42 protein-coding genes, 1 tRNA gene, 1 other RNA gene and 1 riboswitch (1 of these 45 running past the window's edge) are annotated in these 57,671 nt (G+C 30.2%); of the genes, 28 read left to right on the top strand and 16 right to left on the bottom strand.

The features are described from left to right. From ACSHW5_RS08525 to lysA, 3 genes are all read right to left on the bottom strand, one after another. Positions 1-409, bottom strand: partial view of a GNAT family N-acetyltransferase gene (locus tag ACSHW5_RS08525; protein WP_435675699.1) — the 5' portion only. Its footprint begins 104 nt before the window's first position; only the first 409 of its 513 coding nucleotides appear in the window; its start codon is at positions 407-409; the stop codon falls past the left edge of the window. A 495-nt stretch (positions 410-904) separates the two neighbouring features. Further along, the gene (locus ACSHW5_RS08520; protein WP_435675698.1) at positions 905-1,516 is read right to left on the bottom strand and encodes a fumarylacetoacetate hydrolase family protein; all 612 of its coding nucleotides are present in this window, start codon (positions 1,514-1,516) and stop codon (positions 905-907) included. Positions 1,517-1,618: 102 nt separating this feature from the next. Continuing rightward, complete coding sequence (gene lysA / locus ACSHW5_RS08515; RefSeq protein WP_435675697.1) at positions 1,619-2,863, bottom strand: diaminopimelate decarboxylase; 1,245 nt, start codon at positions 2,861-2,863, stop codon at positions 1,619-1,621. Positions 2,864-3,132: 269 nt separating this feature from the next. On the opposite strand from lysA, the gene ACSHW5_RS08510 reads away from it, so the two are divergent. The 5 genes from ACSHW5_RS08510 to ACSHW5_RS08490 all read left to right on the top strand — a co-directional run bounded on the left by ACSHW5_RS08510 (position 3,133) and on the right by ACSHW5_RS08490 (position 10,014). Continuing rightward, positions 3,133-4,992: a DNA topoisomerase IV subunit B gene (locus ACSHW5_RS08510; RefSeq protein WP_435675696.1), complete on the top strand. Its 1,860-nt coding sequence runs from the start codon at positions 3,133-3,135 to the stop codon at positions 4,990-4,992. Between the two features lie 95 nt (positions 4,993-5,087). Continuing rightward, complete coding sequence (locus ACSHW5_RS08505; protein WP_435675695.1) at positions 5,088-5,498, top strand: ORF6N domain-containing protein; 411 nt, start codon at positions 5,088-5,090, stop codon at positions 5,496-5,498. Positions 5,499-5,783: 285 nt separating this feature from the next. Next, on the top strand, positions 5,784-8,537 hold the full coding sequence (locus tag ACSHW5_RS08500; protein ID WP_435675694.1) for a DNA gyrase/topoisomerase IV subunit A: 2,754 nt from the start codon (positions 5,784-5,786) through the stop codon (positions 8,535-8,537). 26 nt (positions 8,538-8,563) lie between these two features. Further along, complete coding sequence (locus ACSHW5_RS08495) at positions 8,564-9,214, top strand: hypothetical protein (RefSeq protein WP_435675693.1); 651 nt, start codon at positions 8,564-8,566, stop codon at positions 9,212-9,214. A gap of 77 nt (positions 9,215-9,291) precedes the next feature. Beyond that, complete coding sequence (locus tag ACSHW5_RS08490) at positions 9,292-10,014, top strand: aspartate/glutamate racemase family protein (RefSeq protein ID WP_435675692.1); 723 nt, start codon at positions 9,292-9,294, stop codon at positions 10,012-10,014. Between the two features lie 300 nt (positions 10,015-10,314). Here the strand turns inward: ACSHW5_RS08490 and ACSHW5_RS08485 are convergent, their stop codons facing one another. Then, positions 10,315-11,454 (bottom strand): ABC transporter substrate-binding protein, encoded by a 1,140-nt coding sequence (locus ACSHW5_RS08485; RefSeq protein WP_435675691.1) that lies wholly within the window; start codon positions 11,452-11,454, stop codon positions 10,315-10,317. Beyond that, on the bottom strand, positions 11,454-12,491 hold the full coding sequence (locus ACSHW5_RS08480) for a GMP reductase (RefSeq protein ID WP_435675690.1): 1,038 nt from the start codon (positions 12,489-12,491) through the stop codon (positions 11,454-11,456). Before ACSHW5_RS08480 ends, ACSHW5_RS08485 begins: the two co-directional genes overlap by 1 nt. Positions 12,492-12,565: 74 nt before the next feature. After that, positions 12,566-12,786: riboswitch (cobalamin riboswitch) on the top strand. Positions 12,787-12,870: 84 nt separating this feature from the next. Between ACSHW5_RS08480 and ACSHW5_RS08475 the strand changes: the two genes are divergently transcribed. Then, positions 12,871-14,817 (top strand): TonB-dependent receptor plug domain-containing protein, encoded by a 1,947-nt coding sequence (locus tag ACSHW5_RS08475; RefSeq protein ID WP_435675689.1) that lies wholly within the window; start codon positions 12,871-12,873, stop codon positions 14,815-14,817. Between the two features lie 246 nt (positions 14,818-15,063). On the opposite strand, the gene ACSHW5_RS08470 is transcribed toward ACSHW5_RS08475, so the two are convergent. Genes ACSHW5_RS08470 through ACSHW5_RS08460 form a run of 3 tightly spaced genes read right to left on the bottom strand, consistent with a single transcriptional unit; the run spans position 15,064 to position 16,915 of the window. After that, positions 15,064-15,576 carry a hypothetical protein gene (locus tag ACSHW5_RS08470; protein WP_435675688.1) on the bottom strand — a complete coding sequence of 171 codons (513 nt, stop codon included), beginning with the start codon at positions 15,574-15,576 and terminating at the stop codon, positions 15,064-15,066. Positions 15,577-15,579: 3 nt separating this feature from the next. Next, complete coding sequence (locus ACSHW5_RS08465; protein WP_435675687.1) at positions 15,580-16,299, bottom strand: DUF3307 domain-containing protein; 720 nt, start codon at positions 16,297-16,299, stop codon at positions 15,580-15,582. 1 nt (position 16,300) lies between these two features. Further along, complete coding sequence (locus tag ACSHW5_RS08460; RefSeq protein WP_435675686.1) at positions 16,301-16,915, bottom strand: SatD family protein; 615 nt, start codon at positions 16,913-16,915, stop codon at positions 16,301-16,303. 227 nt (positions 16,916-17,142) lie between these two features. On the opposite strand from ACSHW5_RS08460, the gene ACSHW5_RS08455 reads away from it, so the two are divergent. From ACSHW5_RS08455 to ACSHW5_RS08375, 17 genes are all read left to right on the top strand, one after another. Beyond that, a complete protein-coding gene (locus tag ACSHW5_RS08455; protein WP_435675685.1) occupies positions 17,143-19,464 on the top strand; it encodes an ATP-dependent helicase in 2,322 nt (773 codons plus the stop codon). Positions 19,465-19,730: 266 nt separating this feature from the next. Further along, the gene (locus tag ACSHW5_RS08450) at positions 19,731-20,393 is read left to right on the top strand and encodes a DUF4290 domain-containing protein (RefSeq protein ID WP_435675684.1); all 663 of its coding nucleotides are present in this window, start codon (positions 19,731-19,733) and stop codon (positions 20,391-20,393) included. Positions 20,394-20,396: 3 nt separating this feature from the next. Beyond that, positions 20,397-21,707, top strand: coding sequence for a UDP-N-acetylglucosamine 1-carboxyvinyltransferase (gene murA, locus ACSHW5_RS08445; RefSeq protein ID WP_435675683.1), 1,311 nt, complete (start codon positions 20,397-20,399; stop codon positions 21,705-21,707). A gap of 38 nt (positions 21,708-21,745) precedes the next feature. Then, complete coding sequence (locus ACSHW5_RS08440) at positions 21,746-22,297, top strand: HNH endonuclease (RefSeq protein ID WP_435675682.1); 552 nt, start codon at positions 21,746-21,748, stop codon at positions 22,295-22,297. A 91-nt stretch (positions 22,298-22,388) separates the two neighbouring features. Next, positions 22,389-22,937, top strand: a complete 549-nt coding sequence (locus ACSHW5_RS08435; protein ID WP_435675681.1) for a nucleotide exchange factor GrpE — start codon at positions 22,389-22,391, stop codon at positions 22,935-22,937. 69 nt (positions 22,938-23,006) lie between these two features. Beyond that, entirely contained in the window at positions 23,007-24,149 is a 1,143-nt protein-coding gene (dnaJ, locus tag ACSHW5_RS08430) for a molecular chaperone DnaJ (RefSeq protein ID WP_435675680.1), read from the top strand. Positions 24,150-24,327: 178 nt separating this feature from the next. Next, positions 24,328-24,632: RNase P RNA component class A (rnpB, locus tag ACSHW5_RS08425), an RNA gene on the top strand. Positions 24,633-24,869: 237 nt separating this feature from the next. After that, on the top strand, positions 24,870-27,647 hold the full coding sequence (locus ACSHW5_RS08420; RefSeq protein ID WP_435675679.1) for a bifunctional aconitate hydratase 2/2-methylisocitrate dehydratase: 2,778 nt from the start codon (positions 24,870-24,872) through the stop codon (positions 27,645-27,647). 355 nt (positions 27,648-28,002) lie between these two features. Continuing rightward, positions 28,003-30,270 (top strand): aconitate hydratase, encoded by a 2,268-nt coding sequence (locus ACSHW5_RS08415; RefSeq protein WP_435675678.1) that lies wholly within the window; start codon positions 28,003-28,005, stop codon positions 30,268-30,270. A gap of 66 nt (positions 30,271-30,336) precedes the next feature. Continuing rightward, positions 30,337-31,032 carry a peptidoglycan DD-metalloendopeptidase family protein gene (locus ACSHW5_RS08410; RefSeq protein WP_435675677.1) on the top strand — a complete coding sequence of 232 codons (696 nt, stop codon included), beginning with the start codon at positions 30,337-30,339 and terminating at the stop codon, positions 31,030-31,032. A 255-nt stretch (positions 31,033-31,287) separates the two neighbouring features. Further along, positions 31,288-32,145, top strand: coding sequence for a hydroxymethylglutaryl-CoA lyase (locus ACSHW5_RS08405; RefSeq protein ID WP_435675676.1), 858 nt, complete (start codon positions 31,288-31,290; stop codon positions 32,143-32,145). Between the two features lie 115 nt (positions 32,146-32,260). After that, the gene (locus tag ACSHW5_RS08400) at positions 32,261-33,766 is read left to right on the top strand and encodes a bifunctional metallophosphatase/5'-nucleotidase (protein ID WP_435675675.1); all 1,506 of its coding nucleotides are present in this window, start codon (positions 32,261-32,263) and stop codon (positions 33,764-33,766) included. A gap of 142 nt (positions 33,767-33,908) precedes the next feature. Beyond that, a complete protein-coding gene (locus tag ACSHW5_RS08395) occupies positions 33,909-35,093 on the top strand; it encodes a DUF4856 domain-containing protein (RefSeq protein WP_435675674.1) in 1,185 nt (394 codons plus the stop codon). 91 nt (positions 35,094-35,184) lie between these two features. Continuing rightward, the gene (locus ACSHW5_RS08390; RefSeq protein ID WP_435675673.1) at positions 35,185-36,285 is read left to right on the top strand and encodes an imelysin family protein; all 1,101 of its coding nucleotides are present in this window, start codon (positions 35,185-35,187) and stop codon (positions 36,283-36,285) included. A 71-nt stretch (positions 36,286-36,356) separates the two neighbouring features. After that, a complete protein-coding gene (locus tag ACSHW5_RS08385; RefSeq protein ID WP_435675672.1) occupies positions 36,357-37,760 on the top strand; it encodes an HTTM domain-containing protein in 1,404 nt (467 codons plus the stop codon). A 4-nt stretch (positions 37,761-37,764) separates the two neighbouring features. After that, a complete protein-coding gene (locus tag ACSHW5_RS08380; protein WP_435675671.1) occupies positions 37,765-40,164 on the top strand; it encodes a TonB-dependent receptor family protein in 2,400 nt (799 codons plus the stop codon). 110 nt (positions 40,165-40,274) lie between these two features. Further along, on the top strand, positions 40,275-41,009 hold the full coding sequence (locus ACSHW5_RS08375) for a hypothetical protein (protein ID WP_435675670.1): 735 nt from the start codon (positions 40,275-40,277) through the stop codon (positions 41,007-41,009). Between the two features lie 150 nt (positions 41,010-41,159). Here ACSHW5_RS08375 and ACSHW5_RS08370 read toward each other — a convergent pair whose 3' ends face one another. The 3 genes from ACSHW5_RS08370 to ACSHW5_RS08360 form a co-directional block, all read right to left on the bottom strand. Next, on the bottom strand, positions 41,160-42,221 hold the full coding sequence (locus ACSHW5_RS08370) for an imelysin family protein (RefSeq protein WP_435675669.1): 1,062 nt from the start codon (positions 42,219-42,221) through the stop codon (positions 41,160-41,162). A gap of 2 nt (positions 42,222-42,223) precedes the next feature. After that, the gene (locus ACSHW5_RS08365) at positions 42,224-43,636 is read right to left on the bottom strand and encodes a di-heme oxidoredictase family protein (RefSeq protein WP_435675668.1); all 1,413 of its coding nucleotides are present in this window, start codon (positions 43,634-43,636) and stop codon (positions 42,224-42,226) included. An 86-nt stretch (positions 43,637-43,722) separates the two neighbouring features. Further along, entirely contained in the window at positions 43,723-44,934 is a 1,212-nt protein-coding gene (locus ACSHW5_RS08360) for an imelysin family protein (protein WP_435675667.1), read from the bottom strand. 209 nt (positions 44,935-45,143) lie between these two features. On the opposite strand from ACSHW5_RS08360, the gene guaB reads away from it, so the two are divergent. Then, positions 45,144-46,619 (top strand): IMP dehydrogenase, encoded by a 1,476-nt coding sequence (gene guaB / locus ACSHW5_RS08355; protein ID WP_435675666.1) that lies wholly within the window; start codon positions 45,144-45,146, stop codon positions 46,617-46,619. A gap of 56 nt (positions 46,620-46,675) precedes the next feature. Here the strand turns inward: guaB and murB are convergent, their stop codons facing one another. Both murB and ACSHW5_RS08345 read right to left on the bottom strand, forming a co-directional pair. After that, positions 46,676-47,686, bottom strand: a complete 1,011-nt coding sequence (gene murB, locus ACSHW5_RS08350) for a UDP-N-acetylmuramate dehydrogenase (protein WP_435675665.1) — start codon at positions 47,684-47,686, stop codon at positions 46,676-46,678. 340 nt (positions 47,687-48,026) lie between these two features. Continuing rightward, complete coding sequence (locus ACSHW5_RS08345; RefSeq protein WP_435675664.1) at positions 48,027-49,217, bottom strand: pyridoxal phosphate-dependent aminotransferase; 1,191 nt, start codon at positions 49,215-49,217, stop codon at positions 48,027-48,029. Positions 49,218-49,376: 159 nt separating this feature from the next. Between ACSHW5_RS08345 and ACSHW5_RS08340 the strand changes: the two genes are divergently transcribed. Next, complete coding sequence (locus ACSHW5_RS08340) at positions 49,377-50,717, top strand: aspartyl protease family protein (protein ID WP_435675663.1); 1,341 nt, start codon at positions 49,377-49,379, stop codon at positions 50,715-50,717. Between the two features lie 54 nt (positions 50,718-50,771). On the opposite strand, the gene ACSHW5_RS08335 is transcribed toward ACSHW5_RS08340, so the two are convergent. Further along, positions 50,772-51,176, bottom strand: a complete 405-nt coding sequence (locus tag ACSHW5_RS08335) for a DUF1573 domain-containing protein (protein ID WP_435675662.1) — start codon at positions 51,174-51,176, stop codon at positions 50,772-50,774. Between the two features lie 7 nt (positions 51,177-51,183). Further along, positions 51,184-51,546 (bottom strand): DUF1573 domain-containing protein, encoded by a 363-nt coding sequence (locus tag ACSHW5_RS08330; protein ID WP_435675661.1) that lies wholly within the window; start codon positions 51,544-51,546, stop codon positions 51,184-51,186. A gap of 109 nt (positions 51,547-51,655) precedes the next feature. Between ACSHW5_RS08330 and ACSHW5_RS08325 the strand changes: the two genes are divergently transcribed. Continuing rightward, positions 51,656-54,307, top strand: a complete 2,652-nt coding sequence (locus ACSHW5_RS08325; RefSeq protein WP_435675660.1) for a valine--tRNA ligase — start codon at positions 51,656-51,658, stop codon at positions 54,305-54,307. Between the two features lie 284 nt (positions 54,308-54,591). Here ACSHW5_RS08325 and pckA read toward each other — a convergent pair whose 3' ends face one another. Further along, positions 54,592-56,220, bottom strand: coding sequence for a phosphoenolpyruvate carboxykinase (ATP) (pckA, locus tag ACSHW5_RS08320; protein WP_435675659.1), 1,629 nt, complete (start codon positions 56,218-56,220; stop codon positions 54,592-54,594). A 406-nt stretch (positions 56,221-56,626) separates the two neighbouring features. Between pckA and bshB1 the strand changes: the two genes are divergently transcribed. Both bshB1 and ACSHW5_RS08310 read left to right on the top strand, forming a co-directional pair. Continuing rightward, positions 56,627-57,343 carry a bacillithiol biosynthesis deacetylase BshB1 gene (bshB1, locus tag ACSHW5_RS08315; RefSeq protein ID WP_435675658.1) on the top strand — a complete coding sequence of 239 codons (717 nt, stop codon included), beginning with the start codon at positions 56,627-56,629 and terminating at the stop codon, positions 57,341-57,343. Between the two features lie 54 nt (positions 57,344-57,397). Next, a tRNA-His gene (locus ACSHW5_RS08310) sits at positions 57,398-57,473 on the top strand. The last annotated feature ends 198 nt before the right edge of the window (positions 57,474-57,671 follow it).

Here is a 57,671-nt window from a genome sequence, read left to right as displayed (position 1 = left end):
GATTGTCTTCATGGGTATCTATCTTTAAGCTTGTTATTTTTTTAGTTTTTAATTGTTGATGAAATTCATTAAAAATAAATGTTGCCAAACCTAGTTTTCTAAATTCTTTTTTGATGGCTAATCTATGAATAACTCCGTAGGTTTTGGATTCATCTATCAACCAATTTCCGTTAATAATCTTATAGGTTGGTTCAGGGTTTATGGTAAACATAGAAGTTGCCATAATTTTATTTTCATCATTTACAACTACATAACTTTCATTGTTTTTAATATCATTCTCAATTTGTTCTTTATTTGGATATCCATTTTGCCATTGATCTATATTTAGAGAAGCTAAATAGCCTTTTGCATCTTCAATAATTTCTAATATTTTAGGAATATCTTGTTGGGTAGATAGCTGTATTTTCATGTATGGAAAAGTATAAAAAATCTATGAAATTGCAAATAGTTTTTTATTTTAATCATTGGTAAAACTTAGCTTTTACATAAGAGCAGCATTTTTTTAAATTTGCAATTTTATTAACCCCGTATAACTACCTGTTTTATCAAAACTGTAATTCTACGCTACTGTAATTGCTGTAATTGATTGATATTTGTTGCAAGGGGATTATTTAAAAGACGTTGCATTATACTATAGAGAATCTTTGTAAAACACAGGTTTAATTATATTTTGTGACGTTTTTTTTTAGTATTATTTCTAATCGTTATTTAGAAGTGGGGAAATGAAACGCTATGAAAATTGTTTGAAGATTTATTGTTTTAATTAAAAAAGGTGTGATTTTAAATCGCACCTTTTTTAGTTTAATCAGAATGTACTTTATTTAAGTCTTACCTTTTTTGTTTTTAGAAGGAATTGTAAAAAAAATAGTAAACTCAAAATGTAAGGAAGATGTCAGAAAAAAACTTAAATCATTTTAAAATCTAACATTAAATCACCATCTATAGAACATTGTAAATGATCTCCTTTAAAAATTTCTCCTTTGCCTAATGCGGGAGTTCCTGTAAAAATTAAATCTCCTGGTTGCAGGGTCATGTATGTAGAAATGTATACAATAATATCAGCAAAATCATTAATCATATAAGCGGTATTGCTTTTTTGTTTTTCTTCGCCATTAATTTTTAAATCGAAAGTAATGTCTGATAAATTAAGGTATTCAGTAATAGCTTTAAAGCTAGAAATAGGTGCTGCACCATCAAAACCTTTTGCAAATTCCCATGGATATTTACTTTCTCTAGCGTCTTTTAAAATATCTGTTGCCGTATAATCTATACCCACTGCAATTTCAGAAATAAAAGAGTTTGCATTTTCTTTAGAAATGTTTTTTCCTTCTTTTCCTATTTTAATCACTAATTCTACTTCGTAAATTAATTCGTTGGTAATACTTGGGTATTCAACATCACAATTTACGGCTAAACTAGATTCTGGCTTAGAAAAGATAAATTTTTTACCTTTCTTTTTTTCTTCAATATCTTTTAAATCTGTAACATAGTTACTACCTATTCCTAATATTTTCATTTTATATATATTTTGTAAGTAAATGTAAAAAAAATATCCGCTAAAAAAGAAAAATTATTTTCATTTATTAGCGGATATTTTAATAGTAAAAAAGAGCTTATTTTATGAAGCAGTTTCTTGTTTTATGGTGTTCTTTTTTTCTGAAAACGATACAATTTCTTGATTGTGTAAAATATCTTGTATGGTTTGTCTTTTTCTAATTAAGTAATCTTTTCCGTTAACCAACATAACTTCTGCTGGTAAATAACGCGAGTTATAGTTAGATGCCATAGAAAAACAGTACGCTCCTGCATTATGGAAACAAAGTACATCTTCTTCAGAAATTTCTGCAATTCTTCTATTAGAAGCAAAAGTATCTGTTTCGCAAATGTATCCTACAACAGAATAATAACGGTCTCTTCCTTCAAGATTAGAAATGTTTGTAATATGATGATAAGAGTTATACATCATAGGTCTTACCAAATGATTAAAACCAGAATCTATATGTGCAAAAACCGTAGAAGTTGTTTGTTTTACAACATTTACTTTTGCTAGAAAAACACCCGCTTCAGAAACTAAAAATTTACCAGGTTCAAACATTAAGGTAATTTCTTTGCCATATTCTTTACAAAATTCATTAAATCTTTCTGATAATTGCACACCTAATTGCTCTATATCAGTAGAAATATCACCTTCTTTATAAGGAACTTTAAAACCGCTTCCAAAATCGATAAAATCTATATTTTCAAATTGTTTTGCAACATCAAATAAAATATCTGATGCACGTAAAAAAGTATCAATATCTAAAATATCAGAACCTGTGTGCATGTGAATTCCGTTAATATTCATGCCAGTATTTTCTACCACACGTTTAATATGTGGAACTTGGTGAATAGAAATTCCGAATTTAGAATCTATATGTCCCACAGAAATTTTAGAATTACCACCCGCCATAATGTGCGGATTGATACGCACACAAACAGGAATGTCTGGATGTTTTTGACCAAATTGTTCTAAAATAGAAAGATTGTCAATATTAATTTGAACACCTAATTTTGCTACTTCTTCAATTTCCGATAAAGAAACACCATTTGGTGTAAAAATAATATCATGCGGTTCTATTCCCGTAGTTAAACACAATTGTACTTCTTGAAAAGAAACCGTGTCTAAACCAGATCCTAAGTTTTTAAAGAACTTTAAAATATTTATGTTAGAAAGTGCCTTTACAGCATAATTTAATTTCAAGTTTTTAACGCTGCTAAACGCATTTGTTAATCTATTGTATTGCGATTCAATTTTATCTGTATCGTAAACATATAAAGGACTTCCGTATTTATTTGCTAACGCTATTAATTGTGTTCTTTCCACTTTTTTATATTTTATATCAAGGTTCAAAAGTAATAAAATTGTTTAGTAAATAATCACTTGTTTAAAAATATAACATATTGTTTTTTTCTGTGATTTTCTTCGACTTTAAGTTATGTGCTTTTTGCTATTTGATACTTGTAAAAGCAAAGAGATATGGGCTAAAAAAGTAGTTGAAATCATGTTGATAACTAATTGGCAAAGTTATTTCATTTTAACGGGTTTAATGCTATTTTAGCAAGGCTTCAAACCTAACAACAGTAAGACATTTCATGAGTCAAGAAACAAAATATACAGAAGATAATATTAGGTCTTTAGACTGGAAAGAACATATAAGAATGCGTCCCGGAATGTACATTGGTAAACTGGGCGATGGTTCTTCTGCAGATGACGGAATTTATATTCTTGTAAAAGAGGTTTTAGACAATTCTATAGATGAATTTGTGATGGGCGCAGGTAAAACCATCGAAATTTCTATACAGGGAAGCAAAGTTATAGTTAGAGATTACGGGCGTGGAATTCCTTTAGGGAAAGTAGTAGACGTGGTTTCTAAAATGAATACTGGTGGTAAATATGATTCAAAAGCATTTAAAAAATCAGTAGGTTTAAATGGTGTAGGTACAAAAGCTGTAAATGCACTTTCATCTTTTTTTAGAGTAGAATCTTCTCGTGAAGGAAAATCTGCTTCGGCAGAATTTAGCCAAGGAAACTTAGAAAATGAAGAGTTTTTAGAAGAAAGTTCTCGCAGAAAAGGAACAAAAGTTTCTTTTATTCCTGATGAAGAAATTTTTAAGAAATACAAATTCAGAAATGAATATGTAGCAAAAATGTTAAAAAATTATGTGTATTTAAACCCTGGTTTAACCATTATTTTTAACGGAGAAAAGTTTTTTTCGAAAAACGGATTAAAAGATTTATTGGAAGATAATAACAATATTGAAGATATGTTGTATTCAATAATTCATTTAAAAGGTCCGGATATAGAAATTGCAATTACGCATAGTAAAACACAATATTCAGAAGAATATCATTCTTTTGTAAACGGACAACATACCACACAAGGAGGTACACATCAATCTGCATTTAGAGAAGCAATTGTAAAAACTATTAGAGAGTTTTACGGCAAAGCTTTTGAGGCTTCTGATGTTAGAAAATCTATTATTTCTGCTGTTGCCATTAAAGTAATGGAACCTGTTTTTGAGAGTCAGACTAAAACAAAATTGGGTTCTACAGATATGGGTGGAGATTTACCCACTGTAAGAACTTATATTAATGATTTTGTAAAAACAAAACTCGATAATTTTTTACACAGAAATACAGATGTAGCAGACAAGCTTCAAAAGAAAATAGTACAGGCAGAGAAAGAACGTAAAGAACTTTCTGGTATTCGTAAATTGGCCAAAGACAGAGCTAAAAAAGCAAGTTTACACAATAAAAAGTTACGAGATTGTAGAATTCATTTAGGAGATATTAAAAAAGAAAATTACTTAGAAACTACCTTGTTTATTACAGAGGGAGATTCTGCTTCTGGTTCTATTACAAAATCTAGAAACGTTAACACACAAGCGGTTTTTAGTTTAAAAGGGAAACCATTGAATTCTTACGGATTAAGTAAGAAAATTGTATATGAAAACGAAGAGTTTAATTTATTACAAGCCGCTTTAAATATAGAAGATGGTTTAGAAGATTTGCGTTATAACAATATTGTAATTGCTACAGATGCCGATGTAGATGGTATGCATATTCGGTTGTTATTAATTACATTTTTTCTACAGTTTTTTCCAGAGTTGATAAAAGAAGGACATTTGTATATTTTAGATACTCCGTTGTTTAGAGTTCGTAATAAAAAGGAAACCTTCTATTGTTATTCTGATGAAGAAAAACGTGACGCAATTAATAAATTAAGAGGAAAACCAGAAATAACTCGATTTAAAGGTTTGGGTGAGATTTCTCCAGATGAGTTTGTACATTTTATTGGTAATGACATTCGGTTAGATCCTGTAATGTTAGACAAAGAAATGTCTATAGAACAAATGTTACAGTTTTATATGGGTAAAAATACGCCAGACAGACAAAAGTTTATCATAGAGAATTTAAAGGTTGAGCTGGATTATTTAGAGGATGAAGGATGAAAAAAATAAAAACTATATTTAATATCTTAACAATAATTTTTGTAATTATTTTGTTTATAAGTTTTTTATAAAAGATAATATCTAACAAAATCTATTTGATTCGCAATCAAAAAGTAATGTTGGATAGGGATTTAGCGGAATTATATCAAGTAGAAACAAAGCAACTGAAACGTCAAGTTAGAAGAAATTTAGAAAGATTTCCTGAAGATTTTATGTTTGAAATGACTAAAAATGAACTTGAAAATTGGAGGAGTCAATTTGGCACCTCCAATTCTGAAATTATGGGTTTGCGTTACGCTCCAATGGTTTTTACAGAACAAGGAGTTGCCATGTTATCTAGTGTTTTAAATAGTGATAGAGCAATTGCTGTGAATATTAAAATTATCAGAATTTTTAGTAAAATGAGAGCATTACTAACTGATAATTTGAGTTTACGATTAGAAATAGAAGAGATTAAAAAGAAAATAGCCAATCAAAGTAAAAATATAGAATTGGTTTTTTCTTAATAATTGTTATTGCGAGTAACAAGGCAATCTTTATTTTAAATAGAGGTTGACACAGAAAGTGAAAAACTTTCTTCGCAATGACAAAAGAAAGGAAAGAAATAAAATTGATTATAAAAAAGGTTCATAATAAAAAGATAAAAGTTAGCAAATATGCCCGCGTTAGGGATTGAAGAGGAAATCCTTTTTTATTTTTCATAAAAAAGATTGCAACGTAAAGCCCGACCTTTTTAGGGAACGCCCAAAAGATAGACAATTAAACGATTACACAATTAAACGTTTTTTTAAATGAGTGAAGAGATAAACGAAAACGAACACGAAGAAGAATTAACAAATCCGGAAAATCAATCAGATTCTCTAGAAAATCAGACAGAATCTGTAGAAACCATTACCAAAATTACAGGAATGTATAAAGAGTGGTTTTTAGATTATGCTTCGTATGTAATTTTAGAAAGAGCGGTTCCGTCGTTAGAAGACGGACTAAAACCTGTGCAGCGTAGAATTATGCATTCTATGAAAGATTTAGACGATGGACGTTACAATAAAGTAGCAAATATTGTGGGTCATACTATGCAATATCACCCGCATGGAGATGCTTCTATTGCAGATGCAATGGTGCAAATTGGTCAGAAAGAATTGTTGATTGATATGCAAGGAAACTGGGGTAATATCTTAACCGGAGACCGCGCAGCAGCTTCTAGATATATAGAAGCGCGTTTGTCTAAATTTGCTTTGGATGTTGTTTTTAATCCGAAAACAACCGAGTGGAAAATGTCTTATGACGGACGTAGAAAAGAACCGATAGATTTACCTGTAAAATTTCCGTTATTATTAGCGCAAGGTGCAGAAGGAATTGCGGTTGGTTTATCAACTAAAATATTACCGCATAATTTTATTGAATTAATTGATGCTTCTATTAAATATTTAAAAGGGAGAAGTTTTAAAATTGTTCCTGATTTTTTAACCGGAGGAATTGCAGATTTTACCAATTATAATGATGGTAAACGTGGCGGAAAAGTGCGTGTTCGTGCTAGAATTCATCAACTAGATAAAAAAACGCTGGTTATTAATGAAATTCCGTTTGCTACCACCACAACTTCTTTAATAGATAGTATTATTAAAGCCAATGATAAAGGGAAAATTAAAATAAAAAAGATAGAAGATAATACGGCTGCTGAAGTAGAAATATTAGTGCATTTACCACCTAATGTTTCTCCTGATAAATCTATTGATGCCTTGTATGCTTTTACCAATTGCGAATCTTCTATTTCTCCTTTAGCTTGTACCATTGAAAACAATAAACCTGTGTTTGTTGGTGTTTCTGAAATGCTAAAACATTCTACAGATTTAACGGTAGATTTGTTAAAAAAAGAGTTAGAAATTCAGTTAAATGAATTAGAAGAGCAATGGCATTTTTCTTCTTTAGAAAGAATTTTTATTGAAAACAGAATTTACCGAGATATTGAAGAAGAAGAAACTTGGGAAGGTGTAATTGAAGCAATTGATACAGGTTTAAAACCATTTATTAAACATTTAAAACGTACCATTACTGTAGAAGATATTACACGCTTAACAGAAATTAGAATTAAGAAAATATCTAAGTTTGATATAGACAAAGCCAAACAGTTTATAGAAAGTTTAGAAGATAAAATAGCTGTTGTTAAAAATCATTTAGCAAATTTAATAGAATTTGCAATAGATTATTTTAAACGCTTAAAAGATACCTACGGTAAAGGCAAAGAACGTAAAACAGAAATTAGAATTTTTGATGATATTGTTGCTTCTAAAGTTGCCATGAACAACGCCAAACTTTATGTGAATAGAGAAGAAGGATTTATTGGTACTTCTTTAAAAAGAGATGAGTTTGTTACAGATTGTTCTGATATTGATGATGTTATTATCTTTAGAAAAGATGGTGGAATGATGGTGACTAAAGTAGATGCTAAAACCTTTGTTGGTAAAGGTATAATTCATGTTGCGGTCTTTAAAAAGAAAGATAGAAGAACCGTTTATAATTATATGTACAGAGATGGTGCTAGAGGCGCATCTTATATGAAACGTTTTAATGTTACTTCTGTTACCCGAGATAAAGAATACCATTTAGCAAACGGAAACAAAAGCGCTATTGTTCATTATTTTTCTGCAAATTTAAACGGAGAAGCAGAAGTTGTTACCATTAATTTACGTTCTGTTGGAAGTGTGAAAAAACTAAAATGGGATATAGATTTTGCAGATTTAGCAGTTAAAGGAAGAGCTGTTAGAGGAAATTTAATCACAAAATATGCTATTAAAAGTGTCGATTTTAAATCGGAGGGAGTTTCTACGTTAAAGCCTAGAAAAATTTGGTTTGATGATACCGTGCAACGCCTAAATGTTGATGCAAGAGGAGAATTGTTAGGAGAGTTTAAAGCCGAAGATAAATTGTTAATTATTACACAAAGTGGAAAAGCAAAAGCGGTAAAACCCAATTTGGCCATGCATTTTGAAGATGATATGATTGTGTTAGAAAAATGGAAACCCAACAAGCCAATTTCTGCAATTTATTATGATGGAGAAAAAGAACGTTATTATATAAAGCGTTTCTTAATAGAAACAGTAGAAAAAGAAGAAATATTTATTTCCGAACACGTAAAATCGCAATTAGAAATTGTAGCAACAGATTACAGACCGTTGGTTGAAGTTGTGTATTCTAAAAGAAGTATAGAAAACGAAGAAGTTAATTTAGAAGAATTTATTGCCGTAAAAGGTATTAAAGCGCAAGGAAATCAATTAACTTCAGAAAAAATTAAGCAGGTAAACTTATTAGAAGCGTTGCCTTTTGAAGAGCCAGAAGAGGAAACCTCTGAAGAAATGGAAGTGATAGATGAAGAAGTGGTTAAAGATGTTTTACCATTAGAGGTCCCTGAAATTGAAACTAAGAAACCTGTTTTAGAAGAACTTTCTGCAGAAGAAAAAGCAAAAATTGCGTTGCAGAAATCTATTGCCAAAAAGAAAGCAGAACAGAAAAAATTAGATGATGAAAATCAGACGAAGTTGTTTTAATTAAAAATAAATATGTAATTATTGATATGTTTTTTCAAAATACTATAATTCAATCACCTCTTTTTATATTTAGCTTATCACTTATTGTTGGTATAGTAGGTTATTATATAAAACATTTTTATCATGACAGAAAACAGTCAAAACTTTTAAAAATACTTGAAATTAGTGTAAGTATTGAGCAAGAATATTACAAGTCTAAGGATAATAAAGGTTATCTTCCTCCCACAATAACTTTAAAACTTGAGAACTTATCTAAAACAGATATTGAAATAAAAAGAATATCATTTAAACATCAAAAAGTAAATGGTTCATTACCAATTGATTTAAGATTAGTAAATAATATAACTACAGATATAAAACAATACGAGGTCAAATCTTTTACTTATGATTTTTCTTTAATTCATGTAATACAAGATGAAAATACACATGAAGTTATAAAAGATTATTTGCAAAAAATAGAAACACCTATGCATTTTATCAAAGTTTTAACTTGGTATTTATTTAAAGAAAAGGAATTAAAAAAATGGAAAGAGTTAAAAAAGAAAATATTTGGATTACGAGTGGATGTGTTCACTAATATTGGTGATTATGGAAGAAAATTAAATAGAAAAGAAATAAAAAGTGTTGAATCTCATATATTATCCACATACAATAAACATTTTACTGGATTAATTTAACTAGTTTGATGAAAACCAAACAAAGTTGTTTTAATTATTGAGTGGTTTTAAAAATAGTGTAGGTTAAAAAAAAGCAAATGAAAAAAATAGGACTAATTGGAGGGATAACTCCTGAATCTACTGTGTTATATTATCGAATTTTAAATCAATTAAATTCTAAGAATTTAGGAACACCACATTCCGCAGAAGTAATTATCAATTCTTTTGATTTTGGTAAAATTTCTAAACTTCAGAAAGATAATAGATGGGATTTGTTAGATAAATTAATGGCTGAAACTGGTAAAAATTTAGAAAAAGCCGGGGCAACTTGTATTCTCATTTGCGCAAATACCATGCATTTATGTATTGATGCTGTTAAAAAAGTAGTAAACATTCCTGTAATTCATATTGCAGAAGCAACTTCAAAAAAAATAATTGAAAAGAAGCTTAAAAAAGTTGTTTTGTTAGGTACAAAATACACCATGGAAAAAGATTTCTTTATAAATATTTTAACTTCTTTTGGTATTGAAACAATGATTCCTAATACCGAAGAAAGAGCAATTATACATTCGGTAATTTATGAAGAACTTTCTGTAGGAAACATCAACCCAAATTCTAAAGAAAAATATTTAAAAATTATCAATAGATTGATACAAGAAGGGGCAGAAGGTGTTATTTTAGGCTGTACAGAAATTCCTTTATTAATTCAGCAAAAAGATGTTTTAGTTCCTGTATTTGATACTACGAAAATTCATGCCACTGCAGCGTTTGAATTTGCAACGAAACATCAAAAACAACAGCAACAACAACAGCAACAATAGGAAGTTTTTTTATCAAATTAAAACTACTTGTACTATTTTTTTTAGGCTATACTTTTTCTCAATCAGAAATTTACTAATTCTAAGATGTAAATAGTAGAAAAGTAGTTTTAACCATTGAAAAAACTATTAAAACCAAGATTATTTTTAAATAAAAATCAGTAAAAAAACACTAAAAGAAGTTTAATATTTCTCATTAAGAATTACCTATTAATGGGTATTTATTTTATATTTGAATTTAATAAATATTTCCCTAAAATAATTATAATTAAAGATCTTCAGTAGCAATATTGAAGGTCTTTTTTACTTCATTTTCTCAAAGAATTTTAACGTATAATTGGGTAACAATTCTGGGTTTGTAATTTTTATAAGATCTTTTAAAACTAAATCTGGTCTTGTAGGTGCTAATTCATAATAAATAATACCACCAGTTTTTCCTTTTTTGGTTGATGGTGTATAAATGTTATCCTTTTTAAAAGCATTAAATTCTGCATAGATTTGATTGCTTTGTAAAAGTTGTTGTTTTGAGGCAAAAAAACCAGGAGCAACCCAAAAATCTGCGTTTTGTGCTTTGTCAAAAACACTTTCAAAACTTAAAGACAAACTTCCTTTTCCTTTAGAATCTTGCCATAAATAATTAAGGTTGGCATCTTTTAAAAACTGAGCAACAAAGCTTTCTCCAGCAGGTAAATTCCAAATATCTTTACTCATAATTGCACCCGATAAAACCGTTTTATTTTGTAGTGATTTTAAAGCAATTTTTTTTGCTGCTAAGTAGTTGTTTTCTATGGTGTTAAAAATACTGTCGGCTTGTTTTTCTTTGTCGAAAAGAACTCCAAAAAATTTAATCCATTCAGCTCTTCCTAAAGGAGTTTCTTCAAGCCAATCTCCATTATAGATTACGGGTATTCCAGATTTTTGAATGGTTGTTAAACTTTTATCCGCAGAAGAAACGCTATAACCAACTACCAATTCTGGTTGTAAGTCTAATAGAATTTCTGTGTTTAAAGAACCTTCTTGCCCTATTTCTGTGATTTTTCCTGCATCAATTAAATGTCTTGTTTTTTCAGATGAAACATATTTAGCGTGCGGAAAACCTGTAATTGAAGATTCTTCATTTAAAAGTTCTACCATAGGAATATGTGTAGTAGAAGTTACCACCATTTTTTTGATAGGTACTAAAATTTCGTGTTCTAGCACATCGTTCAGCTGTTTGTTTTTAATTTTTTTCCAAATGGTGTATTTTTTTATTTCTTCTGAATTTTGATAAGCAGATTTTATAATCAACTTTTTAATGCCACCTTCATTAACAATATCAAAACCTTTTGCATATTTAATAGCGCTTTCCGTTTTTGTATTTGTATCAATCTTTATTTCTTTTTTTTTACAAGAAACCGTTATTAAAAAGAATAGTAAAACAGGAATTAAATTTAAATTTTTCATTAAGAATACACTTGATTTTCTTGTTCTTGAACTCTAATAAATGTAGTTCTTTTTGTTAATTCTTTTAATCTGCTAGCGCCAACATAAGTGCATGTAGATCTAATGCCGCCTAAAATATCTATCACTGTATGGTTTACATCTCCTTTATACGGAACTTGTACGGTTTTACCTTCAGAAGCTCTGTAATTTGCAACGCCACCAACATGTTTATTCATGGCAGTTGTAGAACTCATTCCGTAAAAAGCCTTAAATTTTTCGCCATTTTTTTCAATCAAATCACCACCACTTTCTGTATGACCAGCTAACATTCCGCCCAGCATTACAAAGTCTGCGCTTCCGCCAAAAGCTTTGGCAATATCTCCGGGAATTTTACAACCTCCATCAGAAATAATTTGTCCGCCCATTCCGTGTGCCGCGTCCGCACATTCTATAATTGCAGAAAGCTGCGGATAACCAACGCCTGTTTTTATGCGTGTTGTGCATACAGAGCCCGGACCAATACCAACTTTAATAATATCTGCGCCTGCTAAAAGTAGTTCTTCTACCATTTCACCAGTAACTACGTTACCAGCAATAATTACTTTTTTTGGATGATTTTTACGTGTTTTCTGAACAAAATTCACAAAATGTTCAGAATATCCGTTGGCAACATCAACACAAATAAAATTTATTTGTGGAAATTCTGCTAAAATTTGTTTCACTTTTTCAGAATCTTTTTTACCAGTACCTGTGCTAACGGCAATGTTATTTAATGTTTTTTCATTTGCGGTTGAAGCAAAATCTCTCCATTGCTCTATTGTATAATGTTTATGAATTGCGGTAAAAAGTTTGTGTTTTGCTAGCGCTTTTGCCATTTCAAAAGTACCAACGGTATCCATATTTGCAGCCATTATAGGTATTCCTGTCCAAACAATATTGCTGTGTAAAAAGCTAAATGTTCTTTCTAAAGTAACTTGCGAACGCGATTTTAAGGTTGATCTTTTTGGACGAATCATTACATCTTTAAATCCTAATTTTAACTCGTTTTCAATTCTCATAAGTATTCTATAATTAGACTTTAAAGATATTAAATTTCGGAGTGTTTTTATTAGATTATTCATAAGAATGCATATATCTTTGCAAAGATTTTGGTTTTGATGTAGAAATTATTTTGCATCAAATTAAAAGGGAATCTGGTTAAATTCCAGGACTGTTCCCGCAACTGTAAGCTATAAAGCTTGTAACTACTTCTTTAACCACTGTTTTAGATTCTGAAATAAAATCAGATAAAAAAAATGGGAAGGTTTGTTACAAGACGCAAGTCAGGAAACCTGCCATAAATCACGAGTTTAAAACTTTCGGGATAAGAGTTTATGTACTAATCTTTTTTTGTACACAAAATTTACCTGATTTATTGTAAATCAAATTTATTAAAAAATGAAAAAACAATTTTTAATTGTTGGTGCATTGGCATGTAGTTTTGTCAGCACAAATCTTTTTGCTCAAAAAAATGACACGCAAAAAGAACCAGTAGAAAACTTAGCTGAAATTGTTGTTACCGCAACAAAATTTAACTTAAAAAAAGAAAACACGGGTAAAGTAATTCATAAAATTACTCAAAAAGTATTGCAGCAAAATGCTGGAAAAAATGTTATTGAAATTTTAAATACTATTGCAGGTATTGATGTTAGAGGTGTAAATGCAAATGCTTCTGAACCTAAAAGTATAAATATTAGAGGAGGTAGAAGTAGGCAAGTGTTGGTTTTAATAGATGGTGTTCCGGTTACAGATCAATCTGCAATTAATCAGGAGTTTGATTTGCGTTTGTTGTCTCTAAATCAAATAGAATCTATAGAAATTTTAAAAGGAGCTTCTTCTACATTATATGGTTCTGGAGCAGCCACTGCCGTTATTAATATTGTTTTAAAGAAAGCATCAAAAGAAAAAATTTCTGGTGCTTATGAAACAAGTTTTGGTACAAATAATACAGCAAATACCAAAGCAGATATAAAATCGGATAGATACCAGAGTTTTAATATCAACGGAACTTTAGGGAAGTTTAATTTTTTAAGTTCTTTTAGTTTAACCGATGTTGAGGGAATGTCTTCTGCTAAAAGTAAAACCAATACCGTTTTTGAAGAGGATAGCTTTAATTCTATAAATGGTTTATTAAAATTAGGATATTCTTTTAATGATAAAGTAAGTATAGAAACTTTTTTAAATTATGATGAGTTTGATTATGATTTTGATGCAGGTGCTTTTTCTGACAATGATGTAAATACAGGAGATCAAAATCAATTAAGATTCGGAATTAGACCACGTATTGCGTATGCTAAAGGGCAAGTGTATTTGTTGGCATCTTTAAATGAAGTAAAAAGAAATTTAAATCAATTTAATTCATTTTCTAATACCTTAGATGCCTATGAATTTAAGGGAAAAAGTTTAAATTTAGATTTGGTAAATAAATATGAGTTTAGTTCAAAATTTCAATTAATTACAGGTTTAAATTATCAAGAACACAGCAATCATACAGTTACACCATTTGCAACAATAGACAGAGATGTGGCTAATTTTAATACTATAGATCCGTATGCAAGTGCAGTTTATATTGCAGATTATGGTTTAAGTGTAAATATTGGTGGACGATTAAATATACATAATGTCTATGGAAATCATTTTGTGTATGATGGTAATCTTGCGTATTCTGTAGTAAAAAATGAAAATATTTCTCTAAAATTATTAACTTCTTATAGCACAGCTTTTATTACGCCTAGTTTGTATCAATTGTATGACGGTTATGCGGGTAATTTAGATTTAAAACCAGAATCTAATAAAACTTTTGAAGCTGGTTTTGATGTAAGTTACCAAGATTGGATGCAGTTAGATGCCGTATATTTTAATAGAAAAGAGGAAGATGCTATTATTTATGATAGTGCTACTTATAAATATGGAAATGGCTCTTCTGATGCGAATGGTTTTGAAGTAAATACTAAAATTACACCAACTAGTTTTTTAACGTTTAACGCTTCTTATACTTATATTGATAAAGATAAATTAGAAGATTTTAACGATTATATTCCTGCCAATAAAGTGATGGCTGGTATAGATATTTCTGCCTTAGAAAATGCTTTTTTTAATTTTACATATAGAAATGTAGGTGATAGATCTATTTTTGATAGATATGGTTCTTTTGGTACAGCAGGTGAAGATGTTATTTTACCAGGTTATGAAGTATTAGATTTTAGCGCTAATTATAAAATATTAAATGAATCAGTTACTTTTTTTGGTGCTGTAACTAATATTTTTGATGAAGATTATGATGATATTTTAGGTTTTTCTACAAGAGGTAGAAACTTTAAAGTAGGAGTAAGACTTCAGTTTTAATGAAAAATAAATCTCTGGGGTTTGCCTCAGAGATGTTATAGATATTGTTATATCCGCAGATGCGGAATTTAAAAAATAGAATTTTTGTTTTTGTTTTTTTTATCAAAAAATAACAAACGAAATACACTTTTAGCTTTGTGCTAAGTTTATTCGTTTTCAGAAATTCTTAAGTAGGGGATTATTGTATATTAAGGGAAAGTGAAAGACTCTGGTTGTGCTTAATTTTAGGCATTAATCGGAGTTTTTTTATAGTAATTTTTTTACTTCATTTTTAATAAATGAAATAGCTGTTTCTGTAGGAGGTGTTGTTTTTGTGTACTCTATAAGCACATTTTCGCGTAAATTATTTGCAGAGTTTGATGTTTCTGCCGTTTTCTTTAGTTTGTTTATTACTGCAGATTTAGACGCTACTATTGCCGTCCAAGAGGTGTTAGAAATATAAATTTGTTGCACCAAATTATGTTCAAACTCTTGTTCTATATTGGCTATTAAAAGCTGTAGATAGTCTTCTTTATTTTCAGAAAGAGGTTTTATTCTAAGCAACATTTTTACAGGGTTTATTCTTTCACAAAAAAGTAACATGCGTTCATACGCTTGTAGTTTTATAGGTAGAGAATCTTTTCTTCTTTCTGATAAAATAGCTATTTTTTTATCAGAATTTTGCTGTTTTATGAAGCCGTTAAACATATAATATGCTACAAAACCTGTAACGGCAGCGGGTAAAACATACCCAATACTTGCTAATACTGTATCTTCCATAAATTAGATAAATTTTAAAGTGTACAAATATAGAACTCCTAAAAGTACCGCAAACCCAAAACTTAATAATGTTCCTATTAAAATATATTCTGTTAATTTTCGGTCTTTAGAAGATGTTAAATCTCCAAACCTAAAAACAGATTTTGCTGCTAATAAAAAACCAATAGCTTCCCAATGATTTGTAATTACAAATATAAACACAAACAAACGTTCTAAAATGCCAATATAGCGTCCGGCTTTGGCTAAAGAATCATCATCATCTTTTTTATTTTCAGGATTCCATTGTGTAATGATCATTTTAATAATAATGGAAGAAACAGAGGTTACTGCTAATAAAGAAACGGCCATTAATAGTACTTTTTCTGTAAAAAAAGTAGTTAAGGAAACACTAAAGTTTGTATATAATAAGGTAATTAATAAGAGTATTGCAATGTGTAAGATTTGATCTATAAAAAACCAAATTCGTTTTGTTTTCTTTTTTTGAAGAAATAATTTTAATACATCAATGAAATAATGAGAACTAATAATTAGTAGAAATCCTAACCAATATTCTTTTAAATTAAATTGTAACAAAAGCAATAAAAAAAGGGCATGAATACCAATATGAAAATATAATTTTACAGATTTTACTTTCTTTTCTTCTTTGTCTTTAACCCAATTTTCTGGTTGAAAAACAAAATCGCCTAAAATATGTGCTAACAAAAATTTTAAAAATAAGAACATTCTATTCGGTAGTTTTTTGTTGAATTAATTTTCTAAAGTGTTTTTCTAACTTCATAATAGGTTCAAAACCAGCTCTTTTTTGTCTTTCGCTAACACTACTTTGTGTAATTCCTAAAATACTAGCAATCTCTTTTTGAGTACTATTTTCTAAAATTAAAGAAAGTTTAAATACTTCGGCAGAATTTCTTGTCCAAGAATCCATTGTTAATAAAGCCAAATCAAAAGCAATATTTAATGCTTCATCTATTTCTTGCCAAGGTGTTTTTATGGCAATGGTTTGTTTTTTTAAATAAGTATCAAAAGCAAGGCCAGAATTTATAAAAGCTTCTCCGTTAGAGGCTGTAATTTCATCAACATTAAATTCTTTTTTACCGATTCCTATACCAATTCTAACATCAATGTTTTCTGTAGATTTTAGCTGAGACTTTAATTTTAAAGCGGCAAAAAATGCAAGTTCACAATTTTCTATTTCTAATTGAAAACTATCACCTCTATACATTTGCCAAATTTTTGGAGAATCACCAAAAGTAGCCAGCGTATCTTTTAAGGTTTTTACCCAAAAATGGTCGTCATTTTTTCTTGAATCTATAATGTCGCCTGTTAAAATACTTGTCATTACCAATGTAATTTTTAGCTAAGATATAGTTTATTCTTTAAAAAGTCAAAAATATCTGCTTTATAGCAGATATTTTAAATTATAGGTCTTAGAGCCTATATTTTATTTTATCGGGTTTTAAGTAGATATTTTTGCTAAAAACTTGTGAATAAAAAACAAAGATCTTCTTTTATAGAAACGAATAGTTTGGCTAAATTCACACTTTCAAACTCTTTCAAAATAAACTATTGAATACGTACTTAGATTCTTTAAACGAAGCACAAAAACAAGCCGTCTTACAAAAAGATGGGCCTATGATAATTATTGCAGGTGCAGGTTCTGGTAAAACACGTGTATTAACTTACAGAATTGCGCATTTAATGCAGCAAGGTGTAGATTCATTTAATATTTTATCGCTCACATTTACCAACAAAGCAGCCAAAGAAATGAAGGCAAGAATTGCTGGAGTTGTAGGTAATAGTGAAGCTAAAAATCTGTGGATGGGAACATTTCACTCGGTTTTTGCAAGAATTTTACGCTCAGAAGCAGATAAATTAGGTTTTCCAACCAATTTTACAATTTATGATTCGCAAGATTCCGTAAGGTTAATATCTGCCATTATTAAAGAAAAGAATTTAAATAAAGAACAGTACAAAGCTAAACAGATTTTAGGGAGAATTTCTTCCTTTAAAAACAGTTTAATTACGGTTAAAGCTTATTTTAATAACCCAGATTTACAAGAAGCAGATTTACATGCAAGTAGGCCAGAAGTTGGTAATATTTATAGAGCGTATGTAGATAGGTGCTTTAAGGCTGGTGCAATGGATTTTGATGATTTGTTGTTAAGAACCAATGAGTTGTTAGCACGTTTTCCAGAAACGTTGGCAAAATACCAAGACAGATTTAGATATATTATGGTAGATGAGTATCAAGATACAAATCACTCGCAATATATCATTGTTAGAGCCTTGGCAGATAAATTTGGCAACATTTGCGTGGTGGGAGATGATTCTCAAAGTATCTATAGTTTTAGGGGAGCAAATATTCAGAATATTTTAAATTTCCAAAAAGATTATCCAGATGTAAAAACCTTTAAACTAGAGCAAAATTATAGATCTACCAGTAATATTGTAAATGCGGCAAATTCTGTAATTGAAAGAAATAAAACAAAGTTAGACAAAGAAGTTTGGACATCTAATGACGCTGGAGATGCTATAAATGTAATGCGTACAATTTCCGATGGAGAAGAAGGGCGTTTTGTAGCACAATCTATTTGGGAAAATCAAATGAATCATCAATTAAGTCCAGATGATTTTTGCGTTTTGTATAGAACAAATTCGCAATCTAGAGCCATAGAAGATGCCTTGCGTAAAAAAGGGATAGATTATAAAATTTATGGTGGAATGTCTTTTTATCAACGAAAAGAAATAAAAGACCTTTTATCTTATTTAAGAATTTTAATTAACCCAAATGATGAAGAAGCATTAAAAAGAATTATCAATTATCCTGCACGTGGAATTGGAGCTACAACCATAGATAAGCTAACTATAGCTGCAAATCATTATAAAAAATCAATTTTTGATATTATAAAATATATAGATAAAATAGATTTAAAAATAAATTCTGGAACAAAAAATAAGCTTCGGAATTTTATGAATATGATGCAAAGTTTGCAAATAGAATCTGAAACTAAAAATGCGTTTGAAATTGCAGAAACGGTTGTAAAAAAGACCCAATTAATTAAAGATTTAGAGAAAGACGGTACTCCGGAAGCTGTTAGTAAAGTAGAAAACGTTCAAGAATTATTAAACGGAATTAAAGACTTTATAACCGATAAAATAGAACAAGGAGAAGACACTTCTTTAACCACTTTTTTAGAAGATGTTGCCTTAGCTACAGATTTTGATGCTAAAAAAGATGATGACAAACCAAGTGTTTCTTTAATGACTATTCATCAATCTAAAGGGTTAGAATACTTGTATGTTTATATTGTTGGTTTAGAAGAAAATTTATTTCCATCTGCCATGAGTATGAACACTAGAAGTGAGTTAGAAGAAGAACGCAGATTGTTTTATGTAGCCTTAACAAGAGCAGAAAAAGTGGCTTATTTAAGTTACGCACAAACACGTTACAGATGGGGAAAATTGGTAGATGCAGAACCTAGTAGATTTTTAGAAGAAATAGATGATCAATATTTAAATTATATTACCCCAAAAAGTACAAATCCGGCAATCAACAATTTTGTTGATAAAAGTATTTTTGATGATGCACCAAAAGGAATTCGATTTCAAAAACCAATTCAGCGTAAAAAAATGGAACGCGATATGGTAAAAAAGAAAGAAGTAGTGATTCCTAAAAATTTAAAAAAAGTATCACAAGCAAAGTCAAATACTAATTTATTTGACGGCAATATGGTTGTTGGTAATATTGTAGAACACAATAGATTTGGTACAGGAGAGGTGCTTGCCATAGAAGGAAGTGGACCCAATAAAAAAGCAGAAATTAAATTTGGAACCGTTGGTAAAAAGAAATTATTACTTCAATTTGCAAAATTAAAAGTGATTGGATGAGAAAAAGCTATTTAAAACTAGGTTTTTAATTTTCAAATAAATTGTCTTTCCCATGAAAATGGGAAACTTAAAAAAAATCTTCAATAAAACTAAAAATAAATCGTTATTTTGCAACGTTAAATAACTATAGTACTATCTTAAAACTAAGAAGCTTTTATTTTAACACATAAAACATAGTACTAGTGTACACTTATTATAAACTATATTTTTAGGTTGATTTATTTTTTAATCAATAAAAATATTTAGAATACTTCAAAAATAAATAAATGACATTCGATTTAGAATACAATTCAGAAAGACCGTTAATGATTATACCAGAATACGGCAGACATATTCAAAAATTAGTAGACCATTGTTTGGCTTTGGATACAAAAGAAGAGCGTGATAAAATGGCAAAAGCAATTGTAGATGTCATGGGAAACTTACAACCACATTTACGTGATGTTCCAGATTTTAAGCACAAATTATGGGATCAATTATTCATTATGGCAGATTTTAAATTAGATGTAGAGTCTCCTTATCCGCAGCCATCAAAAGAAGAATTACGAGAAAAACCAGAAGGATTGCCGTATCCTAAATCAGCTTCAAGATATCGTTATTATGGTAACAATATTCAAACAATGATAGATGTTGCCTTAGATTGGGAAGAAGGAGAAAAGAAAGAAGCCTTGGTGTTTACCATTGCAAATCACATGAAAAAGTGTTATTTAAATTGGAATAAAGATACGGTAGATGATGCGGTTATTTTTAAACATTTATATGATTTATCTGACGGAAAATTAGATTTAAGAAATACCGAAGAAGCGTTAACCGAAAGTAAAAACTTACTTAAAAAACCTCGTACACAAGGTCAAGGACAGGCTAATTCTAAAACGTCTTACAAGAAAACGCAACACAACAATCAAAATAAAAATAGAAAAAGATATTAGTACATGGCATCATTTAAAATTGAAGGCGGTCATAAATTAAACGGAACAATTACACCACAAGGTGCAAAAAATGAAGTTTTACAAATACTTTGTGCAGTATTACTTACTTCAGAAAGAGTTGTAGTAAACAATGTTCCGGATATTATAGATGTAAATAAACTTATTTTTATCCTTGGAGAATTAGGTGTTAAAGTTGAAAAACTAAGCAGAAATAGCTATGCATTTACAGCCGATGAAGTTAATTTACCATATTTAGAATCTGAAGATTTTAAAAGAGATGGAAGTTCTTTAAGAGGTTCTATTATGATTGTTGGACCACTTTTGGCGCGTTTTGGAAAAGGATATATTCCAAGACCAGGAGGAGACAAAATTGGTAGAAGACGTTTAGATACGCATTTTGAAGGTTTTATTAGACTAGGAGCAAAATTTAGATATAATAAAGAAGAACGCTTTTATGGGGTAGAAGCAGATGAATTATTTGGTACAGATATGTTGCTAGATGAAGCCTCTGTTACCGGTACTGCTAATATCTTAATGGCGTCTGTTTTAGCAACCGGAACCACAAAAATTTACAATGCAGCTTGTGAACCTTACATTCAACAGTTATGTAAAATGTTGAATTCTATGGGCGCAAAAATAAGTGGAGTAGGTTCAAACTTATTAATTATAGAAGGTGTAACTGTTCTTGGAGGTTGTGAGCACACAGTTTTACCAGATATGATTGAAATTGGTTCTTGGATTGGTGTTGCAGTAATGACAAAATCTGAATTAACCATTAAAAATGTAAGTTGGGAAAATTTAGGTCAAATACCCAATGTTTTTAGAAAATTAGGTATTCAATTAGAAAAAAAAGAGGATGATATTTACATTCCAGCACAAGAATCTTATGAAATTCAAAACTTTATAGATGGTTCTGTTTTAACAGTGGCAGATGCTCCTTGGCCAGGGTTTACGCCAGATTTATTAAGTATTATTTTAGTACTAGCAACACAAGCAAAAGGAACTGTATTAATACATCAAAAAATGTTTGAAAGTCGTTTGTTTTTTGTTGATAAATTAATAGACATGGGAGCAAAAGTAATTTTGTGTGATCCGCATAGGGCAACGGTAATTGGTATGAATTTTGAGAGTACATTAAAAGCTACTAAAATGACATCACCAGATATTAGAGCAGGAATCTCTTTATTAATTGCCGCATTGTCTGCAAAAGGGACTAGTATTATTAATAATATTGAACAAATAGACCGAGGTTATGAAAATATTGAAGCACGTTTAAAATCTATTGGAGCAAAAATTGAAAGAATTGCAGAATAAGAAAAAGTTTTTTATTAATTTAAAAAAACTTTTATATTATGATACGGAATTTATGGAACGAAGAATGGAAAAAAATTCAGTTTGATGAAAAAATTGCAGAAAAAGAAAAATTCAAAATTTCAAATTATGGAAGGGTTATCAATTGTAAAAACAAAGACAAAGAGTTTTTAAAAAAAGAAAGTTTTATAAATGGATATGCAGCGCTTTCTTTAAAACAAAAAGAAAATGGCAAAACTACGGGTAGGTATATTCATAAATTGATGGCAGAACATTTTTTAGAAAAAGAAAATGACGAGCAAGTTTTTGTTTTACACTTAAATTATAATAAAACAGATAATCGATTGGAAAATTTAAAGTGGGCAACTAAAAGAGAAAAAGAATTGCATCAGTTTAAAAACCCTGTATTTATTGAATCTAAAAAAAATAAAAAAACCAATTACAAGCTTACAGCCGGAAAAGTGAAAATAATAAAAAGGCAACTTAGAAATAACAGAACAAGAATAACCATGATTGCCAAAAGGTTTGGAGTTTCCGATATGCAGATACATAGAATTAAATCTGGAGAAAATTGGAGCCATGTTGAAATTTAAAAAACTAAAAAATAGTGTCAATCTGACACTATTTTTTTGTTGGCAACATTTTTGCAAATTAATCACAGACAATTTAACGATTACGAAAGAAATGAGTAAAAAAGATAACATCACAGAAGAAGAAATAAAAAACAAACAAGATACTGTTCAAGTTGAAGAAAATCAAGAAGTTGAGGCTGAAATTGTAAAAGAAGAACCTACAGCAGAAGAGTTAATTCAAGCTGAAAAAGATAAGTTTTTACGTTTGTTTGCTGAGTTTGAAAACTATAAAAAAAGAACTTCTAGAGAACGAATAGAATTATTTAAAACAGCAGGCCAAGAATTAATGACATCTTTACTGCCAATTATTGATGATTTTGAACGTGCGCTGACACATATAGAAGAAGACAAAGAAGCAGAAGAACTAAGAAAAGGTGTGTTGTTAATTTATCAAAAATTCTATAACACCTTAGAATTAAAAGGATTATCGAAAGTAGAAACCAAACAAGGTGATGTTTTTGATGCTGAAATTCACGAGGCAATTACACAAATACCTGCTCCATCAAAAGATTTAAAAGGAAAAATAATTGATTGTGTGGAAAATGGCTATAAGTTAGGAGATAAAATTATTCGTTATCCAAAAGTGGTAATCGGACAGTAAATAAATTACAATTAACAATACACAATTACCATTGATCATTGATTACTGTTAATTGATAATTGAATAAAAATGGCAAAACAAGACTTTTACGAAGTATTAGGTATATCAAAATCTGCTACTCAAGCAGAAATTAAGAAGGGATATAGAAAAATGGCAATTAAATATCATCCAGATAAAAACCCAGATGATAAAACTGCCGAAGAGAACTTTAAAAAAGCTGCAGAAGCTTACGAAATTTTAAGCGACGAAAATAAAAAAGCGCGTTATGATCAATATGGTCATGCAGGTTTTGAAGGCCCACAAGGCGGCGGTGGTTTCGGCGGCGGCGGAATGAATATGGACGACATTTTTAGTCAGTTTGGAGACATTTTTGGCGGCGGTGGCGGCGGTTTCGGCGGCGGATTTGGTGGTTTTGGTGGTGGCGGAGGCCAACGTCAAGCAAGAGTTAAAGGAAGTAATATGCGAATTCGTGTAAAACTTACCTTAGAAGAGATTGCCAAAGGTGTAGAAAAGAAAGTAAAAGTTCGAAGAAAAGTACAAGCAGACGGAGTTTCTTATAAAACTTGTACCACTTGTAGTGGTTCTGGTCAGCAAATGCGAGTTACCAATACTATTTTAGGTAGAATGCAAACAGCTACTACGTGTAGTACTTGTGGTGGTGCAGGAGAAATTATAAGTAGTAAACCGAACGGCTCAGATGCACAAGGTTTAATTGTAAAAGAAGAAACAGTACCAATTAACATTCCAGCCGGAGTAACAGAAGGAGTTCAATTAAAAGTAGGAGGAAAGGGTAATGAAGCTCCAGGTAAGAATTCTATTGCAGGAGATTTATTAGTGTTAATTGAAGAAGTTCCTCATGAATCTTTAAAAAGAGAAGGAACAAATATTCATTATGATTTGTATGTGAATTTTTCTGAAGCAGTTTTAGGAGCAAGCAAAGAAGTGGAAACTGTTACCGGTAAAGTAAAGATTAAAATTGAGGCTGGTACACAATCTGGTAAAATTTTAAGACTAAAAGGAAAAGGGTTGCCAAGTATAGAACGTTATGGAACAGGAGATTTCTTAATCCATATTAATGTTTGGACACCAAAAGAATTAAATAAAGAGCAAAGACATTTTTTTGAGAAAATGGCTGATAATGAAAATTTTACGCCAAGTCCAAATACGTCAGACAAATCATTTTTTGAAAAAGTAAAAGATATGTTTTCTTAAACTTTTGTTAATATTAAAATAATATTAAAATTAATATTGTTTATATTAAAAAAGGTTATATATTTGTATCGTTGTTGAGAAATCAGCAACACTTTTTCTTTTTCATAGCAATTTTTCCCACTCATTTATGAGTGGGTTTTTTTATGAATAAAGTTACATGAAACAATATTATAGAAAAAAAGCAGACTTATCTTATCGTCACATTTCGGTGTGAAGGAAAGTCCGGACACCAAAGAGTAGCATAGCGGATAACATCCGTCCAACGTAAGTTGAGGACAAGTGCAACAGAAAGCAAGTACAGTTCGGCTGTAGTGAAACCAGGTAAACTCTATGCGGTGCAATGCCATGTAAATTAGAGATTGAGAGCTTCTCGCTCGATTCTAAAGGGTAGGCAGATAGATTCTAAGAGTAATTTTAGAACTAGATAAATGATAAGAGTCCCAATATGGGAAACAGAATTCGGCTTACTAGTCTGCTTTTTTATAATATTTTTACAATTTTTTAGTAAAAACATAAAAAAACTTCTCTTTTATTGATTAAAATGTAACGTTTTTTAAAATAACTTTTATTTATTCATAAATACGTGCAATCTATTATTTATACTTTAATATTCATGTAAAAAAATGTAAGTTTGTCAAACTATAATTTACAAACAATTTTACGGTATGTCTTTTGAATCTATTATAATCAAAAGGCCTGCGGTAACTAAAGATTTCTTTCATGAGTATTTATAAAGATTACCTTAAGCAGATAGAAGAACGAAAAGAGCAAGGACTTCATCCGCAGCCAATTGATGGTGCTGAATTACTTAGTACAATCATTGAGCAAATTAAAGATTTGGACAATGAGTATAGAGAAGATTCTTTGAACTTTTTTATCTATAATGTGTTGCCTGGTACTACAAGTGCTGCTGGCGTGAAAGCAACCTTTTTGAAGGAAATTATTTTAGGAGAATCTGTAGTTGCAGAGATTTCTCCTGCTTTTGCCTTTGAACAATTATCTCACATGAAAGGTGGGCCTTCTGTAAAAGCTTTATTAGATTTAGCATTAGGAGCAGATACTGCTATTGCAAAACAAGCTTCGGATGTTTTAAAAACACAAGTGTTTCTTTATGAAGCAGATACAGCGCGTTTAGAAGAAGCGTATAAAAACGGAAGTGCTATTGCTAAAGATATTATAGAAAGTTATGCAAAGGCAGAGTTTTTTACAAAACTTCCAGAAATAGATGAAAAAATAGAAGTGGTTACTTTTATTGCCGGAGTTGGTGATATTTCAACAGATTTATTATCTCCAGGAGGTGATGCACACTCACGTTCAGACAGAGAATTACACGGTCAGTGTTTATTTGAGCACAATAAAGAACAACAAGCAGAATTAAAAGCCGTACAAGCACAACATCCTGATAAAAGAGTGATGTTAATTGCAGAAAAAGGAACCATGGGAGTTGGTTCTTCTAGAATGTCTGGTGTAAATAACGTGGCGTTGTGGACAGGAGTTAAATCGAGTCCGTATGTACCATTTATTAATATTGCACCGGTAATTGCTGGTACAAATGGTATTTCGCCAATTTTCTTAACAACTGTTGGGGTAACTGGTGGTATTGGTTTAGATCTTAAAAACTGGGTACAACAAAAAGATGCTGAAGGAAACACAATTCGTGATGCAGATGGAGAACCTGTTTTAAAAGAAGAGTATTCTGTAGCAACAGGTACAGTTCTTACCATTAACACAAAAGAGAAAAAATTATATAACGGAGATACAGAATTAAAAGATATTTCTGCAGCATTTACACCACAGAAAATGGAGTTTATGAAAGCAGGAGGTTCTTATGCTGTTGTTTTCGGTAAAAAATTACAAACATTTGCTTCTAAAGTTTTAGGAATTGATGTAGTGCCAGTATATGCGCCATCAAAGGAAGTTTCTGTTGAAGGACAAGGATTGACAGCTGTAGAAAAAATATTCAATAAAAATGCTGTTGGAACAACGCCAGGAAAAACATTACACGCAGGTTCAGATGTACGTGTAGAAGTTAATATTGTAGGTTCTCAAGATACTACAGGGTTAATGACTTCTCAAGAATTAGAAAATATGGCTGCTACAGTTATTTCTCCAATTGTTGATGGGGCTTACCAATCTGGTTGTCATACTGCTTCTGTTTGGGATGATAAATCGAAAGCAAACATACCTAGGTTAATGAGCTTTATGAACGATTTTGGTTTAATTACAGGTCGTGATCCTAAAGGGAAATACTTTCCAATGACAGATGTTATTCATAAAGTATTAAATGACCTTACAGTTGGTGATTGGGATATTATTATTGGTGGAGATTCTCACACTCGTATGTCTAAAGGTGTTGCTTTTGGTGCAGATTCAGGAACCGTTGCCTTAGCATTAGCTACAGGAGAGGCTTCAATGCCAATTCCAGAATCAGTAAAAGTTACTTTTAAAGGGCAAATGAAATCTTATATGGATTTCCGTGATGTAGTACACGCTACACAATCTCAAATGTTAAAACAATTTGGTGGAGAAAACGTTTTCCAAGGAAGAATTATAGAAGTTCATATTGGAACACTTACTTCAGATGAAGCGTTTACATTTACAGATTGGACTGCAGAGATGAAAGCAAAAGCATCTATCTGTATTTCTGAAGATGACACCTTAATAGAATCTTTAGAGATTGCAAAAGGTCGTATCCAAATCATGATTGATAAAGGAATGGACAACACTAAGCAAGTTCTTAAAGGTTTAGTAGAAAAAGCAGAAACTAGAATTGTAGAGCTTAAAACAGGAATTAAACCATCTTTAAGACCAGATGCCAACGCAAAGTATCATGCAGAAGTAATTATTGATTTAGATGAAATTGCTGAACCTATGATTGCAGATCCAGATGTAAATAATGAAGATGTTTCTAAACGTTATACACATGATAACATCAGACCATTGTCTTACTACGGAGGAACTAAAAAAGTAGACTTAGGATTTGTAGGATCTTGTATGGTGCACAAAGGAGATATGAAAATATTAGCTCAAATGTTAAAAAACATTGAAGCGCAACATGGTAAAGTAGAATTTAAAGCACCTTTAGTGGTTGCGCCTCCAACGTATAATATTGTAGATGAATTAAAAGCAGAAGGAGATTGGGATGTTTTAGTAAAATATTCAGGTTTCGAATTTGACGATAGCGCACCTAAAGGATTAGCACGTACAAAGTATGAAAATATGTTATACTTAGAGCGTCCAGGTTGTAACTTATGTATGGGGAACCAAGAAAAAGCAGAACCAGGAGATACTGTAATGGCAACATCAACACGATTATTCCAAGGAAGAGTTGTAAAAGATGATGGAGAGAAAAAAGGAGAATCATTATTATCTTCTACTCCGGTTGTCGTATTATCTACTGTTTTAGGAAGAACACCTACTATGGCAGAATATGAAGCAGCTGTAGATGGTATTGTTTTAACTAAATTTAAGCCATCTCAAAAACAATTAGTGAGATAGTCTAATATTATAAATTATTTTTAAAAAGTCTGAGTTGTATACTCAGACTTTTTTTTTGCTCATATTTCATTTTTTTATACGGAGGTTCCCATACCAAAAAAAGGTATGGTCGGGCTTTTTATTACAATCTTTTTGTTCATACTTCTCAAAAAGGATTTCCATTTCAATCCCTAACCCAAAGTAGATACTATTATAAAAACATTTGATATTTATAAAGAATAAGGTTTTATCAAAACTTTCTATTTCACTATCAATATTAAATTTTTTCTAAATAAAATTCAATTATAAAACTAGTATATATTTTTGTACCTTAGTGTACTTATAAATTATTAACAATTAAATTATATAAAATCTTATGGCATTTGATATTAATATGATTAAAAAAGTATATTCAACCGTTGTAGAACGTGTGGATGCTGCTCGTAAAATAACAGGAAAACCTTTAACTTTATCAGAAAAAATCTTGTATTCCCACTTGTGGGACAAAACAGCTAACAAAGCGTTTGTAAGAGGTAAAGATTATGTAGATTTTGCACCAGACAGAATTGCATTACAAGATGCAACCGCGCAAATGGCATTACTACAATTTATGCAAGCAGGTAAAAGCAAAGTGGCTGTTCCTACAACAACGCATTGCGATCATTTAATACAGGCTAAAAACGGGGCAAGTATGGATTTACAATCTGCTCTAAATACTAGCAATGAAGTTTTTAACTTTCTAGAATCGGTGTCTAACAAATACGGATTAGGATTTTGGAAACCCGGCGCAGGTATTATTCACCAAGTAGTTTTAGAAAATTATGCATTTCCTGGAGGAATGATGATTGGTACAGATTCTCATACCGTTAATGCTGGTGGTTTAGGAATGGTTGCTATTGGTGTAGGTGGTGCAGATGCAGTTGATGTAATGGCAGGTATGGCTTGGGAATTAAAGTTTCCTAAATTAATAGGAGTGAAGTTAACTGGTAAATTATCTGGTTGGACAGCGCCAAAAGATGTTATTTTAAAAGTAGCAGGTATTGTTTCTGCCAAAGGAGGAACAGGCGCTATTGTAGAATATTTTGGGGAAGGTGCTACTTCTATGTCTTGTACAGGAAAAGGAACTATTTGTAATATGGGAGCAGAAATAGGAGCAACCACGTCTACTTTTGGTTATGATGATTCTATGGAACGTTATTTACGTGCTACAGATAGAAGTGATGTGGCAGATGCAGCCAATAAAGTAAAAGAATATTTAACCGGTGATGCAGAAGTGTACGCAAATCCAGAACAATATTTTGATCAAGTAATTGAAATCAATTTATCAGAATTAGGACCACTATTAAACGGACCTTTTACACCAGATTTATCAACAAAAGTAGGTGCTGACATGACAAAAGCAGCGAATGCTAATGATTGGCCATTAAAAGTAGAATGGGGTTTAATTGGTTCTTGTACCAATTCTTCTTACGAAGATTTATCTAGAGCTTCATCAATAGCGCAACAAGCCATCGACAAAGGAATAAAAATGAAATCTGAATTAGGAATCAATCCTGGTTCTGAGCAAGTACGTTTTACAGCTGCTCGTGATGGGATTATTCAAATTTTTGAAAAATTAGATGCTAAAATTTTTACCAATGCTTGCGGACCTTGTATTGGGCAATGGGCGCGTTATGACGATCCTAAAAATGCACCGAAAAATAGTATTGTTCACTCTTTTAATAGAAACTTTGCAAAACGTGCAGATGGTAATCCAAACACGCATGCTTTTGTAGCTTCGCCAGAGTTAACAGCTGCCATTGCAATTGCTGGGCGTTTAGACTTTAATCCGATGAAAGATTCGTTAATTAACGAAAACGGAGAAGAAGTAATGTTAGATGAACCTACAGGTTGGGAATTGCCTCCAAAAGGTTTTGCAGTAGATGATAATGGATATTTAGCGCCAGAAAAAGATGGAAGTCACGTACAAATTGCCGTAAAAGAAGATTCTGAAAGATTACAACTTTTAGAACCTTTTACACCTTTAGGGAATAATTTAACAGGCGTTAAACTATTAATAAAAGCATTTGGTAAATGTACAACAGACCATATTTCTATGGCAGGCCCATGGTTGCGTTTTAGAGGTCATTTAGATAATATTTCTAACAATTGTTTAATTGGAGCTGTAAATGCCTTTGGAAAGAAAACTAATTTTGTTAAAAATCAATTAACAGGAGATTTTGGTGGTGTGCCAGATACAGCAAGAGCTTACAAAGCTGCAGGAGTAAAATCTATTGTTGTAGGAGATCATAATTATGGAGAAGGTTCTTCTAGAGAGCATGCTGCAATGGAACCAAGACATTTAGGTGTTGCGGCTGTTTTGGTAAAATCTTTTGCTCGTATTCATGAAACCAACTTAAAGAAACAAGGAATGTTAGGGTTAACATTTGCCAATGAAGCAGATTACGATTTAATTCAGGAAGATGATACGTTTAACTTTGTTGATTTAAATGCCTTTGCACCAAACAAACCATTAACCATAGAAGTTGTGCATAAAGACGGTTCTAAAGATATAGTGATAGCAAATCATACCTACAATCAAGGACAAATTGAATGGTATAATGAGGGTTCTGCATTAAATTTAATTAAAAAAGAAAACGCTTAAAATTTAAGTAGTTACTTATAAAACTCTCGATGCTTTTCGAGAGTTTTTTTTGTTATTATAGAAATTATGTATAGTGAAGAATTTAATCAGTTTTTAAATGAAATATCAAAAGAACCTTTACACGTAATTGATGCAACTAATTCTTTAGAAAGTTATTTTCCGATACTAATTTCATCAAAGAATAAAGATTTGCAAAGTTTTGATATTTCATCTTCTGCAGCATGGGAAATATATATAAATTCTTTTTTAAATAAACATAAAGCAAAAATTGCTTTTGGAGGATATTTAGAAAAAAGAAATATTTATGATAGAAGTGATTATTTTAAAAATATATCAGAAAATGAAAAAAGAAATATTCATTTAGGGATTGATTTATGGTGTTGTGAAAAAACCAAAGTTTTGGCTGTTTTAGATGGAGAAGTACATAGTTTTAAAAATAATAATAATTTTGGAGATTATGGTCCAACAATACTATTAAAACATCAAATTAAAAAAGAAATATTTTATACCTTATACGGTCATTTATCATTAAAATCCATAGAAAGTATAAAAATTGGAGATACATTTTTAAAAGGAAATAGCATTGGTTTTTTAGGAGATTCATCAGTAAACGGAGATTATGCGCCACATTTACACTTTCAAATCATTAGAGATTTACAAGATAATTTTGGCGATTATCCTGGAGTTTCATCCAAAGAAAATATAGCATTTTATAAGAAAAATTGTCCTAATCCTAATTTATTATTAAAATTAGTGAGGTAAGTTTAACGGGTAATTATAGGGGTATAATTTCCCTTATCTATTATATAAAATTTAAATTTTAGTATCTTAAATGTTTCAATTGGCATTCGTTTATTTTGAAGATAACAAAACAATAGAATACAGTTATATTTTTTTTTTGATACTTCACAAAGAGCTAAATATTATATTTAATAACAGTGCATATCTAAGAATAAAAAAGATAAGAAGTTGCATTATTATTTAACAAGTAATTAAGTTTCTATATCTTTGATTCTGATGAAAAAAGTAAAAATAATAGAATGTCCTAGGGATGCCATGCAAGGAATAAAATCTCATTTTATATCCACAGAAAAAAAGGCATTGTATATTAATGCTTTACTAAAAGTAGGGTTTGATACCTTAGATTTTGGAAGCTTTGTTTCTCCAAAAGCAATTCCGCAAATGAGAGATACCGCAGACGTTTTATCAAAATTAGATTTGTCTAGAACTCAAAGTAAATTGTTGGCAATTATTGCGAATATTAGAGGTGCAGAAGATGCCTCAAAATTTGAAGAAATAGATTATTTAGGGTATCCTTTTTCTATTTCAGAAAACTTTCAAATGCGTAATACGCATAAAACAATACAAGAATCTATAGAAACTTTAGACGCAATTTTAAATATTGCAGATAAAACAAACAAAGAAGTTGTTGCTTATTTATCTATGGGATTTGGAAACCCGTATGGAGATCCCTGGAATGTAGAAATAGTTGGCGAGTGGACAGAAAAATTATCTAAAATGGGTGTAAAAATTTTATCTCTTTCGGATACAGTTGGTAGTTCTACACCAGAGGTGATATCGTATTTATTTTCAAATTTAATTCCACAATACACAGAAATTGAGTTTGGTGCACATTTGCACACAACGCCAGATAAATGGCATGAAAAAGTAGATGCCGCTTATAAAGCCGGTTGTAATCGTTTTGATGGAGCCATTAAAGGATATGGAGGTTGCCCAATGGCAAAAGACGAATTAACAGGGAATATGCCAACAGAAAAATTATTGAGTTATTTTACGGCACAAAAAGCAGATACAAATATAAAACCAATGAGTTTTGAAAGTGCTTATAATAAGGCTTTAGAAGTATTTATTTAGTCTAAAGTTGTAAAGTTAAAAAATATTATAAGCATGAGTTTTTATCAAATTGAAAATTGTCACTATAAACGCGGTAGAAAGGTTATTTGCGACCAAACATTATAATTGAATAAAAATGAAATACACAAAATCACTTCTATACTTTTTATCAATCTTATTTTTTGCTTCTTGTCAAAAAGATGATCAGAAAATAGACTTTACTTTTTTACAACTAAATGATGTGTATGAAATTGCACCAATTCAGGGTGGAGAATTTGGTGGAATGGCAAGAGTAGAAACCGTACACAAAGAATTACTGCAAGAAAACCCAAATACGATGCTTTTTATGGCAGGAGATTTTTTAAATCCGTCTTTATTAGGTACCGTAAAAGTTGAAGGAGAAAGAGTGCGTGGAAAACAAATGATAGAAGTAATGAATGCTATGAATTTTGATTTGGTGGCGTTTGGTAATCATGAATTTGATGTTTCTAAAGAAGATCTTCAAAAGAGATTAAATGAAAGTAATTTTCCTTGGATTTCTGCCAACGTAAAACTAAAAACAAAAGAAGCTGCAATTCCTTTTTATAAAGAAAGAAATGGAGAAAAGCACGCTGTTGGAGAAACTTTTATCAAAGAATTTTCTGATGCTGATGGCACAAAAATAAAAGTAGGTTTTATAAGTGTTTGTATACCGTCTAACCCAAAAGAATTTGTAGAATATGGCAATATGTTTGTAAAAGCAAGAGCTTCTTATGCAGCTATAAAAGATGCTGTAGATGTTGTTTTTGGGTTAACACATGTTAAAATAACAAATGATAAAAGAATTGCAAAATTGTTGCCAAATATCCCTTTAATTATGGGAGGTCACGAGCATGCAAATTCTTATGATAAAGTAGGTAATGTTATTATATCTAAAGCAGACGCAAACGCAAAAACGGTTTATGTTCATAGGATTTCTTATGATAAAAAAACAAAAAAAACAGTAGTAAAGTCTGAATTAAAAGAAATTAATAGGACTATTAATTCTGATAAAAATATTGGGGAAATTGTTTATAAATGGCAATCTATTTTGACATCAAAAATTAAAGAAATTATTCAGAACCCAGATGAAGTTATTTTTAAAGCGTCAACAGCATTAGATGGTAGAGACGCGCCCATTAGAAGTACCCAAACAAATTTAGGACAAGTCATTACAAAGTCAATGTCTTTTGCCAATAATAATGAAGTAGATTGTGCTTTAGTAAATGGTGGTTCTATAAGAATAGATGATGTGTTGGAAGGAAATATTACAGCAGTAGATATTTTTAGAGTGTTGCCTTATGGTGGGGCAATTCTAAAAGTAAAATTGAAAGGAAGGTTGTTAAAAAGGGTTTTAGACTACGGAGTCTTAGCAGCAGGAACTGGAGCGTACTTACAACGCTTTAATGCGGAAAAAATAGGTGAGAAGTGGATGATTAAAAACAAAGAATTAAATAGTAACAAAGTGTATACAGTTGCTTTTTCTGACTATTTATTAAAAGGGTTTGATATTCCTTTTTTATCAACAAAGAATAAAGAAGTACTTAACGTAATAAAACCGAAAGAAACAGAGATTTCTACGGATATTAGAAAATCTGTTATTGCTTATTTTAAATCTTTGTAATATTATTTCATTGATTATCTGTTAGTTGGTTGTTTTTGTTTTCTTTTATTTAAATTAAATCTAAATAAATTTTGTGTAACTCAATTGGAGTTTTATATTTGCACGAAAATTAACAAACTATTTATATTTAATCTAAATAAAGATGAAAAAAGTTATTCTATCGTTAGCAATTGTAGCTACATTAATTTCATGTAATAATAACGATAACGACAATCCAACAGTAGCACCTGCTACCTATAGTTTTGAAAGAAACGGATCTTCTACAGTAGATTTTAACGGACAAACTACTAGAATTAAAATGGGAGGTGAGTTTACAAGTGCACTTACCACTACAACAGAAACAGTTGCTACTTTAAACGCAAAATTTGCACACTCTGAAGGAGATGCTGATTTTTCTGATGCTGATTTAAATGCTTCTTCAAAAAGTTTAAGAAGTAAAACGGCTGCATCAACAGATTTTTATGCTGCAAATACTACAGATGCGAATGCTATAAAAAACCAATTTGATACATGGATTGCTGCACAGGTAAATGATGTTTTTCCTAACTGGAATACAAATGCTGCAGCAGGTGTTGCAGGTCAAATTCAACAAGCTGGTGGTGGTTCTGTAAGATATGTAAATGAAAAAGGTATTGAATACAACCAATTAATTGCTAAAAGTTTAATTGGTGGTTTAATGGTAGATCAAATTTTAAATAATTATTTAAGCACTGCGGTTTTAGATGCAGGAACACTGAAAGCAGATAATGATGCAGATGTATTATTAAGTGGTGAAAATTATACTTCTATGGAGCATAAATGGGATGAAGCTTTTGGTTATTTATATGGTAACGAAGACGATATTGCTTCTCCAACATACGAAGCAGATAAGTTTTTAAATGAATATGTGGGTAAAGTACAAGAAAATACAAATTTTTCTAGTATTGGTTCGGAGATTTACAATGCCTTTAAATTAGGTAGAGCTGCTATTTCAGAAAAAGATTACACAACTAGAGATGAACAAATAACAATATTAAAAGAAAAGATTTCTATTGTAATTGCAGTAAGAGGAATTCATTATTTGCAAAGTGGTAAAGCTCAATTAGCAATAGATAAAGCGTCTGCTTTTCATGCATTATCTGAAGGACTTGGATTTGTTTATAGTTTACAATTTACTAGAAAACCAAATTCTATTGAACCTTATTTATCTAAAACTGAAGTAGAAGGACTTATGACAAAATTACAAGCAGGTAATGGTTTTTGGGATCTTACAGATGCAACTATAGACGAGGTTTCAAATGCTATTGCAGATAAATTTAGCTTCACATTTGAGCAAGCTTCATTATAATTGAATTTGAGGTAATTAAATAGGAAAAAGCAATCATTTACAATTGCTTTTTCCTATTTTTGTATCTTTATTTAGAATAAATAGAAATAACATGTTTAGAAAAATTTTACTCCTTGTAGTTTTAATTGGTGTAGTTTATAGCTGCTCATCATCTGACGAAGCGGAACCAACCGTCAAAGATAGTTTTGATAGAAATGCAATGCTTGTTAATATTGCAGACAATATTATTATTCCTGCTTATGATGATTTTAGCACTAAATTGGCAACATTAAAATCTGATGGAGAAACGTTTACAAGCAATCCTAATCAAACTAATTTAGAAACATTTAGAGCTTCTTGGTTACAAGCATATACTACTTGGCAACAAATAGAAATGTTTAATATTGGCAAGGCAGAAGAGTTGCAGTATTCTTTTTATATGAACATTTATCCTTTAACGGTAACAGATGTAGAAACAAATATTTCTAACGGAACCTACGATTTAGATAGTGCTAACAATCATGATGCGCAAGGTTTTCCTGCTTTAGATTATCTATTGTATGGTGTTGCAGATTCTGATACAACTATATTGGCTAAATATACTACAGATACCAATAAAGAAAATTACAAAAAATATATTACCGATGTTTTAAATCAAATGAATACGCTTACAACAAGTGTGGTTTCAGATTTTAAAGCTCAAAGAAATAGTTTTGTTGCAAGCACTCAAAATACAGTAACTAGTGTTGTAAATAAGCTAGTAAACGATTACATTTATTATTATGAAAAAGGACTGAGAGCAAATAAAATAGGAACTCCTGTTGGAAATTTTTCGGCAACTCCGCTACCAGAAAAAGTAGAAGGGTTTTATAGTAAAGTGTATTCTAAAGAACTGGCATTAGAGGCTTTAAGTGCAGTAGAGAATTTATTTGAAGGGAAACATTATAATTCAGCTACCAAAGGTATTTCTTTTAGTAATTATTTAATTGAATTAGACAGAGCAGATATTTCTACAAATATTATCAATCAAAATACAGTTGCTAAAACGCAAATAAATACTTTAAATGCAAACTTTTACGAGCAAATAAATACCAATGATGTTGCCATGACAAAGGCGTATGACGAATTGCAAAAAGTAGTAATTTTATTAAAAGTAGATATGTTGCAAGCTTTTAATATTAGTGTAGATTATGTAGATGCAGATGGAGATTAATACAGCTATAATAAACTAAAATAAACCCTGAAAATTTACAAATAAATAAGTTTTCAGGTTTTTTTATTTTGATGAAATTTTTAAAGTACAATTTTAAAGAACAAACAAATGCAGCTCCATTAGCTGTTTTTCGTTTGTTTTTTGGTTTCATGATGTTTGTAAGTATCTTGCGTTTTTGGGTTAATGGTTGGATAGAGAAACTGTACTTAGAACCAAAATTTCATTTTTCTTATTATGGTTTCAGTTGGATAAAACCTATTGGAAATTATACCTATATACTATTTATTATTTGTGGTTTATCCGCCCTTTTTGTAGCTTTTGGTTATAAATACAGAATGGCAATTATTACATTTTTTCTATCGTTTACCTATATAGAATTTATGGATAAAACCACCTATTTAAACCATTATTACTTTATAACTATTATTAGTTTTGTGCTTATTTTTTTACCCGCAAATGCCATTTTTTCTGTTGATAATTTACAAAATAAAAAGAAGTATTTAAACATTCCAAAATGGACTATAGACATCATTAAACTCCTTTTAGGCGTTGTTTATTTTTATGCAGGTTTGGCAAAATTAAATTCTGATTGGTTGTTTAGAGCAATGCCTTTAAAAATATGGTTGCCATCAAAATATGATCTTCCTTTCATTGGGAACAATTTTATGCAACAAGAGTGGTTTCATTTTGCCATGAGTTGGTCTGGCATGTTGTACGATTTAACCATTCCGTTTTTACTATTATACAAAAGAACCCGAGTATTTGCTTTTGTTTTAGTTGTCTTTTTCCATGTTTTTACACGGATTTTGTTTCCAATTGGTATGTTTCCTTTTGTGATGATTATTTCTACATTAATATTTTTTGATGCTGGTTTTCATCTGAAAATAATAGATTTTATAAAGAAATATATCTTAAATGTCAGTTCAAGTGATGTAGAAAAAGAAAAAATAGTATCGAGAATTCCTTTAATTATCGAACAAAACTATACATTTTCAAAGATCAAAAGAAAAATGCTAATTCCGTTTTTAAGTTTTTTTTTAATCATTCAATTGCTTTTACCTTTTAGATATGTATTATATCCAGGAGAATTATTTTGGACAGAAGAGGGCTATCGATTTTCTTGGCGCGTTATGTTAATGGAAAAAGCAGGAATGACTAATTTTAGAATTGTAGACACTAAAACGGGCAATTCTTTTATGGTTGATAATAAAGATTTTTTAACCAGTTTTCAAGAAAAACAAATGAGTTTTCAACCCGATTTTATATTAGAATATGTGCATTATTTAGGCAATCATTTTAAAAGTCAGGGGCATAAAAATATTGCTATTTTTGCAGAAAGTTACGTAGCATTAAACGGACGATTAAGTACAAGATATATAAACCCAAAGGTAGATTTATATCAACAGAAAGAAAGTTTTAAACACAAAGATTGGATTGTTCCGTTTTCATCAAAAATAAAAATTAAAGGACTTTAAGTATATGAAATTTAGAATCGTTTTTATCATTCTTACCTTAATGCAAACTGTAGTTTACAGTCAATATAAGGTATCAGGAACCGTAGTTTCTGATGAAAATAAAACAGTAAAAAATGTAGAAGTTTATAATGAATCTGGCGGATTATTGGCCCAAACTGATGCTTTAGGAAGGTTTTCATTTTCTATAAATACAAAAACAATTTCTCTGGTTTTTTATGCAAATACTTTTAAAGTAAAAAGATTGGTTTTAATTGCTGATGATTATAAGGATGCAAAAATTGTATTAGAATCCTTTTCAGAAGAATTATCAGAAATTGAAATTAAAGCAAGAAAACGTAAAGTTTTTGAACTAAAAAGATTAAAAGATGTAGAAGGAACCTCAATTTTTGCAGGTAAAAAAACAGAAGTTGTTTTGGTAAATCAATCTGCGGCAGCATTATCAACAAACAATGCACGTCAGATTTTTAACCAAGTTGCAGGTTTAAATATTTATCAGAATGATGATGCAGGTTTGCAATTAAATATTGGTGGTAGAGGTTTAGATCCTAATAGAACGGCAAATTTTAATACGCGCCAGAATGGATATGATATTAGCGCAGATGTTTTAGGATATCCAGAAAGTTATTATACGCCAGCATCCGAAGGATTAGAAGAAATACAAGTTATTCGTGGTGCAGCTTCTTTGCAATACGGAACGCAATTTGGAGGTTTGGTGAATTTTGTAACCAAGAAACCAACAGAAAATCAGGAAATAGTATTTAGAAATACTTTGGGGAGTAATGGTTTGTATACCAACTTTACCAGTGTAAGCGATACACACGGTAAATTTAGCTATTACACATATATCAATTATAAAAAAGGAGATGGTTTTAGACCCAATTCAGCGTTTGAATCTACCAATGTATTTGCACATTTAGGATATCAAATTAATGATAAAAGTAAATTATCTGCAGAGCTTACAGGGTTAAAATATTTAGCACAACAAGCAGGAGGTTTAACAGATCAAATGTTTAATGAAGACCCTTTACAGAGCAATAGAGAGCGTAATTGGTTTCAGGTAGAATGGTTTTTGTACAATTTAAAATGGGAGCATGCTTTTTCTGATGACACCAATTTTTCTTTCAGTTTCTTTGGTTTAGATGCTTCTAGAGATGCATTGGGTTTTAGAACAAACAGAGTCAGTCAGGTAGATTCTGGAGAGGAAAGAGATTTGATTAAAGGAACTTTTAAAAACTATGGTTTTGAGTCGCGTTTGGTAAGTAATTATAGGTTGTTCGATAAAAAATCTACCTTTTTAATAGGTACCAAGTTTTACAAAGCTAACAATACCAATATGCAAGGTCCGGGTTCTGATGGTTCAGATGCAGATTTTAATATGTATTTAGAGGAATATCCAGACTATCCAAGACAATCGGAAAGTAAATTTCCAAATCTAAATGTATCTTTATTTGGAGAAAACATTATCTATGTAAACCAGAAGTTTTCAATTACACCTGGTTTTAGATTGGAATACATCAATACAAAAAGAGATGAAATTATAAAAGATATTGTAACCGATGCTGCCGGAAATGTAATTAATGAAAATCTAAGAGATGAAGAAGAAACTAATGAAAGAACCTTTGTTTTATTAGGTTTAGGTTCTAGTTATAAGTTGAATAAAACAACAGAGTTTTACGGTAATATTTCTCAGAATTACCGTTCTGTAACCTTTTCTGATATTAGTACTGCAAACCCTGCTTTTGAAATTTCTCCAGATATTTCCGATGAAAAAGGTTTTACTATTGATGCAGGTTTCCGTGGTAATTATAAAAATTTCTTTTCTTATGATGCCAATGTTTTTGGTTTGTTTTATAACGATAGAATCAATATTTACACAAGAGCCGATGGTAAAGCAGAAAGAGATAATATTGGTGACGCAAGAATTTTAGGAATTGAAAGTTTGGTAGATTTTAACCTGAAAAAACTTTTTACAAACAATTCTGATTATGTATTCAACTACTTTGTCAATTCTTCTTTTATAACATCAGAATACACAAAATCTGATATTAATGGAGTAGAAGGGAATGAGGTAGAATTTATACCAAACGTTAACATTAAAACTGGTGCACGTTTTGGGTACAAAGATTTTTTAGCAAGTATTCAATATTCTTATTTATCGCGTCAGTTTTCTGATGCTACAAATGCAACAGGCGGAAGTATTAGCGGAGTTACAGGAGAAATACCTGCCTATGATATTTTAGATTTTTCTGCTTCTTATAAATACAAGTTTATGAAGATAGAAACGGGTGTAAACAATCTTTTAGATAATAGTTATTTTACACGTAGAGCAACAGGATATCCCGGACCAGGAATTATACCTTCATCACCAAGAAACTATTATGTGACTTTAGAATTTAAGTTTTAAAGTTTATATTTATGATAATTAATCTTAAATATTTTAAAATGAAAATAATTTACTTTCTTATAGTATTATTCTTTTTTTCTTGTAATTCGATTAAGTTAAAGGGAATAGAAATGGATTCTACTCAAGATTTGTTAGGGAAAGTAAAAAAAATGAATATAAATATTTTGCGTTATTCAGAATATGAAAACTTAAACAAAGAAAACCAAGTTATTTATTACGATAAAAAAAATAAAATTATAAAAGAAACTATTAATCACCCTAATTTTAAAGAAGAAACTGTTTTTAATTATGAGAATAAACTATTAAAAAGTTCTTTAACAAAAATAGGAGAAAGACTGATGAAAAGTGAATATAAATATGATTCAAATAAAAACATAATTGAATTGAATCAATTTGAAAACGATACTTTATACTTCTCTAAAATAACAAAATTCGATAAAAATAATAATCCATTAAAATCAATTTATCTTCACCCTAATCATAAAATAAATAATAAAAAAATAGAAATATTTACATATAATTATAAAAAGAATGAAGTAGTTATTCAAAGATTTAACGAATTTAATAAACCTAATAACCATTATCTTAAATTTTATTTTGATAAAAATGGTTTCACTCTAAAAACAGCATCTTTTCGTAACAATTCTATAATTTATTCATCAAAAACAGCATATGATAAAGATGGAAATTTAACAAAAAGAATTAATTTTAATAAAGATAAAGAGGTTAAAGAATCTATGGAATACATGAATAAATATGATGAAAAAGGAAATATTATTCTAAGAGAAGTATTTTTAAATGGCAAATTGTACGAAAAAACCACTTATGATATTACCTATTATTAGTACTAACTTTTTTATATAGCATCTTATAAAATTTCCATAATTATATTCTTTATATATATAAAAAATCAACCTAGAATTAAATTATAGGTTGATTTTTTTTTGTTGAAATACCATGGGGTTTATACTATTTATTTTGATGGATGCTTACTATTAATCTCCATCGTTATCTGTTGGTAAAATGTTTACAGATAATGTACTTGCAGCATCTACAGAAAAATATTGTAATAGAATAAATAAAGAATTGTATAAAGTTTCTACACTTTCATCTCCATTAGAAATTGCTGTATACAAGTTACTATCAATTGCATCAATATTATTAAAAACACTAATAAAACTATTTTCTATTTCCGTAGATATTTCAGGGGAATTAGATATTTCATCAATAATATTGGAAAAATTAACACTACTTAAAGTATATGCGTTTTGTATTTCTTCTAAAGAGCTCTTTATCAATTTTAAAGAACTTTTACTTCTGTATGCTTCTAAAATTTCTAAATTTATATTTGCAGAACTTTCTAACCCGGCAGGCTTACCAATTTTAGTGACTCTAATAATGTCTAAAATATTTATTAATTGATTAAAAGCCAAACAACGAGCATTTTCTATACAAGACAAGCTTTTATAATTCATAAATGTTGTTTTATAGCCTTGTTCCCAAAAATCGATTAATAAATTAATTTGTCTTAATGTTTCTTTAGAAATAGATAACAAATAATCTACTCTATAAGAATCTTCTTGTAAAAGAGTTAGGTTGTCTTTTGTGGGTTCATACAACAAATATTCAATACCAGCTAACCCTTTAGAAACAGTGCTGCTATTACTAATATAATCGGTGTCATAAGTTGTTTTGTTAGCAATATTAGTTTCTATTAATGTTGAGTTGGCAGGAAAATTATAAATAATAATATCAAAATACAAAGACTTTATATCAACAACATTATAGACTCTTGTTCTAGAAAAAGAACTTGCAGAATTTATCCATTGTTCTTTTAATAAAATAAAGTTTTCTTGTGTTGTATTTGTTTGAAAATCTTCTGTAAGTGTTATTTGTTTCTCTATTTCTACCTTAAAATTATTTAAAGAAGGTAATATATTAACGTTGTAATATTCTTCGTGAAAAAGATCTATTGCAGATGATGAATTTGAGTTTTCTTTACTACAAGAAAAAAGCAATATTATTACAGAAAAGAAAAAGAAAAAATGTTTTTTCATGATTATAAAGAGTTTAAAAATTTAAGTACTTGCTCTCGATTTTTTTTAGGTAAATTTTTAAAGTTATTTTTGGCATTTTCTGCTTCACCTCCATGCCATAAAATAGCTTCTTCAATATTTCTGGCTCTACCATCATGTAATAAAAAAGTATGATCGTTAACTTCTTCTATTAGACCTAAACCCCAAAGTGGTTGTGTTCTCCATTCATTTCCGTTCGCCAAAAAATCTGCTCTATTATCTGCTAAAGCATCTCCCATATCGTGTAATAAAAAATCTGAATAAGGTCTTATGGTTATATTTTCTAATTGAGTTAATAAAGAATATTCATTGCCTGTTGTAAAATTATTTATATGACATTTTGCACATTCTAATTCATTAAATAAAACTTTACCTTCTAATACATCAACGGTTTTATAATTTCTTCTGATGGGAACAGAAATAGCAGCTTGGTACACCATAATTCTACTCATTTGAGTATCGGTTACTTCTACATTTTCACCTTCATTATTTCCGTTATTTAATTTACTACAATCTACACCTTGCGGACAGTTTTCATCGGGAAAAATAGAAGTAGTTAATCCCATATCTCCATTAAAAGCACCGGCAACTTGTTGTTCTAATGTTGGTTGGTTTGCTTTCCATCCAAATTTACCAATGGTAGATTTATTTTCTTTTACATTCCATACATAATTGGCTTTACCCGAAATTCCGTCTCCGTCAATATCATTAATATCTTCGTTTGCTAAAATACTGGCTTCACTTAAAGCATCTATAAAACCTAAACCAATTACTTGTGGACCTATACGTGCAGATTGTTTAGCATTACTTAAATTACCATAATTTAAATCTACAATTGTATAAGTTGGTTTTCTTAACTCATAAGTTTCTCCATCAGGGTACTTTTCTGTAATAGTTTCGAAACTAACATTAATTGTTCCTTCGTTTGCAATCCCTAAATTAGAATCGTCTTGTAATTGTCCTCCATAATTAGCTATACCGATGGGGCCAGTTATAGGATTATTACCAGAACTTAAACGAATTAAAAAACCTTCTGAACTAGCACCATTTTCTAATAAAGGTTTTCCTCTACCATCTCTTAAATGACAAGCACTACAAGCTCTTGCATTAAATAGAGGTCCTAAACCATCTCTAGAAGTGGTAGACGCAGGAGCAGAAACCCAACTTTGATCAAACATTGCGTTGCCAACACCAAAAAAAGCAAGTTCTAAATCTGATAAAATAGGAATTCCTCTCCCAAATGCTTTATCTGCTGTAAAAGCTTCAATTGATAAATCAGAGACTAAGTTTTCTTCGTCTAACTCGTAGTTTATTTTTATATATTCTTCTTCTGAAAATTCATTAGAATTACAAGAAAAACATAATAATATTAAAATTCCAAAATACAAATATTTCATTTATTCATTGTTTTTAATAATAAATAAAACTGAAAGACATATAATGCCTTCAGTTTTATTATTAAAATAATATGTTTTAACTAAATTTAGTTAATAGTAATGTTAATACCTAAAGTATTGGCTGCATCAGAAATTGCAGTACCTTGAGCTTTTAGAGCAGATGATAATTGACCCGCAGGACCATTAGAACCTAATGTTTCTTCACTAATAATTTCATCAAAGTTTTTGCCTAAACCTAATAAAGTATTTAATTTAAATATGGTTTCTGAGGCCTTTGTATCTAAGGCACTTCCAATGGTTGTATTAAGTTGCGTTGTTAAATCTATTAAAGAAACACCCGAAACAATTTCACCGCTTTCTGTTGTATAACTTCCAATAATAATATTATTAATACCATTTACATTTGCCCACATATCTTGGTTAGTATTGTCAGAAAAACAAGAGTGTTCGTTTTCTTGACCTTCATCAATTGCTGGATCTAACCTTTCTAAAGCAACTTCTCCATTAGAAATAAAACCAATACCATTTAGTATGTTTGTTAGTGCTGCATCTTCATCTAATGCTTCAAAAGTTGTTCTGTAAGAACCCCCAACTGCCCATGTAGTATTTAGGTCATTTAAGTCGTTTATTAATAAATCTGTAACTATTTGTAAATAAGTTGCTCTTCTATCAGCAAAGTCTGCTGTTGTATAATCTGTATAAGATCTATTTCCAGAAGTAGAATAATCATCAGTAAGTGTTACATCATTATAATTTGAATCTTGTCCCCAAAGTAAAAATTCAATTGCATGCCAACCTGTAGATATATTATCATCTTTACCATCTTCATTTTTTGCTATAATATTAGCTTCAGTTAAATCAAATGTAGTATCACCCACTAATCCATTTTGTACAATGCCTCCAGTAGTGTTAAAAACATAATCAATATAACCTTCATCTAAAGGCCATGCATTAATTTGTCCTTCGGTAGCTAATAAATCTTCGTTATCAATTGGTCCGTTAGCTTCTCTATAAGCTTCTGTTTGTCCATAAAAATCTCTAGCATATAACCAAGATGTTCTAGCTTCTGCTAAAGTAGCTTCTGTGGGTGCTGCAATAAAAGCATTAATTTTTGATTGCATTGCTACAGCTGTATTGTAAGTGTCAGCGTAGTTTGTAGATGCTATTGTTGCATAGTTTTCTATAAAATCTGCTTTTGTTACAACATCCGTAGGTAAATCATTTTCATTATTAGAGCAAGAAGTAATTATAATACTTACTAATAAAAGTAAAGATAGTTTTGTAAAGTCTAATTTCATTTTGTTAAGCTTATTTAGATTAATTTAAAATAGTTTATTTTTAGGTCGCAAATATACAATTCAAATAGAATTAAACAAATCTTATTTAGAATAAATAAAAATAATATTCAATATGAAATAATTGTTATCATTATAGATACTAAGTTCTTGATAGTATAAAATTCATATATTATTTGTAAATTTGCACGCAATTATACCTTAATTGCAACATGACAGCACACAACAACAAAATTTTAGGAGAAGGATTAACTTATGACGACGTACTTTTAGTCCCAGCCTTTTCCGAAGTACTTCCTAGAGAAGTTAGTATTAAAACAAAATTTACTAGAAACATTACAATCAACGTACCAATTGCTTCAGCAGCAATGGATACTGTAACAGAATCTTCTTTAGCAATTGCCATTGCCAGAGAAGGCGGTATTGGTGTTTTACATAAAAACATGACTATTGAGCAGCAAGCTAAAGAAGTTAGAAAAGTAAAACGTGCTGAGAGTGGAATGATTTTAGATCCGGTTACCTTGCCTTTAACGGCACTTGTTTTTGATGCGAAAGCATTAATGAAAGAGCATGGTATTGGAGGAATTCCTATTGTTGATGAAAATGGAATCTTAAAGGGAATTGTTACCAATAGAGACTTGCGTTTTGAACATGATGGTAAAAAACCAATAGTAGATGTAATGACTAGCGAAAATTTGGTCACTGCTGCCGTTGGAACTTCTTTAAGAGATGCAGAAAAAATTCTTCAGAATTATAAAATTGAAAAACTTTTAATTGTTGATAAAAATTATATTTTAAAAGGATTAATCACTTTTAGAGATATTACCAAAGTAACTCAAAAGCCAATTGCGAACAAAGATTCTTATGGTAGATTAAGAGTTGCAGCAGCCTTAGGTGTTACTGCAGATGCTGTAGATAGAGCAGAAGCTTTAGTAAATGCTGGTGTAGATGCTGTAATTATAGATACAGCCCATGGTCATACAAAAGGTGTGGTAATGGTTTTAAAAGCAGTAAAAGCAAAGTTTCCAGAATTAGATGTTGTGGTAGGTAATATTGCAACAGCAGCAGCAGCAAAATATTTAGTTGAAGCAGGTGCAGATGCTGTAAAAGTAGGTATTGGACCAGGCTCTATTTGTACTACAAGAATTGTTGCAGGAGTTGGTTTTCCTCAATTTTCTGCAGTTTTAGAAGTTGCCGCAGCTATTAAAGGTAGTGGCGTGCCTGTTATTGCAGATGGTGGAATTCGTTATACAGGAGATATTCCTAAAGCACTTGCTGCCGGAGCAGATTCTGTTATGTTAGGTTCTTTATTGGCAGGAACAAAAGAATCTCCGGGAGAAACTATTATTTACGAAGGAAGAAAATTCAAATCTTATAGAGGTATGGGATCTGTAGAAGCTATGAAACAAGGTTCTAAAGACAGATACTTTCAAGATATAGAAGATGATATTAAAAAATTAGTCCCAGAAGGTATTGTAGGTCGTGTTCCTTATAAAGGAGAACTTTCTGAAAGTATTCACCAATTTATTGGAGGTTTGCGTGCTGGAATGGGATATTGTGGCGCAAAAGATGTTGAAACTCTTAAAGAAACAGGACGCTTTGTAAGAATTACCGCAAGCGGAATAAATGAAAGTCATCCTCATGATGTTGTTATTACCAAAGAGTCTCCTAATTATAGCAGAAAGTAATTATACTTTTTAAAAACTTTAAAAACTTTAAAAACCGAGCAAAAAGCTCGGTTTTTTTATTGAATAATATTTACTTCTATTTCTAAAGAAATTCCAAATTTGTCTAGAATATTTTGTTGTATTTTTTTTGCAAGCAAATAAATCTCTTTTCCAGTTGCATTGCCATAATTAACAAGTACTAACGCTTGTTTTTCATGTATGCCATAATTTCCATAACGTTTTCCTTTAAAGCCAGCTTGTTCTATTAACCAACCTGCAGGTATTTTGACTTCAGTTTCAGAAATTTTATAACTTGGTATGTTGGTATAATCTTTTTGTAGTTCTAAAAATTGAGTTGTAGCAATCACTGGGTTTTTAAAAAAACTACCACTATTTCCTATTTCTTTAGGATCTGGAAGTTTCGATTTTCGAATGGCAATTACAGCGTCAGAAATATCTTTTAATGTTGGTTTTGTAATATTTTTAGACGTTAATTCAGTATTAATAGCGCCATAAGACGAGTTTAAAATATGATTTCTTTTTGTCAATTTAAAACTCACAGAAGTAATAATATATTTCCCTTTTACCTCATTCTTAAAGATAGAGTTGCGATAACCAAAATTGCAATTTTCATTAGAAAATTGAACTAATTTACCTCTTGCTATTTCTATGGCTTCTACTTTTGTTATGGTATCTTTTACTTCAACACCATAAGCACCAATATTCTGAATTGGGCAAGTACCCACATTACCCGGAATTAAGGATAGGTTTTCAATTCCTCCATAGTTTTCAGCAACACACCAAAGCACAAATTCATGCCAATTTTCACCAGCATTTACGGTTAGATATACGGTGTTTTCATCTTCATTATCAATAGAGATTCCCTTTATATCTAAATGAACAACCAATTTTTCAATATCTTTTGTAAGCAACATATTACTACCGCCAGAAATTAAAAAAATGTCTTTTTCAACTTTTAAAAGTTGTTGTAATTGATATACAGAATCAACAGTAATAAAACGTTTGGCATGTACAGAAATCCCAAAGGTATTATAATTTTTTAGGGATATATTTTCTTTAAAATTCACAAGTATTGTTTTTGTTGCTTTTAACTAAGTTTACTTTTTTATACTATACAATAGCTTCAACTTTTTAAAGAATAGCTTTTCTAAAAAGTATTTTGGCAGTATTATTTAAGCCAATATTTGGTAACAGTCTTTAAAAGCAAGTGTTTTAATTTATTTTTAACACTTAATGAAACTTTTCAAACCCTTCAGAGTTTAAAAAACTGAAGGGTATTTATTAGATTTATATGCTATTGTACATATTTAAGGTACTAGAAATATGCTATAGAAATCACCCATTAAAAATGATTTGCCTATAAGATTTACAAGGTATTTGAACACTTGTAAAACTTATAACTGTAATCTAATCCTTGTAAACTTTTAATGCTTCACCTAAAAGAAAAACAGATTTTATTAGGTCTTCTTTATTTAAAACATAGGCCATTCTTATCTGGTTTTTTCCTTCACCTTCGGTGGAATAAAATCCGCTTGCAGGTGCTACCATAACCGTTTCATTATCCACATTAAATTCTTCTAACAACCATTGTGCAAAAACATCAGAATCTTTTACAGGCAATTCTGCAACGCAATAAAAGGCACCTTTAGGATTGGCTACTTTTACACCGTCTATTTTTTGCAATTCTGTTATTAAAGTATTTCTTCTAGCTACATATTCTTCTTTAACATCATCAAAATAACTTTGTGGAGTTTCTAAGGCTGCTTCACTGGCAATTAAAGCATACGTTGGCGGACTTAAACGTGCTTGAGCAAACTTAATAGCAGTTTGTATAAATTGTTTGTTTTTAGAAACCACACAACCAATTCTTGCGCCACACATGCTGTAACGTTTAGAAACCGAATCTATAACAATAGCATTTTGTTCTAAACCATCTATAGATAAAATGGAAGTATGTTCTAAACCATCATAAGTAAATTCTCTATAAACTTCATCAGCAATTAAGTAAATATCGTGTTTTAAAACAATTTGCTTTAATTTTTCAATTTCCTCTTTAGAGTATAAATAACCTGTAGGATTTCCAGGATTACAAATTAAAATTGCTTTCGTTTTATTAGTGATTAATTTTTCGAATTCTTCAATTTTTGGAAGTGCAAAATTTGTATCAATAGAAGAAATTACGGGTACAACAGTTACGCCAGAAGAAATAGAAAAACCGTTGTAATTAGCATAAAAAGGTTCTGGTATAATAATTTCATCACCCGGATCTGTAATACTTCCAATGGAAAAAATTAACGCTTCAGAACCACCAGTTGTAGCAATTATATCTGATGCAGAAACAATAATGTTGTTTTTCTTATAATAATTAGCCAATTTAGTTCTGTATTCTTCAGAACCTTCAGAACGGGCATAGGCTAAAGTTGTAATGGTATTGTTTTTTACCGCATCAAGTGCAACTTGTGGGGTTTTAATGTCTGGCTGGCCAATGTTTAAATGATAAACGTTTACACCTCTTTTTTTAGCATCTTCCGCAAAAGGTACTAATTTTCTGATGGGAGATGACGGCATTAAAATTCCTTTTTTAGATATTTTTGGCATATTATTTAAAGATTTAGGTTCGCAATGCAAATTTGCAAAATAAATTTCAGTTGTTGGTTGTAATTGTTAAATCTTTAAGTATTAATTATTTCATAAAAAAAACTGTATATAAATTAAGATTTGTATCTTCAAAAAAAAGATATAAAAATTACATTATTTTTGAAGACAAGGAATTTACTTTTTGGTTTTATATGTATTTGGTTTTCTTTGAAAGCATACACGCAATCTGGGTTTCAGTTTTCTGAAGCTAATAGAAATAGGCATCAGGTTAGTTTTCAGGTGATTAACAATTTAGTAGTAATTCCCTTAGAAATTAATGGAAAAAAATTATCTTTTATTTTAGATTCTGGTGTAAATAAAACCATTCTTTTTAATTTAACAAAAAATGATAGCATTGCACTTTTAGATACTAAAAAAATAATGCTTCGTGGTTTAGGTGATGGAGAACCAGTAGCAGCTTTAATTTCTAAAAACAATAGACTTTCAATTAAAAATATAGAAAGTAAAAATGAAACCATATATGTTATTCTAAAAGATTTTTTTGATTTGTCTAGTAAAATGGGCACTACCATACATGGTATAATTGGGTATAATTTATTAAAGAATTTTGTTGTTAAGATTAATTATAAAACAAAAAAAATAGATTTCTATAACCCCAAGACATTTACTTATGGTTCTTGCAAAAAATGCGAAACTTTTCCTGTTCAATTTTTTAGAAAAAAACCTTTTATTAACGTAAAAGTACAACTAGATACTATTGGTAATACAACTACAGATGTAAAAATGCTAGTAGATTTAGGCGGTAGCGATGCCATGTGGTTATTTGAAAATTCTAAAAAAGATATTAAAACTCCTATCCTTTTTTTTAATGATATTTTGGGTGAAGGTTTAAGCGGAACTATTTTTGGAAATAGAAGTAGAATTCCTAAAATTATATTGGGTAAATATGAAATTGATAATCCTACGGTTTCTTTTTTAGATTCAGTATCTACACATAACGCTAGAAAGTTTAAAGCAAGAAATGGAAGTATTGGAGGAGAAATATTAAAAAGGTTTATCATTTGGATAAACTATTCTCATAAAAAAATTACTTTAAAAAAGAATGGTTCTTTTACTTCTGGTTTTAATTATAATATGAGTGGTTTAGAAGTAGTTTATAGTGGTAATCAACTGGTAAAAGAAGAAGTTTCACAAAAAAAAATTACAGAATACCATCAAGAATTAGATGATAGAAATTCAATTTCTTTTGTTACCAAGTATGCATTTCAATTTAAGCCTTCCTATAAAATACAGTCTGTAATTAAAAATTCTCCGGCAGATAAAGCGGGTTTGTTAAAAGATGATGAGATTGTAAAAATTAATCATAGACCTGCTCATGAATTTTCTATAAATGATATTGTTTCTAGATTTCAAGAAAGAGATAATAAGAAAATTAAATTAGTAATTAGAAGAAATGGAGTTAAAATGAAATTTCAATTTCGATTGCACAAAAGAATTTAGTAAAAAAAATCCCTGAGTTGCCTCAAGGATTATTGATTAAAAAAAATCTATATTTTAACTATCAGAAAGCAAACTTTTAGGCTTTTCTAATACGTTTTCATTGGTTATAAATCCTCTGATTTTTATAACTTTTCTTGGCGTTTTAGCATTTGAGAAAATGGTAATTGCTTTAGAAAAACCACCTGGTCTTTTGGTATCATAAGATACTTTTATTTCTCCTTTTTTTCCCGGCATAATTGGTTGTTCTGGTTTTTTAGGAACTGTACAACCACAACTAGATGTAATATTTTCTATAATTAAAGGTTGGTCTCCAACATTGGTAAAAATAAAGGTCCTTTCTCCGTTAGAAGCTTTGGCAACTTTACCATAATCTATAGTTTCCGATTCAAATTTAAACTCTTGTGCAGATGCTGATACACTTATCAACCCAATACATAATAATGTAAAAATAGTTTTCATAATTTTTTTAATTTTTAATATATCCTTTAATTTTAAGTACTTTTCTAGCTTCTTTGGCATTAGAAAAAATTGTAATTGCTTTAGAAAAACCACCAGATTTACTGGTGTCATAAGAAACGGTAATAGTTGCTTTTTCTCCAGGCATAATTGGTCTTTCTGGTTTTTCTGGTATTGCACAATCACAAGACGTTTTTATGTCTTTAATAATTAATGGAGCCTTACCAATATTGGTAAATTCAAAAACTTTTAAACCATCAGTATTTTTATCAATTTTACCATAATTTATGGTTTCGTTTATAAACTGAAACTCTTGTGCATAAAAAAATGTTGTACATAAACAACACAAACCTAAAAACAGTCCTTTTTTCATATTACAAATTTACAATAATTTTTATCAATAAAAACAATATCTAATTTTTACAAACTACTAGATAATTGTACTTTTGTCAACCATATTACAAAAACAATACCAAAGTAGAATGATTCCATCAAAATATAAAGCAAACGAAGTAGAAGATAAGTGGTACCAATATTGGATGAAAAATAACTATTTTCATTCAACACCAGATGAAAGAGAGCCTTATACAATTGTAATTCCGCCACCAAATGTAACGGGAGTTTTACACATGGGGCACATGTTAAACAATACCATTCAAGATGTACTTATTAGACGTGCGCGTTTATTGGGTAAAAATGCGTGTTGGGTTCCGGGTACAGATCATGCATCTATTGCCACAGAAGCAAAAGTTGTAGCCAAGTTAAAAGAGCAAGGAATTAGTAAAAGCGATTTAACTCGTGAAGAATTTTTGCAACATGCTTTTGATTGGAAAGATGAATATGGAGGCATTATTTTAGAACAATTAAAGAAGTTAGGTGCTTCTTGCGATTGGGAAAGAACAGCGTTTACCATGGATCCGGAAATGTCTGAATCTGTAATTAAAGTTTTTGTTGATTTATATAACAAAGGGTTGATTTACAGAGGTTACAGAATGGTAAATTGGGATCCGGAGGCAAAAACTACTTTGTCTGATGAAGAAGTAATTCATGAAGAAAGACAAGGAAACTTATACTATTTAGAGTATAAAATTGAAGGTTCAGAAGATACGTTAACCATTGCAACCACAAGACCAGAAACTATTTTTGGTGATACTGCAATTTGTATCAACCCAAATGATGAGCGTTTTACACACTTAAAAGGAAAGAAAGCAATTGTGCCACTTTGTGGAAGAGTAATACCTATTATTGAGGATGAATATGTAGATTTAGAATTTGGTACAGGTTGTTTAAAAGTAACACCTGCACACGATGAAAATGATAAGAATTTAGGTGATAAACATCAATTAGAAGTTATTGATATTTTTAATGATGACGCTTCTTTAAATTCTTTTGGATTGCATTATCAAGGAAAAGATAGATTTGTAGTTCGTAAAGAAATTGCAAAAGAGCTAGAAGATAAAGATATTTTAGTAAAAACGGAGGTTCATACAAATAAAGTTGGTACATCAGAAAGAACAAAAGCCGTTATAGAACCTAGATTGTCAGATCAATGGTTTTTAAAGATGGAAGAGTTGGCAAAACCTGCTATAAAAGCAGTTTTAGGTGATAATACCGAAATTAATTTATATCCAAAGAAATTCGAAAATACCTACCGTCATTGGATGGAAAATGTGCGTGATTGGAATATTTCTCGTCAACTTTGGTGGGGACAACAAATTCCTGCGTTTTTCTATGGAGACGGAAAAGAAGATTTTGTAGTTGCTGAGACAAGAGAAAAAGCGTACGAATTAGCTGTCTCTTCGGGCGCAGTTGAGAAGTCTTTTAAAATTGAAGACCTTCGTCAAGATGAAGATGCACTAGATACTTGGTTTTCTTCTTGGTTGTGGCCAATGTCTGTTTTTGATGGAATTAGAAATCCAGAAAACGAAGAAATTAAATATTATTATCCAACAAACGATTTAGTTACCGGACCAGATATTTTATTTTTCTGGGTGGCAAGAATGATTGTTGCAGGTTATGAATATAAAGACGAAAAACCTTTCCAAAACGTTTATTTAACAGGATTAGTTAGAGATAAACAAAGACGTAAAATGTCTAAATCTTTAGGAAACTCACCAGATGCATTAAAATTAATTGATGATTATGGTGCAGATGGGGTAAGAGTTGGACTTTTATTAAGTTCTGCTGCTGGTAACGATTTAATGTTTGATGAAGATTTATGTAAGCAAGGAAAAGGATTTGCGAATAAAATATGGAATGCTTTCCGTTTGATAAAGGGTTGGGAAGTTGATGCTACTTTAGAACAACCAGAAACTGCAAAAATTGGTTTGGTTTGGTATGAAGCAAAATTTCAAAAAACGTTAGCAGAAATAGAAGATCATTTTTCTAAATATCGTTTGTCAGATGCTTTAATGGCAATTTATAAATTAATAATGGACGATTTTTCTTCCTGGTTATTAGAAATTGTAAAACCTGCATACCAACAACCAATAGACAAAAAAACCTTTGATGCAATTATTGTAGTTTTAGAAAATAATTTAAAAGTATTGCATCCATTTATGCCGTTTTTAACTGAAGAAATCTGGCAATATATTGCAGATAGAACGCCAGAAGAAGCTTTAATTATAGCAAAATATCCAGTGGTTAAATTTAATATAGAAGGGATTGATTCAATTACACAATTAGCAACTTTTTCAAGAATGCAAGAAATAGTTTCAGGAATTAGAACTATCAGAAAAGATAAAAATATTGCTTTTAAAGATACTATAGAGTTATTTGAGATTAACAAAACAGAAAGATCTATTTATTATAATCCAATAATTCAAAAACTATGTAATGTTTCTGATATTGTTGAAATATCAGAAAAAGTAGAAGGCGCATCTTTTAGAGTAAAATCTAATGAATATTTTGTGCCAATTTCAGAAGAAGATATTGATGTTGAAGCAGAAATAGTGAAATTAGAAGGAGAGTTAAAAAGAGCTCAAGGCTTTTTATTCGGTATTACAAAAAAGTTATCTAACGAGCGTTTTGTTGCCAATGCGCCAGAACAAGTTATTACCTTAGAACGTAAAAAAGAATCAGATACTTTATCAAAAATAGAAACTATAAAAAATAGTTTGGCAAGTTTGAAATAGGTTTTTGTATTTTAAGCTTACAGCTTTAAAACAGTACATTTAGTTTTTATTTAATTCTAAAATTTAGATAAATAAAAATTAGAAGTGCTGTTTTTTTTGTGCATTTTTTTTAATGGTAAATTATCAATAAGATTAATTAACAGAGTAGATTACCATGTAAAAATATTTCTATCAAAATTAATAATAGCAGCAACATAAAAAGTTGTTTTATGTAAGCCTTATAAAAAAAAGCTAGGTTTTCTTGTTAACAAGAAAACCTAGCCATAAATAAAGAAACTATACTACTACATGTGATCTAAAGTGTGGTGTTCATCAATTAATGGTCCACCTTCAATAATTTGTTCTGATGCTTCGTTCGCAAATTTCTCAAAGTTTAAGTGGAAGAAATGTGCTAAGTGAATTGCTTTACTAATGTATGCACTTTTGTTTAACCAAGTATTCATTGGGTTTAACATTTCTGTTGGTACATTAGGACAATATTTTGGCATAAATAATCCGAAAATTGGGTGTTGTTCAAATTCGATATTATCTAAACTTCCGTTTAAGATTTCAGTAATCATTGCTCTTGTATATTTTAATTTAATACGAGAACCAGTTCCGTAAGGACCTCCAGACCAACCTGTGTTAATTAACCAAACATTTACACCTGCTTCTGTCATTTTTTTACTTAACATTTCAGCATATTTTGTAGGGTGTAATGGCATAAAAGGTTCACCAAAACAAGCAGAGAAAGATGGTACAGGCTCTGTAATACCAGCTTCTGTTCCTGCTACTTTTGCAGTATAACCAGAGATAAAGTGGTATGCAGCTTGACCTGGTGTTAATTTAGAAACCGGAGGCAATACACCAAAAGCATCTGCTGTTAAAAAGAAAATATTTTTTGGGTTGCTTGCATAAGATGGTGTAGCAATGTTATCTATATGATAAATTGGGTAACTTACACGTGTGTTTTGTGTAATTGTGCTATCCATATAATCTACATCTCCTTTTTCATCAAAAACAACGTTTTCTAATAAAGCACCTGGCTTAATTGCTCTAAAAATGTCTGGTTCTTTTTCTTCAGATAAATCAATTACTTTAGCGTAACATCCACCTTCAAAGTTAAATATGTTGTTTTCTGCTGTCCAACCATGTTCATCATCACCAATTAATTTTCTTTTTGGGTCAGCAGATAATGTAGTTTTACCTGTACCAGATAATCCAAAGAAAATTGCAGTATCTCCATCTTCACCAACATTTGCAGAACAGTGCATTGGTAATACATCTCTTTCTATTGGTAACACTAAGTTTAAAGCAGAGAAAATACCTTTTTTCATTTCTCCTGTATAAGCAGAACCACCAACTAAAGCTATTTTATCTGTAAAGTTAATGATAGAGAAATTACCTTGACGAATTCCGTATGCTTTTGGGTCATCACAAACATAACCTGGTGCACATAAAATTAACCATTCTTCATCAAAAGTAGCTAATTCTTCTTCAGAAGGTCTTAAGAACATATTAAATACAAATGAATTAGACCAAGGGTATTCTGTAATTGTTCTAATATCTGTTCTGTAAGTAGGATCTGCACAAACAAAACCATCTCTTGCATATAATTCTTTATTAGATAAATAGTCTACAATGTTCGCTTTTAATTTATCAAAGTTTTCTTGAGATACAGGTTTGTTAGTTTTTCCCCACCAAACTTTATCTGCAGTGTAATCATCTTTTACAATAAATCTATCTTGTGGAGATCTACCTGTAAATTTACCAGTGTTAATAGCTAAAGTTCCATTTTTGGTTTCTTTACCCATTCCTTTTTCAATAGTAATTTTTTGAAGTTCTTCAGGAGATAAATTCCAGTTAACAGTTGCGTTTTCGATTCCGTAAATTCCTAAATCTGATTTTGTAGGAATAATTGTTTGTTTGTTCATAATAGTTTCTTTAAAAAATTATTTATTTAAATAGCCAATTTAATGGCGTTTGTATTCTTGTTATTACTAAAATAAAAGTGAATTCTTTATCTTTTATACAAGCAAAATTATAACCATTACTAAGTTTATATTATGATTAATATCATACTTCTAATCCTTGTTTAATTTTTATGATTTTGATAAAAAAGAGGAATGATTTTTATTAAATATGAGGCACGAAAACGTAATAGAAATAATGTCTTTTTAAATTATTCTATTAATTTGGTTATTTTTGGTGAATTATGTTTTAGATATGAAGCTATTAAATGATAATTTTTGAAAAAAAAGAGGTCTTATTGAACTTAATATGCAGAAATTTGTAGTCAATTAATAATTCAGTAGTAAATTAAATTTGAGTAAATCATATATGAAATTAGATATTTTAGCTTTTGGTGCACATCCAGATGATGTAGAATTGGGTTGTGGAGCAACAATTGCCAAAGAAGTTTCTTTAGGGAAGAAAGTAGGCATTGTAGATTTAACTCGTGGCGAATTAGGAACTCGAGGTTCTGCAGATTTGCGAGATATAGAAGCTGCCAATGCAGCAAAAATATTAGGCGTCTCTGTGCGAGAGAATTTACGGTTTGCAGATGGTTTTTTTAAGAATGATAAAAAGCATCAATTAGAAGTTATAAAGATGATACGTAAATACCAACCAGAAATAGTATTATGCAATGCTATTGATGACAGACATATAGATCATCCAAAAGGCAGTAACTTAGTTTCTGATGCTTGTTTTTTAAGTGGTTTGTTAAAAATTGAAACAGAAGTAGGAGGAGAGCAACAAGAAAAATGGAGACCTAAACAAGTTTATCATTATATACAATGGAAAAATATTGAGCCAGATTTTGTTGTGAATGTAACCGGTTTTATGGAAATTAAATCAAAATCTGTACTTTCTTATGCTTCTCAGTTCTATGATCCAACAAGTAATGAGCCAGAAACGCCTATTACAAGTAAGAATTTTACAGATAGTATTAATTATAGAGCAAAAGATTTAGGAAGATTGATTGGTGTAGAATATGCAGAAGGTTTTAACACAGAGCGTTACGTGGCTGTAGAAAGTTTTAGTAAATTAATTTAATATTTTCTTTCATTTGAATATAAAAAATATTTATATTTGCAGCCGCAATTATATGGTGGTTGTAGCTCAGTTGGTTAGAGTATCGGTTTGTGGTACCGAGTGTCGCGGGTTCGAGTCCCGTCTTCCACCCAAAACACAAAGCTTCTTAGAAATAAGGAGCTTTTTTTGTGTCTCTATTTTTGTAAACATTAAAAGGGACGAGAAGTTTATCTTGAGCGGAGCCGAAAGGAGTCCCGTCTTCCACCCAAAACACAAAGCTTCTTAGAAATAAGGAGCTTTTTTTGTGTCTCTATTTTTGTAAACATTAAAAGGGACGAGAAGTTTATCT

This window comes from Polaribacter sp., assembly GCF_051251875.1.
GTDB lineage: Bacteria > Bacteroidota > Bacteroidia > Flavobacteriales > Flavobacteriaceae > Polaribacter.
The sequence above is the reverse complement of the archived record's forward strand: the minus strand, read 5'-3'. Positions and strand labels throughout refer to the sequence as shown.

Excerpts from the sequence above, each read along its gene's own strand:
- ACSHW5_RS08520 (WP_435675698.1), bottom strand. The coding sequence starts at position 1,516 with ATGAAAATATTAGGAATAGGTAGTAACTATGTTACAGATTTAAAAGAT.
- ACSHW5_RS08510 (WP_435675696.1), top strand. The coding sequence starts at position 3,133 with ATGAGTCAAGAAACAAAATATACAGAAGATAATATTAGGTCTTTAGAC.
- ACSHW5_RS08500 (WP_435675694.1), top strand. The coding sequence starts at position 5,784 with ATGAGTGAAGAGATAAACGAAAACGAACACGAAGAAGAATTAACAAAT.
- ACSHW5_RS08495 (WP_435675693.1), top strand. The coding sequence starts at position 8,564 with ATGTTTTTTCAAAATACTATAATTCAATCACCTCTTTTTATATTTAGC.
- ACSHW5_RS08490 (WP_435675692.1), top strand. The coding sequence starts at position 9,292 with ATGAAAAAAATAGGACTAATTGGAGGGATAACTCCTGAATCTACTGTG.
- ACSHW5_RS08485 (WP_435675691.1), bottom strand. The coding sequence starts at position 11,454 with ATGAAAAATTTAAATTTAATTCCTGTTTTACTATTCTTTTTAATAACG.
- ACSHW5_RS08480 (WP_435675690.1), bottom strand. The coding sequence starts at position 12,491 with ATGAGAATTGAAAACGAGTTAAAATTAGGATTTAAAGATGTAATGATT.
- ACSHW5_RS08475 (WP_435675689.1), top strand. The coding sequence starts at position 12,871 with ATGAAAAAACAATTTTTAATTGTTGGTGCATTGGCATGTAGTTTTGTC.
- ACSHW5_RS08470 (WP_435675688.1), bottom strand. The coding sequence starts at position 15,576 with ATGGAAGATACAGTATTAGCAAGTATTGGGTATGTTTTACCCGCTGCC.
- ACSHW5_RS08465 (WP_435675687.1), bottom strand. The coding sequence starts at position 16,299 with ATGTTCTTATTTTTAAAATTTTTGTTAGCACATATTTTAGGCGATTTT.
- ACSHW5_RS08460 (WP_435675686.1), bottom strand. The coding sequence starts at position 16,915 with ATGACAAGTATTTTAACAGGCGACATTATAGATTCAAGAAAAAATGAC.
- ACSHW5_RS08450 (WP_435675684.1), top strand. The coding sequence starts at position 19,731 with ATGACATTCGATTTAGAATACAATTCAGAAAGACCGTTAATGATTATA.
- murA (WP_435675683.1), top strand. The coding sequence starts at position 20,397 with ATGGCATCATTTAAAATTGAAGGCGGTCATAAATTAAACGGAACAATT.
- ACSHW5_RS08440 (WP_435675682.1), top strand. The coding sequence starts at position 21,746 with ATGATACGGAATTTATGGAACGAAGAATGGAAAAAAATTCAGTTTGAT.
- ACSHW5_RS08435 (WP_435675681.1), top strand. The coding sequence starts at position 22,389 with ATGAGTAAAAAAGATAACATCACAGAAGAAGAAATAAAAAACAAACAA.
- dnaJ (WP_435675680.1), top strand. The coding sequence starts at position 23,007 with ATGGCAAAACAAGACTTTTACGAAGTATTAGGTATATCAAAATCTGCT.
- ACSHW5_RS08420 (WP_435675679.1), top strand. The coding sequence starts at position 24,870 with ATGAGTATTTATAAAGATTACCTTAAGCAGATAGAAGAACGAAAAGAG.
- ACSHW5_RS08415 (WP_435675678.1), top strand. The coding sequence starts at position 28,003 with ATGGCATTTGATATTAATATGATTAAAAAAGTATATTCAACCGTTGTA.
- ACSHW5_RS08410 (WP_435675677.1), top strand. The coding sequence starts at position 30,337 with ATGTATAGTGAAGAATTTAATCAGTTTTTAAATGAAATATCAAAAGAA.
- ACSHW5_RS08405 (WP_435675676.1), top strand. The coding sequence starts at position 31,288 with ATGAAAAAAGTAAAAATAATAGAATGTCCTAGGGATGCCATGCAAGGA.
- ACSHW5_RS08400 (WP_435675675.1), top strand. The coding sequence starts at position 32,261 with ATGAAATACACAAAATCACTTCTATACTTTTTATCAATCTTATTTTTT.
- ACSHW5_RS08395 (WP_435675674.1), top strand. The coding sequence starts at position 33,909 with ATGAAAAAAGTTATTCTATCGTTAGCAATTGTAGCTACATTAATTTCA.
- ACSHW5_RS08390 (WP_435675673.1), top strand. The coding sequence starts at position 35,185 with ATGTTTAGAAAAATTTTACTCCTTGTAGTTTTAATTGGTGTAGTTTAT.
- ACSHW5_RS08385 (WP_435675672.1), top strand. The coding sequence starts at position 36,357 with ATGAAATTTTTAAAGTACAATTTTAAAGAACAAACAAATGCAGCTCCA.
- ACSHW5_RS08380 (WP_435675671.1), top strand. The coding sequence starts at position 37,765 with ATGAAATTTAGAATCGTTTTTATCATTCTTACCTTAATGCAAACTGTA.
- ACSHW5_RS08375 (WP_435675670.1), top strand. The coding sequence starts at position 40,275 with ATGGATTCTACTCAAGATTTGTTAGGGAAAGTAAAAAAAATGAATATA.
- ACSHW5_RS08370 (WP_435675669.1), bottom strand. The coding sequence starts at position 42,221 with ATGAAAAAACATTTTTTCTTTTTCTTTTCTGTAATAATATTGCTTTTT.
- ACSHW5_RS08365 (WP_435675668.1), bottom strand. The coding sequence starts at position 43,636 with ATGAAATATTTGTATTTTGGAATTTTAATATTATTATGTTTTTCTTGT.
- ACSHW5_RS08360 (WP_435675667.1), bottom strand. The coding sequence starts at position 44,934 with ATGAAATTAGACTTTACAAAACTATCTTTACTTTTATTAGTAAGTATT.
- guaB (WP_435675666.1), top strand. The coding sequence starts at position 45,144 with ATGACAGCACACAACAACAAAATTTTAGGAGAAGGATTAACTTATGAC.
- ACSHW5_RS08345 (WP_435675664.1), bottom strand. The coding sequence starts at position 49,217 with ATGCCAAAAATATCTAAAAAAGGAATTTTAATGCCGTCATCTCCCATC.
- ACSHW5_RS08335 (WP_435675662.1), bottom strand. The coding sequence starts at position 51,176 with ATGAAAACTATTTTTACATTATTATGTATTGGGTTGATAAGTGTATCA.
- ACSHW5_RS08330 (WP_435675661.1), bottom strand. The coding sequence starts at position 51,546 with ATGAAAAAAGGACTGTTTTTAGGTTTGTGTTGTTTATGTACAACATTT.
- ACSHW5_RS08325 (WP_435675660.1), top strand. The coding sequence starts at position 51,656 with ATGATTCCATCAAAATATAAAGCAAACGAAGTAGAAGATAAGTGGTAC.
- pckA (WP_435675659.1), bottom strand. The coding sequence starts at position 56,220 with ATGAACAAACAAACAATTATTCCTACAAAATCAGATTTAGGAATTTAC.
- bshB1 (WP_435675658.1), top strand. The coding sequence starts at position 56,627 with ATGAAATTAGATATTTTAGCTTTTGGTGCACATCCAGATGATGTAGAA.